Source organism: Paenibacillus sp. MER TA 81-3 (assembly GCF_023713585.1).
Classification (GTDB): Bacteria; Bacillota; Bacilli; order Paenibacillales; family Paenibacillaceae; genus Paenibacillus_B; species Paenibacillus_B profundus.
This window is the reverse complement of record NZ_JAMAWB010000017.1, coordinates 57,672-115,342: the sequence shown is the minus strand read 5'-3', so window position 1 is coordinate 115,342 and position 57,671 is coordinate 57,672. Positions and strand designations below refer to the sequence as shown.

General features: G+C 47.2%; 52 protein-coding genes and 2 pseudogenes. 17 read left to right on the top strand and 37 right to left on the bottom strand.

Annotated features, from left to right (window positions below; genetic code table 11):
* Window positions 1-430 precede the first annotated feature (430 nt).
* Window positions 431-982: a delta-aminolevulinic acid dehydratase gene (locus M3650_RS22270; RefSeq protein ID WP_251577906.1), complete on the bottom strand. Its 552-nt coding sequence runs from the start codon at window positions 980-982 to the stop codon at window positions 431-433.
* Window positions 983-1,205: 223 nt separating this feature from the next.
* Window positions 1,206-2,195: a zinc-binding dehydrogenase gene (locus M3650_RS22265; protein ID WP_251577904.1), complete on the bottom strand. Its 990-nt coding sequence runs from the start codon at window positions 2,193-2,195 to the stop codon at window positions 1,206-1,208.
* Between the two features lie 142 nt (window positions 2,196-2,337).
* On the opposite strand from M3650_RS22265, the gene M3650_RS22260 reads away from it, so the two are divergent.
* Window positions 2,338-3,192, top strand: a complete 855-nt coding sequence (locus M3650_RS22260; protein ID WP_251577902.1) for a LysR family transcriptional regulator — start codon at window positions 2,338-2,340, stop codon at window positions 3,190-3,192.
* Between the two features lie 149 nt (window positions 3,193-3,341).
* Here M3650_RS22260 and M3650_RS22255 read toward each other — a convergent pair whose 3' ends face one another.
* Genes M3650_RS22255 through M3650_RS22240 form a run of 4 tightly spaced genes read right to left on the bottom strand, consistent with a single transcriptional unit; the run spans window position 3,342 to window position 10,093 of the window.
* Complete coding sequence (locus M3650_RS22255) at window positions 3,342-6,587, bottom strand: AAA family ATPase (protein WP_251577900.1); 3,246 nt, start codon at window positions 6,585-6,587, stop codon at window positions 3,342-3,344.
* Entirely contained in the window at window positions 6,584-7,294 is a 711-nt protein-coding gene (locus M3650_RS22250; RefSeq protein ID WP_251577898.1) for a hypothetical protein, read from the bottom strand. Before M3650_RS22250 ends, M3650_RS22255 begins: the two co-directional genes overlap by 4 nt.
* A complete protein-coding gene (locus M3650_RS22245) occupies window positions 7,248-8,645 on the bottom strand; it encodes a hypothetical protein (protein ID WP_285848620.1) in 1,398 nt (465 codons plus the stop codon). The genes M3650_RS22250 and M3650_RS22245 overlap by 47 nt, the downstream gene beginning before the upstream one ends.
* The gene (locus tag M3650_RS22240; protein ID WP_251577894.1) at window positions 8,630-10,093 is read right to left on the bottom strand and encodes a Toprim sub domain-containing protein; all 1,464 of its coding nucleotides are present in this window, start codon (window positions 10,091-10,093) and stop codon (window positions 8,630-8,632) included. The genes M3650_RS22245 and M3650_RS22240 overlap by 16 nt, the downstream gene beginning before the upstream one ends.
* A 598-nt stretch (window positions 10,094-10,691) precedes the next feature.
* On the opposite strand from M3650_RS22240, the gene M3650_RS22235 reads away from it, so the two are divergent.
* The 6 genes from M3650_RS22235 (at window position 10,692) to M3650_RS22210 (ending at window position 16,780) form a co-directional block, all read left to right on the top strand.
* Window positions 10,692-11,744: an NADH:flavin oxidoreductase/NADH oxidase gene (locus M3650_RS22235; RefSeq protein WP_251577892.1), complete on the top strand. Its 1,053-nt coding sequence runs from the start codon at window positions 10,692-10,694 to the stop codon at window positions 11,742-11,744.
* Window positions 11,745-11,939: 195 nt separating this feature from the next.
* Window positions 11,940-12,383, top strand: a complete 444-nt coding sequence (locus M3650_RS22230) for a MarR family winged helix-turn-helix transcriptional regulator (RefSeq protein WP_251577890.1) — start codon at window positions 11,940-11,942, stop codon at window positions 12,381-12,383.
* 386 nt (window positions 12,384-12,769) lie between these two features.
* The gene (locus M3650_RS22225; RefSeq protein WP_251577888.1) at window positions 12,770-13,603 is read left to right on the top strand and encodes a beta-keto acid cleavage family enzyme; all 834 of its coding nucleotides are present in this window, start codon (window positions 12,770-12,772) and stop codon (window positions 13,601-13,603) included.
* Window positions 13,596-14,699, top strand: coding sequence for a DegT/DnrJ/EryC1/StrS family aminotransferase (locus tag M3650_RS22220; RefSeq protein ID WP_251577886.1), 1,104 nt, complete (start codon window positions 13,596-13,598; stop codon window positions 14,697-14,699). The genes M3650_RS22225 and M3650_RS22220 overlap by 8 nt, the downstream gene beginning before the upstream one ends.
* Before the next feature lie 61 nt (window positions 14,700-14,760).
* Window positions 14,761-15,546, top strand: coding sequence for a hypothetical protein (locus M3650_RS22215; protein WP_251577884.1), 786 nt, complete (start codon window positions 14,761-14,763; stop codon window positions 15,544-15,546).
* On the top strand, window positions 15,536-16,780 hold the full coding sequence (locus M3650_RS22210) for a glycosyltransferase family protein (RefSeq protein ID WP_251577882.1): 1,245 nt from the start codon (window positions 15,536-15,538) through the stop codon (window positions 16,778-16,780). Before M3650_RS22215 ends, M3650_RS22210 begins: the two co-directional genes overlap by 11 nt.
* Before the next feature lie 239 nt (window positions 16,781-17,019).
* Here M3650_RS22210 and M3650_RS22205 read toward each other — a convergent pair whose 3' ends face one another.
* Window positions 17,020-17,445: a CPBP family intramembrane glutamic endopeptidase gene (locus M3650_RS22205; RefSeq protein WP_019419394.1), complete on the bottom strand. Its 426-nt coding sequence runs from the start codon at window positions 17,443-17,445 to the stop codon at window positions 17,020-17,022.
* Between the two features lie 52 nt (window positions 17,446-17,497).
* Here M3650_RS22205 and M3650_RS22200 point away from each other — a divergent pair, with 52 nt between their 5' ends.
* Both M3650_RS22200 and M3650_RS22195 read left to right on the top strand, forming a co-directional pair.
* Window positions 17,498-17,692, top strand: coding sequence for a MerR family transcriptional regulator (locus M3650_RS22200; protein ID WP_251577880.1), 195 nt, complete (start codon window positions 17,498-17,500; stop codon window positions 17,690-17,692).
* A gap of 3 nt (window positions 17,693-17,695) precedes the next feature.
* Complete coding sequence (locus tag M3650_RS22195) at window positions 17,696-18,127, top strand: hypothetical protein (protein WP_251577878.1); 432 nt, start codon at window positions 17,696-17,698, stop codon at window positions 18,125-18,127.
* A 121-nt stretch (window positions 18,128-18,248) separates the two neighbouring features.
* Here M3650_RS22195 and M3650_RS22190 read toward each other — a convergent pair whose 3' ends face one another.
* The 13 genes from M3650_RS22190 to M3650_RS22130 all read right to left on the bottom strand — a co-directional run bounded on the left by M3650_RS22190 (window position 18,249) and on the right by M3650_RS22130 (window position 36,741).
* A complete protein-coding gene (locus tag M3650_RS22190; RefSeq protein ID WP_251577876.1) occupies window positions 18,249-18,410 on the bottom strand; it encodes a hypothetical protein in 162 nt (53 codons plus the stop codon).
* Between the two features lie 151 nt (window positions 18,411-18,561).
* Entirely contained in the window at window positions 18,562-18,987 is a 426-nt protein-coding gene (locus tag M3650_RS22185; RefSeq protein ID WP_251577874.1) for a hypothetical protein, read from the bottom strand.
* Between the two features lie 22 nt (window positions 18,988-19,009).
* The gene (locus tag M3650_RS22180; protein WP_251577872.1) at window positions 19,010-19,186 is read right to left on the bottom strand and encodes a hypothetical protein; all 177 of its coding nucleotides are present in this window, start codon (window positions 19,184-19,186) and stop codon (window positions 19,010-19,012) included.
* Window positions 19,187-19,987: 801 nt separating this feature from the next.
* Window positions 19,988-21,439, bottom strand: a complete 1,452-nt coding sequence (locus M3650_RS22175; RefSeq protein ID WP_251577870.1) for a DHA2 family efflux MFS transporter permease subunit — start codon at window positions 21,437-21,439, stop codon at window positions 19,988-19,990.
* Window positions 21,439-21,663: an MbtH family protein gene (locus M3650_RS22170; protein WP_233697343.1), complete on the bottom strand. Its 225-nt coding sequence runs from the start codon at window positions 21,661-21,663 to the stop codon at window positions 21,439-21,441. Before M3650_RS22170 ends, M3650_RS22175 begins: the two co-directional genes overlap by 1 nt.
* The gene (locus M3650_RS22165; RefSeq protein ID WP_251577868.1) at window positions 21,656-28,858 is read right to left on the bottom strand and encodes an amino acid adenylation domain-containing protein; all 7,203 of its coding nucleotides are present in this window, start codon (window positions 28,856-28,858) and stop codon (window positions 21,656-21,658) included. Before M3650_RS22165 ends, M3650_RS22170 begins: the two co-directional genes overlap by 8 nt.
* Before the next feature lie 15 nt (window positions 28,859-28,873).
* Window positions 28,874-29,860 (bottom strand): isochorismatase, encoded by a 987-nt coding sequence (locus tag M3650_RS22160; RefSeq protein ID WP_251577944.1) that lies wholly within the window; start codon window positions 29,858-29,860, stop codon window positions 28,874-28,876.
* Between the two features lie 20 nt (window positions 29,861-29,880).
* Window positions 29,881-31,512, bottom strand: a complete 1,632-nt coding sequence (locus M3650_RS22155; protein ID WP_251577866.1) for a (2,3-dihydroxybenzoyl)adenylate synthase — start codon at window positions 31,510-31,512, stop codon at window positions 29,881-29,883.
* A 3-nt stretch (window positions 31,513-31,515) separates the two neighbouring features.
* Complete coding sequence (gene dhbC, locus M3650_RS22150; RefSeq protein ID WP_251577864.1) at window positions 31,516-32,757, bottom strand: isochorismate synthase DhbC; 1,242 nt, start codon at window positions 32,755-32,757, stop codon at window positions 31,516-31,518.
* A gap of 23 nt (window positions 32,758-32,780) precedes the next feature.
* A complete protein-coding gene (locus M3650_RS22145) occupies window positions 32,781-33,566 on the bottom strand; it encodes a 2,3-dihydro-2,3-dihydroxybenzoate dehydrogenase (RefSeq protein WP_251577862.1) in 786 nt (261 codons plus the stop codon).
* Window positions 33,567-33,581: 15 nt separating this feature from the next.
* Complete coding sequence (locus tag M3650_RS22140) at window positions 33,582-34,427, bottom strand: alpha/beta hydrolase (protein ID WP_251577860.1); 846 nt, start codon at window positions 34,425-34,427, stop codon at window positions 33,582-33,584.
* A 13-nt stretch (window positions 34,428-34,440) separates the two neighbouring features.
* Complete coding sequence (locus tag M3650_RS22135) at window positions 34,441-35,475, bottom strand: ABC transporter substrate-binding protein (protein WP_251577858.1); 1,035 nt, start codon at window positions 35,473-35,475, stop codon at window positions 34,441-34,443.
* Window positions 35,476-35,523: 48 nt separating this feature from the next.
* Window positions 35,524-36,741 carry an ABC transporter substrate-binding protein gene (locus tag M3650_RS22130; protein WP_251577856.1) on the bottom strand — a complete coding sequence of 406 codons (1,218 nt, stop codon included), beginning with the start codon at window positions 36,739-36,741 and terminating at the stop codon, window positions 35,524-35,526.
* A gap of 457 nt (window positions 36,742-37,198) precedes the next feature.
* On the opposite strand from M3650_RS22130, the pseudogene M3650_RS32740 reads away from it, so the two are divergent.
* Window positions 37,199-37,348: pseudogene (locus tag M3650_RS32740) on the top strand (transposase family protein); the annotation flags it as partial.
* Between the two features lie 27 nt (window positions 37,349-37,375).
* Window positions 37,376-37,528, top strand: a complete 153-nt coding sequence (locus tag M3650_RS22125) for a helix-turn-helix domain-containing protein (protein ID WP_251577853.1) — start codon at window positions 37,376-37,378, stop codon at window positions 37,526-37,528.
* 134 nt (window positions 37,529-37,662) lie between these two features.
* On the opposite strand, the gene M3650_RS22120 is transcribed toward M3650_RS22125, so the two are convergent.
* On the bottom strand, window positions 37,663-37,956 hold the full coding sequence (locus M3650_RS22120; RefSeq protein ID WP_251577851.1) for a hypothetical protein: 294 nt from the start codon (window positions 37,954-37,956) through the stop codon (window positions 37,663-37,665).
* Window positions 37,957-38,474: 518 nt separating this feature from the next.
* Here M3650_RS22120 and M3650_RS22115 point away from each other — a divergent pair.
* Complete coding sequence (locus tag M3650_RS22115; RefSeq protein WP_251577849.1) at window positions 38,475-38,837, top strand: SH3 domain-containing protein; 363 nt, start codon at window positions 38,475-38,477, stop codon at window positions 38,835-38,837.
* A gap of 93 nt (window positions 38,838-38,930) precedes the next feature.
* Here M3650_RS22115 and M3650_RS22110 read toward each other — a convergent pair whose 3' ends face one another.
* Window positions 38,931-39,491: an RNA polymerase sigma factor gene (locus tag M3650_RS22110; protein WP_251577847.1), complete on the bottom strand. Its 561-nt coding sequence runs from the start codon at window positions 39,489-39,491 to the stop codon at window positions 38,931-38,933.
* Window positions 39,492-40,388: 897 nt separating this feature from the next.
* On the opposite strand from M3650_RS22110, the gene M3650_RS33220 reads away from it, so the two are divergent.
* Both M3650_RS33220 and M3650_RS33215 read left to right on the top strand, forming a co-directional pair.
* Window positions 40,389-40,472 (top strand): transposase, encoded by an 84-nt coding sequence (locus tag M3650_RS33220; protein WP_083858700.1) that lies wholly within the window; start codon window positions 40,389-40,391, stop codon window positions 40,470-40,472.
* Window positions 40,473-40,560: 88 nt separating this feature from the next.
* A complete protein-coding gene (locus M3650_RS33215) occupies window positions 40,561-40,902 on the top strand; it encodes a transposase (RefSeq protein ID WP_483311778.1) in 342 nt (113 codons plus the stop codon).
* A 258-nt stretch (window positions 40,903-41,160) separates the two neighbouring features.
* On the opposite strand, the gene M3650_RS22100 is transcribed toward M3650_RS33215, so the two are convergent.
* Complete coding sequence (locus tag M3650_RS22100; RefSeq protein ID WP_026010831.1) at window positions 41,161-41,385, bottom strand: helix-turn-helix domain-containing protein; 225 nt, start codon at window positions 41,383-41,385, stop codon at window positions 41,161-41,163.
* A gap of 453 nt (window positions 41,386-41,838) precedes the next feature.
* Between M3650_RS22100 and M3650_RS22095 the strand changes: the two genes are divergently transcribed.
* On the top strand, window positions 41,839-42,252 hold the full coding sequence (locus M3650_RS22095) for a phage holin family protein (protein ID WP_251577845.1): 414 nt from the start codon (window positions 41,839-41,841) through the stop codon (window positions 42,250-42,252).
* A gap of 147 nt (window positions 42,253-42,399) precedes the next feature.
* Here the strand turns inward: M3650_RS22095 and M3650_RS22090 are convergent, their stop codons facing one another.
* From M3650_RS22090 to M3650_RS22045, 10 genes and pseudogenes are all read right to left on the bottom strand, one after another.
* Window positions 42,400-42,660: a hypothetical protein gene (locus M3650_RS22090; protein ID WP_251577843.1), complete on the bottom strand. Its 261-nt coding sequence runs from the start codon at window positions 42,658-42,660 to the stop codon at window positions 42,400-42,402.
* Window positions 42,661-42,782: 122 nt separating this feature from the next.
* Complete coding sequence (locus M3650_RS22085; protein WP_251577841.1) at window positions 42,783-44,123, bottom strand: ABC transporter substrate-binding protein; 1,341 nt, start codon at window positions 44,121-44,123, stop codon at window positions 42,783-42,785.
* A 311-nt stretch (window positions 44,124-44,434) separates the two neighbouring features.
* Window positions 44,435-44,611: pseudogene (locus tag M3650_RS22080) on the bottom strand (Crp/Fnr family transcriptional regulator); the annotation flags it as partial.
* A 381-nt stretch (window positions 44,612-44,992) separates the two neighbouring features.
* Window positions 44,993-45,655: an ABC transporter ATP-binding protein gene (locus M3650_RS22075; RefSeq protein ID WP_251577942.1), complete on the bottom strand. Its 663-nt coding sequence runs from the start codon at window positions 45,653-45,655 to the stop codon at window positions 44,993-44,995.
* A 12-nt stretch (window positions 45,656-45,667) separates the two neighbouring features.
* Window positions 45,668-46,885, bottom strand: a complete 1,218-nt coding sequence (locus M3650_RS22070; RefSeq protein WP_251577839.1) for an ABC transporter ATP-binding protein — start codon at window positions 46,883-46,885, stop codon at window positions 45,668-45,670.
* A 53-nt stretch (window positions 46,886-46,938) separates the two neighbouring features.
* Complete coding sequence (locus M3650_RS22065) at window positions 46,939-47,733, bottom strand: hypothetical protein (protein WP_251577837.1); 795 nt, start codon at window positions 47,731-47,733, stop codon at window positions 46,939-46,941.
* Window positions 47,734-47,952: 219 nt separating this feature from the next.
* Entirely contained in the window at window positions 47,953-48,378 is a 426-nt protein-coding gene (locus M3650_RS22060) for a hypothetical protein (protein WP_251577835.1), read from the bottom strand.
* 231 nt (window positions 48,379-48,609) lie between these two features.
* Window positions 48,610-49,182 carry a hypothetical protein gene (locus tag M3650_RS22055; RefSeq protein WP_251577833.1) on the bottom strand — a complete coding sequence of 191 codons (573 nt, stop codon included), beginning with the start codon at window positions 49,180-49,182 and terminating at the stop codon, window positions 48,610-48,612.
* Window positions 49,183-49,539: 357 nt separating this feature from the next.
* Window positions 49,540-49,680: a hypothetical protein gene (locus M3650_RS33210; RefSeq protein WP_483311780.1), complete on the bottom strand. Its 141-nt coding sequence runs from the start codon at window positions 49,678-49,680 to the stop codon at window positions 49,540-49,542.
* A gap of 110 nt (window positions 49,681-49,790) precedes the next feature.
* Window positions 49,791-50,072, bottom strand: coding sequence for a helix-turn-helix domain-containing protein (locus M3650_RS22045; protein WP_251577831.1), 282 nt, complete (start codon window positions 50,070-50,072; stop codon window positions 49,791-49,793).
* A gap of 205 nt (window positions 50,073-50,277) precedes the next feature.
* Between M3650_RS22045 and M3650_RS22040 the strand changes: the two genes are divergently transcribed.
* Window positions 50,278-50,685 (top strand): DoxX family protein, encoded by a 408-nt coding sequence (locus tag M3650_RS22040; RefSeq protein ID WP_251577829.1) that lies wholly within the window; start codon window positions 50,278-50,280, stop codon window positions 50,683-50,685.
* A 71-nt stretch (window positions 50,686-50,756) separates the two neighbouring features.
* Here M3650_RS22040 and M3650_RS22035 read toward each other — a convergent pair whose 3' ends face one another.
* The 3 genes from M3650_RS22035 to M3650_RS22025 form a co-directional block, all read right to left on the bottom strand.
* Entirely contained in the window at window positions 50,757-53,165 is a 2,409-nt protein-coding gene (locus M3650_RS22035) for a restriction endonuclease-like protein (protein ID WP_251577827.1), read from the bottom strand.
* A complete protein-coding gene (locus tag M3650_RS22030; protein ID WP_311295117.1) occupies window positions 53,137-55,254 on the bottom strand; it encodes an MrcB family domain-containing protein in 2,118 nt (705 codons plus the stop codon). The genes M3650_RS22035 and M3650_RS22030 overlap by 29 nt, the downstream gene beginning before the upstream one ends.
* 305 nt (window positions 55,255-55,559) lie before the next feature.
* Window positions 55,560-55,874 carry a hypothetical protein gene (locus M3650_RS22025; protein ID WP_251577823.1) on the bottom strand — a complete coding sequence of 105 codons (315 nt, stop codon included), beginning with the start codon at window positions 55,872-55,874 and terminating at the stop codon, window positions 55,560-55,562.
* A 121-nt stretch (window positions 55,875-55,995) separates the two neighbouring features.
* Between M3650_RS22025 and M3650_RS22020 the strand changes: the two genes are divergently transcribed.
* On the top strand, window positions 55,996-56,211 hold the full coding sequence (locus M3650_RS22020; RefSeq protein ID WP_251577821.1) for a helix-turn-helix domain-containing protein: 216 nt from the start codon (window positions 55,996-55,998) through the stop codon (window positions 56,209-56,211).
* A gap of 407 nt (window positions 56,212-56,618) precedes the next feature.
* Here the strand turns inward: M3650_RS22020 and M3650_RS22015 are convergent, their stop codons facing one another.
* Complete coding sequence (locus tag M3650_RS22015; protein WP_251577819.1) at window positions 56,619-57,476, bottom strand: hypothetical protein; 858 nt, start codon at window positions 57,474-57,476, stop codon at window positions 56,619-56,621.
* Window positions 57,477-57,671 lie beyond the last annotated feature (195 nt).

Sequence of the window (57,671 nt, the reverse complement as noted above, 5' to 3'; positions counted from 1 at the left end):
CAAAGTCCTTTTGCCCACTATTCCCTTGATTCAGAAAAACACGAGCCCTATCGAATCACTCGGTAAAGCTCAATCGCTATTCACTTCAAGAGGCAGAACAAATCTTCCTATTCGTATACAAGAAACCTTAAGCATTGCCTTCAGTTGCTGAGTTTTCATTGCATAATCTGAACCATGGGGAGAGTGAGCAAAAGAGCTATTCGACGACTCTTGCCTTGCTCAGTCTGAGTCATAGGAAGAGTGGACATAAGGCTTCAACGAAATAGCATTCAGATACATTATACTTCCCTACAAAAAGAAACGGCCATGCCGTACTTAGTACGACATGCCGTTTCTCACGGCGGCTATCTATTTCACGGCATCCCTATAGTTCAGAGACACGCACGCTCATAGTTAGGCCAGCTATAAAATTATTGTCGGTTCATATGTTTTATTGCTCATAAATTTGGTACATGGTTGTTTCTTCGTCCGTGGCTCGGGCTGTATGATAAGCTTCCTGAATGGTCTTTTTGTTCTGGATGAGCTCGTAGCCAAAGCGCAGGGCGAACATGAGCGCCGCGTTGCCATCTGGATAATCATCCGGTCCGATATAGGTCTTGCAGCCGCATTCCAAAAAGGCCTGAGCCAACTCACCATTTCCCAGATCGCATCCGTTAGCCAATACAGTCCTGCCATCCAGCTTCGCAAAGCGCCGAATCTCAGCAGGGCCAAAGTCACCCCGCGGTTCCCCCTCTTCATAGACCGATTCTCCCAGCTCCGGCATGACGAACTGCCCCTCGTCGCCATGGAAATTGAGAATGATCAGATCTGTATCGGGAAAGATATCCTCGCCAGACAACACCGCGATGAAATCGCTCGGTCTCCCAATCCAATACATAAATACTCTCGCGCCAAAATATTCAAACGCAGCACGTATCGCTTGCGTATCCATATCACAATCTGGACCGCATATCAAAGCAACATTCATTTCAGGCTTACTCATTTTTTTCATCCTCCATATTCATATAGGCGTTATTTTGATTCAATCCTGCTCTAACTGCCTGTCATATGGAGGCGGTCGGGCCCGCCACGGAATAAAGCCGCGTTACAACGTAATTATTTTCATAGATGCATACTCCTCTCAATATCTATCATGAATCATTGAAGATACTATACCATCCGGCAAAAAAATTTCCAAATATTAAAATATTCTTAACGCTCGATTTTCAACCGATAAGCAGACCTATATTTCCAAATTGCTCCCCCTGCTTCATGCGATGGAAGGCTTGCACCGTGTCGTGCAAAGGATACATTCGATCAATAATTGGTTTAAGAGAATGCTGTTCCATAAAATCGAGCATTTGGGTAAATTCTTCAAGGCTGCCCATCGATGTGCCGATGATACTGATTTGGGGAAAAAAGAGCGCGCGCAAAGGGAGTTCAATTTGATCGCCTGAGCTTGCTCCAAAACTTACGATCCGGCCATTTGGCTTCAACACATCGAAATAGTTGGGAAAGGTGGCGGGCCCGATACTGTCAAGAATAAGGTCGGCTTTTTCACCGTGCAGACCTTCGTTCCAATCACCATGACTATCGAAGGCACGATCGGCCCCATATGTTCGCGCCGCTTCTCTCTTCTGTTCGCTGCGTGATGTCACCGTTACTGTGGCCCCTGCTGCTCTGGCCATCATCATCGCATAAGTGGCCACGCCGCTTCCAATGCCGGGTATGATGATATGTTCGCCTTTTTGTAATCGGCCTTTCGTGAACAAGGCCCGATAAGCAGTCAACGCGGCTAAAGGCAGCACTCCCGCTTCTTCCCATGATAGGTAAGTTGGTTTTTTCACTGCATTTTTAGCAGGAATAATGACATATTCGGCAAACGTGCCATCCGCAGGACTGCCCAAAATTTGCAGATTCTGCGGCACATCGTCAATCGACTCCCAATTTAGACTTGGGTGGATGATAACCTCACTGTTTACAGTCAGGTGCGCCACTCCTTCTCCAACCGCCTCGATAATACCTGCGCCGTCAGAACCTAGAATCAAGGGCGGATCGTTTTCCGTTCTTGCCTTCATAATAAACAGGTCGCGATGGTTCAACCCTGCTGTTTTCAATCTCACCTTCACTTCGCCAAAACCAGGGTTTTTAGAAGATACGTCTTCATATTTCAATCCCTCTATGCCACTCTTGCCAACATGCACGATAGCTTTCATCATGTTCCCTCCAAGTGCTTCATTTCGCAACCTTTTTAATTTGTTGTTTGAATTCGATTTTACACATCGATGATCATCAAGTAAAATGAACAAAATCGAATGCAGGTATCAATAATAACAATACCAAGAAGGGGACATCGATGTGGAAAGCGGAGATTTGAGAGTATTTCAAGCCGTTGCTCGTGAAGGCAGCATTACGAAAGCCGCTCAAGCCTTGAACTATGTGCAGTCCAATGTGACCAACCGAATTCAGCAGCTTGAATCTCAATTAGAAACACAGCTTTTTTATCGCACCAATCGGGGCATGAAGCTAACCGCCTCAGGTAAAAACTTATTGGATTATGCGGATAAAATATTGTATTTGTTAGACGAGGCTGAAAAATCCACACGCTTTGCAGAGTATCCCAAAGGGCCGCTTCGGTTAGGCGCGCTAGAAACGACGGCAGCCATTCACCTTCCCCATCTTATGGCGGGGTACCATAAAAAATTTCCCGAGGTCAATCTGTCGCTCATTACAGGAGACACGCACGCTTTGTTGCAGAAGGTTCTCCATTATGAACTGGACGGCGCTTTCGTATACGGGCCACTTGCCCATCCTGATATTGAACAGTTCGCTGCGTTCGAGGAGGAATTGGTGTTGGTGTCCGAACCGTGTGATTCCAGCCTGAAAGAATTATTAACCAGACCTTTGCTGTTTTTTAGCACAGGCTGCTCTCATCGGGCAAGAGCGGAACGCTTACTTCTGGAAGAAGGCATCAATAAAAATAATATTATGGAATTCGGCGCGTTAGAGGCGATTTTAGGGGGAGTCTCTGCCGGGTTGGGAGTATCATTACTGCCCAAATCGTCGATTGCCAGCCTGGAAAGCAGAGGGGACATTTGCTCTCGTCGCTTGCCTGAAGCGTATCGGGAAATAAACATTTTATTTGTTTATCGGCGGGATTTTTTCATGACGAATGCTTTTCAGACATTTATAGACTTTATGAAAGTGAAATGAATATGTTCTCTAATAAAACTGCCCAACATATAGGTTTGAGCAACGAAAGGACAGCCATTATGCTGTCCTTTTGTTCAATTGCACTGCCATTTTCGTCCCAAAAAGGAACCCGCTGCGGCAAAGATATGCAGTCTTATTTCTTGTGCTGCCTATTCTCCACTAGCCTGCCGCGCTTTTTTAATCTTTACTACCTGGCTCTGCGGGACGGAGGCATCGTGGTATACGACGAACGCCTTGTCGAAATGCTGCAAGTAATCAGCATTCTGCGACTTCGGCGAGAGAATAATCATCTTGCGGACAAGCTCTTGCTCGTACAGTTCGAACACTCTAGCCTTGCGGCTCTCATCGAGAGCGCTGTCGAATTCGTCGAGGACAATGTAGCCGGGGTTCGTCTCTATCGTCTTCAATAGGGCAAGGGCAAACAGCAGGGAGCTTAGCGATTCTTCGCCCCCAGAGACACCTTTGCCCACCTTGTTGCCGCGTCCTTTCAAGCTGACTTCTTCCAGTGGACCGCGATGTCCTTGCTTGCGCGCTCGGACATTCAAGAAGTATTTGATGTCCCCATGCTTCGATTCTTGATGATGCCAATCGACCTCGCCATCGAAGCCGAACATGTCCATGTAAGCAATGAATTTGGCATTGACACGATGCACCTCGTATTGAATGGAATTGAACAGCTTGTCTTCCAGTTCTTGAAGCTGCTCTTCCAACTGGTTCATGAGTGTCTTTGAATTTTGCACATCCTGGGCGCCACGTTCGTACGCTTCCCGCGTCCGTTCATAGTTTTCCATCGCATACTCGTTCACCTGCTCACTGCAAGCAACCTGTAATTGGATCACCGCCTGTTCACGTTCAGACCGCCAGGCCGTTCCGGTCTTATGTTCGCTATCGCCTTCCACAGCTTGTTCCATTTCCAGCTCCAGCTCTAACGTCACCTCATCCCACAAAAATGGAAGCCGCTCGTGCCATTGCTGCAGCTCTACCTGCATTTCTGCCCATTTCTGTTGGCTGACATCTCGCTCTTCGGAGCGGTTGCGATGCTGTCGCTCTGCCTGTTCCATCGATCCTTCCGTATCTTGAAGCAGGCTTCGCTTCTCCCGCGACCTGCGTTTTGAGCTTTCGATCGAGGTGTCCAGACGCTCCAACCGGTTCCCGATGTCTCTTCCTTCGCGGGTTAACTCTGCTTCCTCCCGCTGGAGCTCTGTCAGTTCCCGTCCTAACTGCTGAAGCCGCTCGATCTGCTCCCGCTCATGCTCGTATTGGTCATAGATTTCCGCATATTGTTGCAGCTGCTTACCTTGATGATCCAACCCAGCATGTCTTACGTTCAACTCCGCAATCTCCGCATCCGCTGCACTGCGACGCTCTTTGCATGCATCGCGTTCGGCTGTATATTGCGCTAGCTGCTTGGCTCTTAATTCCCGTTCGGCAGAATCGGCCAGGAGCGTCTCCGCCTGCTGTACCTGCAGCAGCACGGAACGAAATAACGCTAGCTGCTCCTTGACCCGCTCCCACTCACTCTCTTTATTTTCATATGCAAGCTGTTGCTTCACAATAGTCTCTTGCAGCCTCTGTACGCGGATCCGTACTCCTTTCGTATTGAGCAGCCATTGTTGCATTTCCTGAGGCCCGCGACGCGCATACCGTTCAACGAGCACCCCATCCTGCAGCTTCGTATCGCTCCCCCCTTGCGCTAACTCATGCAGCCACCACAGCGCCTTCATCGCGGCCGTATACATCTCATCACTCAATCCATTCTTTACTCGAATGCCGAACCCTTCGAGGCCTTCCAACGAGCGTTCCGGTACAACGGAAGGCAGCTCGACATGAATCAGGTCGTTAGGAGGTGCGAATGATTTGCTCTCGACAAATACACTGTATTTGACCGCTTCCAGCATGAATTCCTGGTCCAACGGAGCATGCTCGTCCATTTCCAACAGCTGCTGCAGCGTGTACACCTGTATTCCCTTCTGCCTGAACACGCGTACGGACTGCTCTTGGCGCTTCGACAGCGCCTGTTCCGCTTGTAGCGAAGCTGCTTCCTGCTTAAGCTGCTCCATATGCTGATACATCTGCCGCGTTTCGTCTTGAAGGACGAGATAGCGGGCGTCTAAGCTTTCAATTTGCAGTTGGACGAAATGGCTGTCGCCGAACTCCTGCAGGACATCGCGCGATTTCTTCTCCCCTTCCCGATCCTGCTCGATACGGGCGGACAAGCCGCCGATCTCCTCTTGCAGCTTATCCAATCGCTGCTGCAGCGAATTCCGCTCTTCCGTCAACTGCCGGATGGCAGACTGAACCCGCTCCAAGCGGTTCCGGGTATCTGTCAACAACAACTTCACTTCATCTGCCGCATGCGGTATCAGCTTGACTTGGTCGGCCAGCGCCTTCAAGCGGTCATTGAGCTCCGTCCGCTCTTGCTCACGCTCTTCAACGGCTGCCTTAACTTGTATGAGCCGCAGCTCGATCGTCTGCAGCTTCAGATCCCATTCCTGCCTCTCCGTCTGTCGAACCGCCTGTTCTTCTGCCAGCCGTTCCATGTCCATGAGCAGCAGCGCCTTGCGATCGCGAAGCTCCTCGATATCGATCTCCAGCTGTTCCATCTGGCCCTCGAACAGACGCTGTTCTTGTTGATAACGGCTCATGAGCACCGTGGAGGCGTGCACGAATACTTGCAGGCTCTCCAACCTTCTCTGATTACGGTCCAGCAGCCGATCGCGTTCCTTCTGCCATTTGTCTAACTCGAACTTATGATGGAACTGGTTCTGCTCTGCCTCTTGCAGCGACTTGGCCCCCTCGTGCAGTTGCTCCTTGGCAGCTTCCCAGTTGCGCTGCATGCGGTCGATCTGCGTCATCTCGCTGAAGATGCGGAATCGCTCCTCTGGTCTCATCGTCGCGAACTGATTCACATCCTGCTGGTACCAGATGAGATAGAATGAATCGGGATCCACCACATACTTGTGCTGCAGCTGATAGCGATACTCGCGCAAGCTGTTCGCACTGTCTCCCGACGTGAAGCGGGTTTCCCGCTCCCACTCCCCAGGCCGTTCCCCTTCGCGAATCCAATATTCTTTTTTAAGCGGATCGCCAGGCTTCTGCTCCAGATGCAAGGAGAACTGGATATATTGCGCTGCATCAATCGGCTTAGGACCAACATTGGCAAATACGAGTTGGATCTTGGCGTGCCACACTTGGTCCTGTTGGATGTTTTTTGAACGCAACCCTTCCAATTCTACTTTTGCCGATCCAAGCACTGCTCCCATACAGAACGTCAACGTTGATTTGCCGGAGCCGTTGGGTCCTGTAATGAGAATATGTTCCATCATTCCGGATAAATCCAAGCGTGTCGCCGGGTAATCTCGTACTCCAGAAATGCTGAGCTCCCAAGGAATCATAACGTGTCAGCGCCTCCCAGATTGTATCGTTTGAAAAATTTAAGCACTTCGTCCATATGCAGCTGCTGCGATTGGCTGAATTCCGCAAAGCGCTTCAAGTATGAATTGCCGAACATCCGGCTTCCGATGGCCGTTAGCTCGTAAGCCTCTTCTTCGGATACGCTCTCGAACTTCGTAATCGCGCCGATACGCATGAGCGCGCTAAGATTCACTTGCATTTTCCGCCGTATGTCCAATGTCTCATGACCGAACGCTTCGAGCAGTTGGGTGAACAGCGTGAATTCATTCTGCAATACGTCTTGATGATAGAAAATAAACATTAACAACGCCAAGCTCTCCGCAGACAACATATCCTTCGCCTGCCGCGCTGGCACGCGCATCAGCAAGATCGTCTGATCCCGGCGCTCGTCGTACACCAGTTGAAAATATCGCGCCACCGATTGGTTGACGCGGTCGATAAACTGATGAAAGGCGTCGATTTCTTCCGGCTTCAACTGCAGCAGGCGCATCACTTCGCGGCGCGGCAGCCCAAAGTTGTCGTTCCGCACAGTCGCCGAAGAAGAGAACATAATCTGCATGAACGCATGTTCTTCATCCGGACTCAGCACCGCCGTCAGTTGGGCCATTGCAGCCAATGGCCGGTGGTTGTCCACATAGCTGTCATTCGGTTCGAGTTGTTCGGATAATATATTGTCGGTCTGATTCATCGGCCCATTCCCACTCCTTCTTCTGCGTCATTTCTGCGTCACGTCCATCCTCTTCATCGGTGTCACGCGTCATCACGGCGTGCCGGTTCGATACGACCGCCGATACGGCCAGCAGGGCATTGATCGCATCCGCCCAGTGCTCTGATCCCGCTTCCAGTACGAGGGGTTCGATGCCCACCTGCCGCTTCTCCGCCAATACTCGCTCCACGTCTTCCGTGCGAATCATCGCCTTCGTCATTTGCCATTCGATATCGTCAAGATGTGTATTCAACTCAGTCTCCGTCCACTCCTGCGCATCCTGAAACATCTCTTCATCGTACTCCTCGATCGGTTCTGTGGATGGCGTGTAATTTTCCAAATATCGGATTGTGGATATCACTTGCGACTCCGGTATCGGAGAGGCGAACTTGACCGGCACCCACAATCCGTCCAACCGCTCGCCTTCATCCCGATTTTGTTCCATGAAGCTTAAAATTTCCGTACCATTCGGCAAGGCTGACTCCGGCTTCTTATGAAATGAATCGATCACATATTGCTTGAAGGCTTTCGGATCAATTTGCACGCCGACTTCCGTCTGCTGGATATGAGCGAATTTCAAAATTTTTTGCAGAGTAGACAGGCTGATCTGCGTCCCTTCGAGCATGACGTCGGTTCCCTTTTTGAACAACCGATTCCATTTCAAGCCCTCTTCGAACGTTTTAAGCTTATCCATCCGTTCATTGACGCGTTGATCCAATTGTCTCATCAGTTCGACAATAATCTGAACTTGAGGAAGAGCATGCCGATCTGCCAAAAATTCCAGCTGCCGCTCCTTCAGCTTGTCAACCGCTTCCTCCACATTCCGAATCATGCTGGCCAGACGGTTGCCGCCCGAAATGCCTTTGTCATCGTACGCTTCACTCAAGTCGGCATCCCGTGATGCCTGAAATAACGATCTCGCAATTTCATCCCGCATGTAATACGCCAAAGAATCGTTCGCAAGTCGAATCAATGTGTCCATCAGCCGCTTGCCAACGTCCATCATCAAGATGCGCCGCTTCGTGCGCACAATCCAGTTGTATTTTTCCAATATATTCAACAGACGATCGACCGACAGCGGCGGTTCTTCCCCGTAACGGTTCCGGTAGCGGTAATAAAGGGCATTGGCATCTTCAAGCGGCTGTTCAAGACCAAGCGCTTCTTCATGAATCAAATTGAGTAATTGCAGCATATGCAGCACTTTCAACGGTTCTTCAAAATATTCGCGCAGTTCATTCAATACGCCGGACAGCTTAATAATGTCACGGAGCGATTCTTTCAGCAGGGGCGTATCATTATCGATATCAAATATCGAGATTAGCCGCTGATCCATGTCTTCCACAGCTCCACCCCTCCAAGCAGTTCCTCTTGTTCCATTGGCTTCTCTTTATCTAACACTTCCTGCAATTCCCGCTCATAAGCTTCCCATGCTGTAAAAGCTTCCACCCGCTGTGTCAACGGATGGGACAAAATCCACTTGACAGCGATTCGAGAATGATGCGGAAGAAGCTCTCGCACATGTTCCGATATAATCCCGCCCGCGCGATCCGTATCGCACCAGACGAGCACTTGAACAATGGAGATCGAACTGGCCATAACATCCTTAATGAGCTTGCGATGACCGCTGCGCAGCTGACCATCCAGTCCGATGACCAGGCTGTCCGTATCAGATAGAAAATCCGGTTCCGCGCACATTCGGGTCAATATAGCGCGATTTTCCACGAGCCATACATTCCGGCAGGACGTGGAAAATGTCATGTCAAACACCGTCAGATCAGTTGTCGCATGCATATATCCTTGCGGATACTGAACGCCCAGGTTACTCCGCATGTCACCCGCGAACAGGATCGGCGTCACGGCACCGAGACTGACTAAGCCGATAAAATGAAGCGGCAGCTCCAGATCGCCCTCCAGCTTGTTCAGGAAGTCATCCTTGTCCCCATCGAATGCTTTCGAGCCCCCTATGTGGCCGTAGTAAGCCGCTCCGATCTGCTTCCAATCAAAGGCAGCCTGCTCCGTTCGCACCATGGCGAGCGCAAGCACGAATTCCACGTACCTGCTCAGCTTGCCATCTCTCCAACGGACGCCGAATGTCTCCGCAACCGGGGTCATGGCATGCTGCTTCCGTGCATCGGCAAGCGCATTATGCAATCTTTGGATGTACGCATGCAGACTTGCTAGGACTTCATCATGCCGCTCCTGCTGCTTCCGGGTTACCCCCTGCATTCCTGCCAGCTTGCCTAAGAGAAGTTCACATTGGCCATTCCAGACTTCAATCTGGTCAAGCATTGTCTCTTGCTCTAGCTGCTCTAGTTGTTGTTGAATATGGCAGAGGGCAAGTCCCATCACATAGAACGTCCGTCTCGTCGTCTTACCGTCGGCAGCATATTCTGTCTTACGGTAGATCCACCCCTCCTGCAGCCAGTCATTCAGCCGTTCCTCGGCTATGCTCGAAGCAGATGTGAGCAACTCCCGCTCTGTTTTCTTCACATGGGTGCTATGAAATATCGTCAGTATAGGCTGAATGTGCTCGTGTTCCACGGACACGGACTCTGGCGAGTCCTTCGGAATGAATCCAGTGAACATGCCCATCCGTTTATACGTCCTTGCCGAATGCTTCATCACATCGACGTCGAACGATCTGTCAGTTTTCTGTAAAAGTTGGAGCTCTTCGCTTTTCTTGACATAGTGTTGATTAATAAATGCGATCACTTGAGTTAGCTGATTCGTCGCTTCGTTCATCATAACCGCCCGTCCATTGGTAAGTGTTATTACGGACATTGTATCATATGCGTCGAAACAGGGCGGAACAGTACTTTCTGGGCGTTTGTACGCCAATAAGGCAATTTCATGAAATTACTACAGAACTAAGAGGTATTTTTCCTTTTTTACCGTATATATACATATAGTCATGTTCATATCCAGACAATTACAAAGGGAAAAGGAATGAGATGGGTGACACGCGCGCTTTACATGAAATTGATGGTGGTAAGTTGTACGTTGGCGCTCTTGAGCGCATGCGCTCCGGCACGCAAGCCAAGTGATGCGGAAGAGCCTTCAACTGAGTCACGCTCCCCTGACAAGGAAAAACAACCCGTAATCGGGAGTGTTCCTCAAAGCTAGGGAGTGTATTTCTCGAAAAAAATAAATCGCCTTGTCCTTTTTCAAAGGGGCAAGGCGATTATTTTAGTCCTAGGGCAGGGATAGACTGATCACATTTCTCCAAGCTGATATCCGTTGGAGTTTAAAAAATGTTGACAGAAGCAGCTGTATTCATTATATTAAATGCATGAGCATGCATATATAATTTCGTTTGAACATTTTGTACACCCTATATGAGCATGCCAAATCCAGATAGCATATAAAGAGGAGATAAGTCATGAAGGATTTATTTACCCCCTATGAAATGATGGAATTGAAACTGAAAAACCGTGTAGTTATGCCTCCGATGTGTCAATATTCAGTCAGCGACAAAGATGGGATCGCTACTGATTGGCATTATATGCATTATGTGAGCCGGGCTATCGGTGGAGCTGGGTTGATTATTATTGAAATGACCGATGTTGAGCCTGATGGCCGCATTTCTGATTTTGATCTTGGGATCTGGTCCGATGACCAAATTCCTGCGTTAGCTAGAATCGTTGAGGGTTGTCATGCTTATGGCGCCAAGGTGGGCATTCAAATTGCGCACGCAGGACGCAAGGCCGAAGATGCGGCGGTTCCTGTAGCGCCATCGGCAATTCCGTTTGACGCTAAGTCTAAAACGCCAAGAGAACTAACGACTGCAGAAGTAAAAGCAATGATCGAGAAATTCCGTCAAGGCGTAGCGCGAGCTGTCAAAGCGGGAGTTGATGTCATTGAGCTTCATGGTGCGCACGGTTATCTCATTCATCAGTTTCATTCACCGTTAACCAACCACAGAACGGATGAGTATGGACAAGATTTAACTCTGTTCGGTCAAGAAGTTATTCGCGCTGCCAAAAGCGAAATGCCGGCTGGGATGCCTCTAATTCTACGTATTTCTGCCAAGGAATATGTGGAGGGCGGATACGGAATTAACGAGAGTCTGGAGTTCAGCAAGGCCTATAAAGAAGCGGGAGCAGATATTTTCCATATTAGTACAGGCGGTGAAGGACCTATTGGGGTTGGACCCATCGCCACTAGCGAAAAACCAGGTTCCCATGCAGCTTATCAAGTGCCGTTAGCCAGAGCAATCAAGCAGAATCTGGATGTTCCAGTTATAGCGGTTGGAAGATTGGATGAACCGGCGCTTGCCGATGCGGTAATAGGCAATGAAGAGGCTGACCTTGTTGCGGTAGGACGGGGGATGTTGAGAAATCCTTACTGGGCGTTGGAGGCTGCCGTTCAACTTAATAAAGAGGCAGATATTCCTAAGCAGTATAAATTTGGATTTCCTAGAACGAAAAAATAAAGACTAAATATGATGACTCCTGTTAGGAGACCAGCATGATTAGCTTGAGCTGGTCTCTTTTTTACACCACATCGGTGTTGAGTTGGCAAAAGCTTGAATTCGGACAGCTGCGCCTCATTAATGTTATAATGCTAAAAGGATAATTAAGATTCATTACATTCATCAGTAGCTTACGCTCAGGAGAGGAATTATGAGATGGAGAATACTCTTAACAATGACCTTATTACTAATTGGTTGACTTTAACTCATATACAAATGAACGTAGCCAATGAATTGGAAGCGAATTTACAACAGAAGTATCAGTTGTCTTTAAAAGAATTTTATTTGCTTTTGTTTTTGTCGGAGGCTCCAGAGAAAAAATTGAAATTGCAACAGTTGGAGTCCATGGTTGGTTTAAGCCAGAGCGCCGTATCCAGACTTGTTAGCCGATTTGAAGCAAAGGGCTGCGGAGCTTTAAAAAGACTTGCCTGCGATGATGATCGCAGAAGTATTTATACTTCGTTGACACCGATAGGCCAAGACAAGCTCGACAGGGCACAAGAGACTTTTGAAGAAGTATTATTAGCGGTCTTTCCTGAGAAAGAAATAAAGCAACTGCTGCAACAAATGCTTCATGTCAAACAGGCCGAATCCGAGTAAAGCCCTCAGCGGCCATGAACATCCCGCTCTTCATAGCCACAGGCAACTTGCAGTCAGGGGTTCGAGCCCCCTTGGCTCCACCAATCACAAATACGGACACGCCTAATGGCGTGTTTTTTGTTTGGTGGAACCCCGAGAGGGTGAGAACCAGATTCACCACACTCGAATCTCCGGTTCGAAAACCCAGTCAAATCAAGGCTTTGCACGATTTTGACGGAAAGTTGGGCTTATAACTTATTTTATTTCACGAATCCATTCGTTAAAATGAAGGTGTCCGAACATTAATTCATGGCGCTGTAAAGATAAATATAAATCATATTAAGCTGGTGATTTTTTAAATACTTTTTGTGAATGGTGTTTTATATACAAACACCAGAAGGAGCACAATGAAGAAAATTGGCATATGTGCAGCGATTACCGGTTCTATGACCAGAAAAGAAACAATGCCAGGTCTTCCTGTTACCGTTGATGAAATTATCAATTGCGCTTATGAATGTTCCTGTGCAGGGGCTGCGATCGTTCATATCCATGTTCGCGACAAGGATGAAAGACCATCGCTGGAAGCTTCATTATACAAGGAAGTGTTGACCGGAATTCGTGAAAAAAGCGACATCCTGGTGTGCATTTCCACCTCAAATCACCTTGTTCGAGTATCGGATAAGGAACGGATCAGATTAATGGAATTACAACCGGATTTAGCCTCGCTAGAAGTGACTTCTCTCAAACGACCTGACGGTGGTATTAAAAACAACAAAAAATTTGTCATCGATATGCTTCAAGCAATGAAACAGTATGAAGTTAAGCCGGAATTTGAGATATTTAATCCTCCAATGTTTAAAGAATTCATGCGCTTGGTTGAGCTCGGTTATATTGAAGACAATGCTTATATCCAATTTGTCATTGGTTCAATCGGCGGGATGAAGCCTACCTATAAAAATATTCAATGGATTCTCGACTCTGATAAAAAGGGTTTCAATTGGTCTGCAGCCGGAATTGCAGGAATGCAGTTACCGGTTAATTTCATTTCCATCTTAAATGGCTGTGATGTAATTCGGACAGGGATGGAGGACAATCGTTATTTATTGAAAGGTATTCCGGTAAAAAACAATGTGGAATTTGTAGATCGATCTGCAACGATGATTCGCATGTTAGGGTGTGAAGTGGCTGATTCCTTTGCAATGGCAAAAATATTGGGAGTAAAGGATCGTAAGTATGATTAAAATTGCGCAACCACAGATTGGTCAAGAGGAGATAAATGCAGTAAGTGCTGTATTGAAAAGTGGGCAATTGGCAAGCGGAGAGAATGTCTTGCAGTTTCAACGAGCATTTTCAGAGTATCTGCGCCATGGATTTTGCATTGCTGTCTCTTCTGGTACAACAGCTTTGGAAATAGCACTCCGAGCACTTGGAATCAAAGAAGGAGATAAAATCATTACCACAGCGTACTCATTTATTGCGACAGCCAATGTGATTGTACATGCTGGAGGAATTCCACTTTTTGCGGATATTGATGAAACCACCTTGAACATCTCTGCCGATAGTATCGAACAGATTTTTCAAGAGCATGTAGGCGTAAAAGCTATCGTAATTGTTCATTTGTTCGGTCAAAGTTGTGATATGGATAAAATCACGGAAATTGCAAATCGGCACCGATTGCTGCTCATAGAAGATTGTGCGCAGGCACATGGAGCAGAATGGAAAGGGCGTAAATTGGGAACATTCGGGGATGCTGGCGCATTCAGTTTTTACCCGACAAAGAATATGACAACCGCAGAAGGCGGTATGGTTGTTATGAAGGATGAAAAGGCAGCCGGCTTCGCAAGTCAACTCATTCAGCATGGTATTAAAGGAAGGAATCAATTTGAATTCATTGGATACAATTATCGTCTGTCTGAGATTGCAGCGGCGATTGGTTTATGTCAACTAAAAAAGCTGGATCATTTCAATTCTGTTAGAAGAAAAAACGCAACGTATTATGATAAAAATATTGCGCATTGCAACATAATCAAGCCGCAAGAGGTTCGTGGGGTAAGGCATGTATATAATCAATACACATTGCGTATTTTGAATGGGAAAAGGGATGCATTTATTGCATATATGGAAAAGGAAGGGATAGGTACTTCCATTTATTATCCCTATTCGATTCCGGAGCAAGCCTGTTATAGATCGACTGATTTTTTAGAAAAAGAATATGATAAAAGACTAGAAGTTACAAACAGAATGAAACATGAAGTGGTCTCAATTCCTGTTCATCCAGGAGTAATGCAAGATGAAATAGAGCGAATTGTTACCGCGATCAATCATTTCGAAGTATAAGTAACCAATGTCAAATAATTGAACAGGCTGAAAAGCTCCTACGAATGGAGATGGCTAAAAAGTGATTCATGAAAGTGCGTATGTTAGCCAGAATTCAATTATAGGAAAAAAAGTCAGCATCGGTGAATTTTCCATCATCGGTGATCAAGTAAGTATTGGTGATGGAGTAACCATTTGCAGCCATACAAAGATTCATGCAAACACTTCCATAGGCAGCGGTACATGCATTGGAAGTTTTTGTTCTATTGGTGCCTTGCCAAATCTTAAAGGTTTTGATCAATCAATCGCATCCGGACTTATTATTGGTTCAAATAATATGATCAATGATCATACAGTCATTGCGAGGTCGAAAGATCCGGACGGCAATACAATCATTGGAAATAGCAATCATATTGGACACGGCGCATACCTGGGCCATGACGTGATAATAGGAAATTCAGCTACACTGTCTGCCCATGTACGGATTTCCGGGTACACCAAGATCGATGATTATGCCCATGTTGGTATGTCTGCGTTCACACATCAGTTTTCTAGCGTGGGCAAATATGTAATGATCGGTGCAATGGCTAAGGTGGTCAGGGATATCCCGCCTTATTTTCTGGTAGATGGCAATCCTGCGCTGATCAAAAAAGTAAACAAAGTCGGCTTGGAAAGACAAGGCTTTACTGCTGAACAGATCCATCAATTGGAGCGCATTCTAGATGCATTTGCTAAAAGCTCCTACCCTTCTTTAAATAATGAAGATCGAACGAAGCTGATGAGGCAATTTCAAGCATGTGAGTTGTTCTTAAAGTTGAGGCAATTTATTGATAATTCAAAAAGAGGGTGCTTAAGAATTGATGTATAGTGAGGCCTTTGAAAAGATTTTTCAACATTTAACATATAAGGACTGCGTGATTTCATTTTGTCATGACGACTACCGAAAGATTACCGGCGGTGCACAAAAATACGAAGTAGAACATCAAAAAATGATGAATGATCGCAACATTTCTAATGTTGCATTATTCACTGTCAGTAACCAAGATGTGCATACCATCGGATCTAATAATTTGCTTGTAGAAGTTGTGATTGATGGTGAAACAACGTGCTTTTTGGCGGCATGGCAAGTGGGGCATTGTTTTGGAAATCTTATTGCAGCAAACAAAATCAATCTCTTACGCATTTTTCTCAATAGTTTATTCGGTATGAATATAGCAATGATTGATGAGATCGTCAGCAGAATAAAAGAAAAAAAGGATATAGAGCTCCTTCATATCTTGCATGATTATTACTCCATTTGTAGAAATATTTATTTGTTTTATAATGATGAGGAATTTTGCGGTCCGGCACCCGTCGGTTCACCTCGTTGTGCAACCTGTCGTCACGGGGAGGGCCGCGAAGCGCAATATGACAGTATAAATGAGCTGTTTATCAAACATAAAGTAGTCGTCGTGGCACCTTCGGAAAATGGGAAACGGATATTTTTACGTATATTTCAGCATTTAGAGCAAAATGTTCGCGTTGTTTCCCATCAAAATATCATACCGTCGAAAAATATATCTACTTCCTATTCATTGGAAGATCGCAGAATAAGAGTCGCATATCCAGGCCATCCCCTCAGCAATAAGGGCTGGGATGCTTGGGTAAAGTTGAATGGAATTTCCAATAAATCAGATTATGAATTTTATCATTTTTTTTACGCTAATATAACGTTGCCTGAGACGATTTTTGTTGACACGAGTTTTCACAATGGTTCTACGCAGGATACAACGTCAAGGCTGATAGAACATGAGATTGACGTTGTACTTCTATGGTCAAACTGGTTTGGCACATATAATTACACCTATTACGAAAGTCTTGCGGCGAACTGTTTTGTTATCACATACAAAGACAGCGGAAATATTGCAGATCAGACAAAGCACTTTAAAAATGGACTCGTTTTGGATTCTGAACAAGAACTGGTTGCATTGTTTAACAATACGAAAAAACTAAAAGAGTGCATTGCTAGGCACAAAAATTCTGATGTGATTTACCGAGTGGTTGTAAATAACCAGCTGGCAGACGAACTTATGGATCAGAGACTTTTTTTAAGCTCAACCTAAAAACAACGGTTCATGTATCGAAATTCAAGAGTTTCCAGTGGTCTTTAAAAGACAGCAAGGCGCCTGCTATCCATCTTCCTGAGCGTGTATATTTCCTGAAAGTCTCATCTTTCTCCATATCACTCCCCTCCTGCACTCTACTATAAACCCAACTACTATACGTCAGAATCAAGCGGAGAAGTCATATAAATGACTAAAGGACAAACTCGTCTATTCATTCACAAAAAGAAGTATGCCTATTATCCGGTAACCGTCAGCAGCACGAAAATCGTGTTCGTCAGCCCGTGCGCGATCATGCCGGGAATGACTGATTTCGTGTTCTCATAAGTCCAAGCGAAAATCAGGCCTGCGACAAAACTGATTGCGAGTGTGTTGTAGGTCGGAATATGAGCCGCCATGAAGATGGCCGAACTTAAGAATGAAGCCCATCCCCTGCCGCAGCGCGTGCGCAACCAGCGGTACAGAAAGCCCCGGTAGAAAATTTCCTCATAGACGGGCGATACGATGCCTGCTGACACAACGGCAATCAGGACCGTGAATAGGGATATCTGGCTTTGAATACTCTCTGTTTTGCTATTTTCATAGCTTCCTCCAAAAAGGGACATCAGGTACAATATCAGCAGGCTCGCCGCGAGCAGAACGAAAGACCAAATGGCGATGGACATCAGGTATTTGCGGGGAAAGGAGCGGATGCCTACCTCAGCCCACCCCATCTTTTTGGGGAGCAAGGAGGCCGGAGGCAGACGCCTATACTCAGAAGAGGATTTGCTTAGACTGGAGAAAATCATGCTGCTGAAGTCGTTATCACTGCCTCTTAGCGACATTCAGAGCCTACTGGACGAGCTGTCGATCCGGCAAATTCTTAAAGCGCATCAGAAACTTTTGGAGAATCAGTTAGCTCAGCTTCAATAGAGCTTGAATAATACGACATCGCTGCTTCATTTCCATGAGCTTGAAGGAGAGTTCCACTGGGATACGCTGCTTCCGCTCGTGCAAAGATCCCAGCCGGGTCCGAAGCCGTGGCAGGCTTATTTTAATGATGAGGAGCTTCAGGTGCTGAAAGCCCGCCTCCCCAAGCTGGAAAATAATGACGAGATAACTCGGCAGTGGATTGGGCTCATCGTCCGTATTGAACGATGCATTCAAGAGGGCACCAGGCCGCAATCGGCAGAGGGCGCAGCGATTGCAGCGGAGATCGTTCGGCTCTCGGAGCTGACCTTTGCGGGAGACATAGCGCTGATGAATAAATTTTGGGAGCGGAAGGATCCCGCCTCGACAGATCAGGGCTTGGTTCCTATTCGTCAAGAGGTCATTCAATTTATCGAGGATTGTCTGACTCATTCATGAATTCCATCAGCATATAGCCGACTATTTAAAAAATAAGTTGATGCATGACAGCAATGCTGCCTAATGATAAAAATGCATGCACCGTCCGAGACGAATGCATGCGTTAGTTAATACGTTCTATCTACTCCCTTGTTATATCAAATTGATAGAACTCTCCCTTTTTATTAATAAAACCTCTAACGCTTGGCTCGCCGCTCTTTGTAAACGTAAACAGGTTAGCCGTTTCGCCTTTTCCCCGCGTTACGCTGTAACCCGTCAAATCAATGCCAAACACTTTCTTCACTTGTGGCTTGACGGAGGCTAGCACTTTAACGTTTTTGAATTTGCTGTATTTGTTATCGTTAATGCTTAATAAAGATCCAACCGAAGCCGAGGATATAAAGTAACTTGTTGGCGCACCCGTTTCTCCATCAATCCCTATCTGAATGTTTTTATCATCCTTGCTTAAAGGATCTAAACCCCCAAGAAGATTTATTCTTAATAAAGGTCAAATTACCTTCCGTTATTTTGAAGGATTTACTTGCATTCAACAACTGTAACAGCTTCCCAGCACCTTTTTTTACAGTTGGAGGCACTTTATCATACGAATAACTCAGCCGAATGACGTCTACCTTGTCATCCATCAGGATGACCGACACCTTTTTATTTCTTAAGGCTGTAAGTATCTCCCCATCTTTATAATAGGAGCGTTGCTCTGTATTAAAAGAAGCCGTTTGTGATGGATCAAGCTCCTGAAGAGCCTTTAAAGCCGCCTTCCTCAATATTTCATCCACTTCATCAGCTTTCAAAAAAAGCGTAACTCCATCGTTCTCGCCAGTTTCTTTATTTATCGTAGCCTGGTTATTATTCTCGCCCGACAAAAACAAGAGATCGTCTGGACCTTCATTTAAGATGTTTCAGCTTGCGGTTTAGTTTTGGTTGCAGGAAAAAAATCCTGTGACAAGCAGGTTCGGGGCAAGATGATTCCACGGCCGGATGCGGTTTGACCGCCAGCATGCCAAGCTCTCTTAACACGCGCACTGGGAAAGCCGATTCCAGCCAATCACGATACACTGCCAATCGCTTTTCTCCACTCTCCCACTCGTTCAGAATGGGTATCCTGCCGATAGGTGAGGTTACCTTTGAGTCACATGTGCCCGTTGCTTCCCAGATGATGCAGCAACATCACCGTAAGATAACATCGTCTAGCGACTGAGACATGCGGAAATCGGTAGATGCTGAGCGAAGGGAAGAGTGGGCGAAAGCGCGGAATGGATAAGGAGGACATCTCGACAGTGGTAAAATGTTCGATAACCTCTCCCGTGTCAACGATTAACAGGCACAAAATCTGGGAGCTGCGGGGGCTATGCTTGCCGTACAACGTTTTCCACTGTACTGAACCATTGGGAGAGTGGAGCTAGATAAAAGCGAACTACCTGTTGGATAAATGCAGACAAACAGCATGATGTTACTTTTCATTCCAATCACCATTCGATCCATTGGAAAATATACAGTCTACTGGCGTGTTTGCAGCGTAAGCTCGCCTTTCTATTGGAAATCGTCCAGTCAAAACCGGGATTTCCTCTGTACACAACCGTTCAAGCCGGATCCCACTGGATCTTTTCCAGTGGTTCTACATCTTGTCGCACTCAAATCGCCAAAACGCTGGACAGAATCCAATCCCTGCTCAGAGACGACACGGCAGAATGACTGACAACTTCCCTCATGTTGCAGTCCAGCGTGACGAAAGACACAAAAAAGGCATAAAAGTAAGACCTCAGTTCAGGGGAGCTGAACCAAGGTCTGGAAAGTAGAAAAGTAGATTCGAGCATGCTAACATGTTCGACTAGTCGAGATGCCAGCCAGCAGCAGGAGGTTTATTTATCCTTCAGCTTGAATAGGCCTTTCCTCCGCCGGCTTGAGCGGAGCCCGCTTGCGGATGGTGGCAGCGGCATCGCTATCGCGGATACGAAGCGCAACGCATAGACCTATAAGCAGGAAGCTTGCGGCGCCGAGCAGAGCCGCGCGGTAAGCCATCAGATTGGGCTCCATGCCTCCCGTGGCGTTCACCGTACTAGTGCCTGCTGCGGCAAGGATGCCGGACAGAATCGCCAAGCCTATTGCCGGCCCAAGCCTGTTCTGTACGGTGAACCAAGTGGAGGCGCGCCCCATCGAAGATGGGGGAATGTTGGCGAAGGCCGCGATCTGCACGGCGCCGACCGTATGCCCCAAGAAGATGCCGACACCGAACAGCAAGCTCCGAATAAGCCACGGGTTGGTGTCGGATCCGATCATGCTCAGCAGCACAAATATAGCAGCCGTGCACAATAGCCCTATGATGATGACACGTTTCGGTCCAAGCCTCGGATAAGTCCAAGGCACAAGCTGGGAAGCAAGCATAAGGCCCAGCGCCTCCGGGAAGGTGGTCAGGCCAGTGTCAAGCGCCGAGGCGTGCAAAGCATTCTGGTACATCAACGGGAACACGTAGAGCATGCCCAGCAAGCCCGCTGCAGCGAACATGGCGACGAGACCTGTCGTGCGGAACAGGCGGTCGCCTAACAGCCGCAGATCAAGCAGCGGCTGCTTCACGCGCAGCTCGACGGCGACAAGGGCGGATATGAGAATAAGGCCCATCACCCCCGTTGATAAGATCGCAGGGGAATTCCACCCTTGCATTGGACCTTGGCTCAGCGCATACATCATCATAGCCAAGCCAGGCGCCGATAGGAGGAGGCCTGGAAGATCCAAGCGTCCCGCCTCTGGCTCCTTATGCTCTTTCAAATACAGGATGCCGAACAGCAAAGCAGGAATCCCGATCGGCAGATTGACATAAAATATCCAGCGCCAAGAGAAATGTTCGACTAGAAGCCCGCTCACAATCGGCCCAACTGCAGGGGCAACCGCAATTGGGAGAATGAGGGCCCTGGATACCTTGGCCCGCTCCTGAGGAGGAAAGGTTCGGAACAGCATCGCTATTCCTACGGGAGTAAGCAAGCCGCCGCCGATGCCTTGCACAACCCGAAATACGGTCAGGGCTGTCAAATTATTGGCTAAGCCGCACAATGCCGAGGCTCCTGTGAACAGGGCAAGCGCAAGCAAAAAAGTGCGCTTCGTCCCCCATTTGTCGCCAAGCCAGCCCGCCACCGGCAGAACGATGGCGAGGCTTACTAAGTAGCCGACATTGAGCGCTCCCGATGCGGCCGGCGGAACTTGAAGTTCCTGGCTAATCGTCTGCAGCGCAACGTTCAGGACGGTGGCGTCCATGGCAACCACGAACATGGCTGCCACGTATACGATGCACACTACCTTTTTCGGATTCAACCAAGCCTTCATTACCTCTCTCCTTGAACAAGATCCGAAGAGCCGTATAGGCTGCGGGGCCGCAGATCCGTCCATTGCGAGTTGATGTAGTCCAAGCACACCTGGCGCATCTCCGGCCCCAGAACAGGGCTCCAGCCCTCTGGCACCATGGCGAAGGCAGGCCAAAGCGAATATTGTCCCTCGTCATTCATCAGCACCAGATAAGAGCCGTTCGCTTGCTCAAATGGATTAGTCATAGATTAGCTCCCTCCCATCAAGTCTTGTTGCCGCGCCGTTTGCAGACTTCAGCTTGGCCAAGAGGCTAGCCCCGATCTCGGCAAGCGGTCCAGGCTGACACAGGTCCTTATGCCGGCATGCGATATCATGCCGCTCGATCTGTCCGCCTATATAAGGAACCCACATCTCCGGTTCAATCGGATCGAACCAGTCCGGTATGATGGTCGAGCGGAAGAACAGCAGATCTCCCTCGAATCTTCGCGGAACATAAGCCCCTAAAAGACGAACCGAATTCTCATATGTTTCTTTCAAATTCATAATGGTAGCTTCATCAAGGCTTGCCAATGCGCTGCTGTCGCTGCGAAGAATCTCGATCGCGGTGGCGATATTGAGCGGAACGTCGCCAATGCTGTCCTTATCGTAGCCGCCCAAAGCAAGCAGCGCGGTCAGCGCCTCCTCCTCATCCGGTTCTCCGCGAATAGGCAGGTAATGGCTCGGGTAAGCGTCAAGCATGGCCAGAAAAGCGACCTCTTCTCCCTCTTCTTGCAGCTTTACGGCCATGGCATGCGCCACATTGCCCCCAAGAGACCAGCCTAGCAGCCGGTACGGACCGGTAGGTTGAATCGAGCGAATATGTTGAATATAATCTGCCGTCATCTCCTCAAGCGTCTTCGGAAGCTCCTCGGACTGGGCAATGCCGCGGGCCTGCAAGCCATAGATTGGATAATCCATGCCCAGATGCTTCATCAGCCCGGCATAGCACCAGCTTAGTCCGCCTGCAGGATGGACGCAGAACAGCGGCAGCTGAGCGCCGTGCGTTCTGAGCGGCAGCAGAACCTGCAGCGCGCTGTGCCCACCGCCCATATCGAGCCTTTCGGCGAGCCCGGCTGCGGTAGGAGCCTCGAAGAGAACGGCAATGCTCAGTTCCCTGCCCATCGCTTCGCGGATGCGGCTGATGAGGCGGACCGCAAGCAGCGAATGGCCGCCCAGCTCGAAGAAGCTGTCATCAATCCCCACGCGCCGCATCCCGAGCACTTCGGCGAACAAATCACATAGAACTTCCTCCTGCGGCGTTCTCGGGTTACGGCCGTCAAGCACCAAGGAGACATCAGGCGCCGGCAGCGCCTTGCGATCCAGCTTGCCATTCGGAGTGAGCGGCAAAGCATCCATGCCTATCATCGCAGACGGCACCATATAATCAGGCAAAATGGAGGCGGCATATCGGCGCAGCTCGGCCGGTTCAAGGCTTGCTTCCGCGGCGAACACCACATAAGCTGCCAGACGCTTGTCTCCCGGCTGATCCTCGCGCACCACGACCGCTGCCTGGGCCACCTCGGGATGCCGGGCAAGCACGGCTTCGATCTCGCCCGGTTCGATGCGGAAGCCTCGAATCTTCACCTGATGATCAGCTCGGCCCAGATAATCTAGTGAGCCGTCGGCGAGCCGCTTGGCCAAATCTCCGGTGCGGTACATTCTGGTGCCCGGCGGACCGAATGGATCGGCAACGAACCGCTCAGCCGTCAACCCCGGACGCCCCCAATAACCGCGGGCCAGCCCAGCGCCGGCGACATACATTTCCCCCGTCACTCCGGGCAGAGCAGGCTGCAGCGCATCATCCAGCACATACACTCGAAGATCTGGTATTGACCGGCCGATGAGGCTGTTGGCTCCCGGGGCAGCGCTGTGCTGGTGAAGCTCATTGTAGCTGACATGCACGGTTGTCTCGGTAATGCCGTACATGTTGATCAGTCTGGGAGCATGATCCGGATGGCGCTGATACCAGTCCTCCAGCCGGCCAAGCTCCAGCGCCTCGCCGCCGAAAATAACATACCGCAGGGAGAGCGTCTGCCCCAGCTCAGGTTGTTCCCGATCCGCTTGCATCAATTGATAGAAGGCGGACGGCGTCTGATTCAGGACGGTCACGCCCTCTTGCGAGAGCAAATGCAGGAACTCGCCCGGCGACCTGCTGATCGTATGCGGCACCACCACGAGACGGCCGCCATGCAGGAGCGGACCCCAGATTTCCCACACCGAAAAATCGAAGGCATAGGAATGAAACAATGTCCACACATCATCAGAGTCAAAGTGGAACCAATGCTCGGTAGCCGCAAACAGCCGCACCACGTTCTGATGAGGGATGAGCACTCCTTTAGGCCTGCCCGTAGATCCTGAAGTGTAGATGATATAGGCCGGACTAAGCGGAGACAGACGCCCCCTGCGTTCATGGTCGCTTGGGTTGGCTGGCGAATATTGCCGCAGCCGCTCCTCGACGCCAGACTCATCCAGCACAATACGCGGCAGACTTCCCGTATCAGGCAGCTTGGAAGATACCGGAGTGCTTGTCACCATACAGACCGGACCTGCGTCCTCCAGCATATAAGCGAGCCGTTCGACAGGATAATCCGGATCGAGTGGCAGGTAGGCAGCCCCTGCTTTCAGCACGGCCAGCACGCCGACAACCATTTCTATAGACCGCGGCAGCGCCAAAGCCACAATCTGCTCGGGACCTACTCCTTCTGCGATAAGCAGATGCGCGAGCCGATTCGCCCGGATGTTTAGCTCCTCATAGCTCAGGGAGTCTCCTTCATAGACGACAGATATAGCCTCAGGCGAACGGGCCGCCAGCGCCTCGAACAGCCCCGGAAGAGTACCTTGCTGCGTTGCGGTCGCAGGCGTGCTCCATTCCATCAGGATGCGGTGACGCTCTTCCGTTGTTAAAATATCAAGCTGTCCGATAGACTTACTCGGTTCAGTAGCAGCAGTCTCCAGTACGCGCAAATAACGAGCTGCCAACGCATCGGCTGTACTGCGCTTGAACAAATCCGCACTGTATTCCACAATTCCATCCAAGCCGTTAGGCGCGCCATTCGCATCGCGGCGCTCATTCAGCTCCACCGTCAGGTCGAACTTCGCCGTGCCCACGCTTTGAAGATGAAGGCTGGCTGCAACACCTGGCAGATTCAGCGCTGCATCCGGCGTATTTTGCAGCACCAGCATAATCTGGAAGAGCGGATGTCTGGCCCGGGATCGGACGGGGTTAAGCACTTCTACGAGACGCTCAAACGGCAAGTCCTGATGCTCGTACGCAGCCAGGCTAACCTCGCGGACCCTGGCAAGCAGTTCGCGGAAGCTTGGGTCGCCTGACGTGTCGGTGCGAAGCACCAACGTGTTGATGAAGAAGCCGACAAGACCGTCAAGCGCATCGTCGCTCCGTCCGGTTATCGGGCTGCCGATCGGAATATCGGTGCCAGCGCCAAGCCGTGTGAGAAGAACGGCCAGTGCGGCTTGCAGCACCATGAATAGGCTCACCTTGCTGTCACGGGCAAGCTCTAATAACTGGCCGTGCAGTTGCCTGCTAATCTGGAAATGGATGGTGCCGCCTTGGTAGCTAGCTGCCGTTGGCCTCGGATAATCAGTCGGCAGATCCAATTGCTCCGGCAGGCCCTTAAGCGTCCGCGTCCAGAAATCGAGCTGGCGGGCAATAAGACTATCAGGATCGCCAGCGCTTCCCAGAAGGCGCTCCTGCCAGATCGCATAGTCCGCATATTGCACCGGCAGCAGCGGCCATACAGGAAGCTCGTCCCGGCAGCGTGCCGCATAGGCAGCGGACAGATCGCGGGATAACGGGGTCAATGACCACCCGTCCCCGGCAATATGGTGCAGCAGCAGCAGCAGCACATGCTCGTTCGGAGCAAGCACGAACAGTTGGGCCCGCAGCGAAGGCTCAGCCGATAGCTGAAAGCTGTAACGCACGGCTTCCGCAAGCCGTTCCGGCAGTTCCGCCTCGCTGGCCTCCGTCAGGATCAGCTCAGGCTGTGCTTCTCCAGCATCCAGAATAAGCTGGCGCGATGTACCTTGCGTATCGGGAAACACCGTACGCAGCGTCTCATGCCGGTTCGCCACATCACCGAGAGCCGCCTCCAGCGCCTGCAAATCCAGTTCTCCGGACAAACGGGCTACAAGCGGAATATTATAGGTCGGGCTGGGCCCTTCCAGACGATACAGGAACCATAAACGCCGTTGGGCGAAGGACAACGGAACGCTCTCAGGCCGCACGGCCGGTCGTATAGCCGGTCTGGCCTCCTGCGCATAGTCGATCCGTTTGACAAGTTCCGCAACCGTAGGCGCCTCGAAAAGACTGCCGATGTTTAGTTCGACGCCAAATGCCTCACGGATGCGAACCATTACCCGCCCGGCAAGCAAGGAATGACCGCCCAGCGCGAAGAAGTCGTCATCGATGCCGACACGGGACAGGCCAAGCACTTCGGCGAATAGAGCGCATAGAATCTCCTCCTGCGGTGTCCGAGGGCCGCGTCCCGCAGCCGTCATGCCGAGATCAGGCGCTGGCAATGCCTTGCGATCAATCTTTTTGTTCGGCGTCAAAGGCATGGCATCAAGCGTGACGACAGCGGATGGGACCATAAAATCAGGCAGCTTGCCGGTAACATAACGGCGCAGTCCGGCCGGATCGATTCCTGATGAGGATACCGGAACCACATAAGCGACCAAACGCCGCTCCGCTGGCTGATCCTCCCGGACCATCACCGTCGCTTGAGCAACGTCAGCGTGCTGGACGATCAGAGCCTCGATTTCGCCCGCTTCGATCCGAAAGCCGCGCAGCTTAATCTGATGATCGGCGCGTCCCAAGTAATCGATGGAGCCGTCCGCCAACCATCTCACGAGATCGCCTGTGCGGTACATCCGGGTGCCCGGCGGACCGAACGGATCCGCCACGAACCGCTCCGCCGTCAGATCCGGCCGCCCCAAGTAGCCACGGGCCAAGCCGGCGCCAGCAATATATAGTTCCCCCGCCACTCCCGGCGGAACAGGCTCCAGCGCTGCATCCAGAACATATAGCCTCGTGTTCCAGATCGGACCTCCAATAGACGGCTTACCCGTGCGCTCATTACCCAGCAGTGCAGCTGTCGAATAAATGGTCGTTTCCGTCGGGCCATATTGGTTGTTGACTTGGCAATTCAGATCTTGCAGGGCAATCTTAAGTCCGATCGGGAGCGCCTCGCCCCCGGTTATAATCGTAAGCCCGTCGAACTTGTCAGGATTGCTGGCAGCAAGCGCCTGCCATAGTGTCGGGGTCGCCTGCATAATGGTAGCTCCTGTGTCCTTGATTCTCTGCGCCAGAGCAGACGGATCCAGAATCGTATCCTTCCGGGCGATATCTATGCTGGCTCCGGTCGTGAGAGGCAGCAGCACCTCCATGACAGAAATATCAAATGAGATCGTCGTAACAGACAGCAGCCGATCCTGCCCATCAAGCGCAAACCGATCCCGCATTGCAAAAAGCAGGTTGGTCAGACCTTCAAATGTGAGCAATACCCCCTTAGGTCTGCCAGTCGAACCGGAAGTGTATATCACATAAGAAGGGTGAAGCGGCGACAAGCGGCCTATACGGTCAGCATCATTAGGATTATGCTTAGCATGCTGCCCAAGTCTGTCAATGGTTGCAGGCTCATCAAGCACGAGCTTAGGAGCCGCACCGGAATCCGGCAGTCTGGAGACAACCTCCGTGACCGTTATGAGGCACATCGGTCCGGCGTCTTCCAGCATATAAGCAATCCGATCGGACGGATAATCCGGGTCGATCGGCAAATATGCCGCTCCCGTCTTGTGCACCGCCAGTATGGCGACGACCATCTCTACCGACCGCGGCAGCGCCAGAGCCACAATCCCCTCTGGACCGGCACCGTGCGCAATCAGCAGATGCGCAAGCTGGTTAGCACGCGCGTTCAACTCGGCATAACGTAGTATTGCATCATCAAAGACAACCGCAACCGCATCAGGGGTGCGGGCAACCTGCTCCTCGAACAATCCCGGTACGCTCGTCTGCGGCAGATTATGCGCGGTGTCATTCCACTCGCTCAACACCTGACGGCGTTCTTCGGGCAGAAGCAGTTCCAGCCGCCCGATAGGCTGGTCGGGGGCAGCAGCGGCAATCTTGTCCAGCAAATGCAGAAAGCGCCGCTGATGCAGCATCAACTCGCTTGCGCTGTAAATCGCAGGGTTCGCATCAAAGTCGATACGAAGTCCGCTGACGTCGGAGTTGCAGTACACGTTAATCGTCAGATCATCCACAGGCCCTGCCGACAGGTTGCGTGTCCTTCCCCGATAGCCGGCAAAGCTCAGATCCTCGACAAACGGCATCACATTAATGAGAGGGCCGAACAATCTCCGGTTGTCCCCTAGCAATTTCAGGTCGCGACGCAGATCCTGATGACGATAGTTCTGGTGCCGTCTTATATCGCGGATTTCCCGGGACACCTGCTGCAGCAGCTCGCCCAGACTCATATCCGGCCGGACCTCCACACGCAGAGGCAGCAAATTCATGACCATGCCGGGAACGCGCAGCGCTGCGGAGCCCAGCCGGCACATCACGGGCAAGCCGAGTATGACGTCGTCTGCGCCGGTCAGCCGATGTACGTAGACGGCGGCAGCCGCAATCAAGACATCCGGCCAGCTTGTCCCCGACCCGCTTGCAGCCGCCTGCCAACCGTTCATGACGGGTGACGGCAGCTGCGCGGATCGGCGCAAAAAGCTGCGCGATGTCCGCTGCGCACGCTCGCCCAGACTGACCGCTTCGGGTTCATCGGCGAAGCGCGCCAACCAGAATTGACGATCCTGCTCCAGCCGCTCTGATGCGCGATAAGCTGCATCTTCCTGCAGGATGGAGCGCAAAGAACCAAATGCCTCCTCACCGATCGGCAGATCGTAGGCAAGCGCCGTATAAATCTGAGCGACCCTTCGTGCCAGAAGCGAGAAGCCATAGCCATCGATTACAATATGATGAATGCGCTGGTACCAATAGAAACGATCGGGTGCGAGCTTGAATAAAGCTTCCGTAAACAGCGGGCCGCTGAGCAGGTCGACAGGCTGGGCCAAATCATGCTTCATCCATGCTTCTGCCGCTTCGTGCGGGTCCTCTCGCCCGCTGACATCTATGATATGCAGCGGCCAGCCGGAAGACGGGACGATAGTCTGCCAAGGCCCGTCCCGATCCTCTCCGAAGCAGACATGCAGCGCTTCCGCCTCCGTCACGGCCCGGCGCAAAGCAGTCTCGAAGCGTTCTGGATCAACAGGTCCATGGATTTCTACACATTCACCGGTATTGAATATCGGGTTGTCTGGATCAAGCTGCTGCGCGAACCAAATACCGGACTGCGCTCCCGACAGAGACCAACGGACCCTCTCCTGATCAGGCATGATAGTGACCTCCTTCTATACAGTAAAATAATCATAGTTGGGCAAGGTTTTGCTCAGCCTTGAAGATAACAGCTTCCACCAGTCAGCCAATGTAGGCTGCTCGGCCAGTTCCACGAAGCTCACCGCGGCCCCGCTGCGGCGCCACCGCTCCACCAGGCTCATAATCCGGATGGAATCCAGTCCCCACAACATAATCAGGTTGTCATTATCCGCAATCTTGGATGGCTGTTCCTGCAGAAGTCCTGCCACTTCCTCACGCACGGATTGCTGCGTCAACGGCCAGCGATCAGCCTCAGGCGCAGCTTGAGGTGTAGATTCAAATTCAGATGCAATTTTAGACGCTGCTTCAGGCGTTGCAGCCTGCGAATACCCCAGTTCATCAACGAGACGCTGCGTCGTTATCGTGACCGCGCACCGTTCGGCCGCATAAGTGAGAGCCATCCGATGCTTCTCCGCAGAAAAATCAGCTACCGCATCGGCGATGAAGAAGGGCTGCACATCCTGCATGAATGCTTCGCATGAGGTTAGCAGGCATCCAATATGGGCGTAAATACCGCATACCATCAGCTGATCCCGGCCGCGCTGCCGCATCATGTCCAGCAGATCGGTCTTCTGAAATGCGCTGTAACGCCACTTGGTCATCACAATATCGTGCTCGCTGGGAGCAACCTCTTCCACAAACTTTTTCTGATAAGGCCCATCGTCAATGCCCGGACCCCAGAAATCCTGCAGCAATCCGCGCTGCTCGGGGTTCTGTCCGCCAGGCTGCGCCGAGTACACAACAGGTATTCCGAGATCAGCGCAATGAACACGGAGCTTCCGGATGTTCGCCAGCAGATCTACGACAGGCGATTCGTCAACATTGAAGGCGTCGAGGAAGTATTGCTGCATATCATGAATAAGAAGAACGGCACGTCTTGGATCAGGTGTCCAAGCCACCTTGTTCGCCGGCAGATCGGACTCCACAGGCATCGGATAAGGAAGAATGGATGGAAGAGCCATAATATCTCCTCTTTTCAGCATTATTTTGGTACGTTAGCTAGAGACTTCTGCTTCTTGGCAATGAGTTCGCGCAGTGTCTTTTTACTCACCTTGCCTACCCCTGTCTGGGGGAACGAATCCACGAACTCCACCCGATCAGGGATTTTGTAAGCCGCTAGCCCGCGTTCTCTAAGAAAGGCTTTGAGCTCAGCATCTGTCAGCGACGAGGAATGATAAGGAACAACGAATGCGCACGTGCGCTCGCCGAGGAACTCGTCCGGCATCGCTACCACCGCTGCATCGTGCACCCCGGGATGAGCGAGGAGGTGATTCTCTACCTCCTCAGCCGCCACCTTGTCTCCGCCGCGGTTAATTTGGTCTTTATCGCGGCCCTCAATGACCAGATAACCAGCTGTGGTCAATCTGGCGAGGTCGCCTGTACGGTAAAATCCATCTGTCGTGAACGCCTTGGCATTATGCTTCTCGGCCTTGTAATAGCCGCGAATGGTATAAGGCCCGCGTGTCAGCAGATGTCCCACTTCGCCGGAGGCGACTTCACAATCATCATCGTCCACCAACCGGACTTCATCATATGGCGACATCGGTCTGCCTTGCGTGTTCACAATAATCTCTTCCGGATCATCCAGTCTGGTGTAATTGACCAGCCCTTCCGCCATCCCGTAAACCTGCTGCAGGGTGCAGCCCATCGCCGCGCTTACCCGCTTGGCCGCCTCCGCGCTGAACTTGGCTCCGCCGACCTGCAGCACCTGAAGATGGGACAGGTCGTAACGGCGAGATGCCGCCGCGTCGAGCCAGATCAATGCCAGCGGCGGCACTACGGCCGTAATCGTGACGCGCTCCTTCGCGATGAGAGGGAACGCCTCGTCCGGGCTTGCTCCGCGCGCAAGAACGACTCTGCCGCCGGCATATAGCGTCCCGAGCACGCCAGGCGAGCTAAGCGGGTAGTTGTGGGCTACAGGGAGCACCGCCAAATATGAGCTATTCTCATTCAAGGAGCAGATCTCCGCGCTTACCCGCAAGCTGTAAATGTAGTCATCGTGCGTCCGGGGAATCAGCTTCGGGAGCCCAGTCGTCCCGCCAGACAGCTGGAGAAAAGCGACATCGCCAGGGCTTGGCCCCTCCATTCCGCTTACGGGGTCGGCATACAAGTTGCCCAGCGCCGCAAACTTCCCCGGGTCTCCCGCCACAATGACGTGACGCAAGGCTGGAGCAGCCTCCTTCACCTGTTCAGCAAGCTCCCGGTAATCAAATCCCGACTCTGTATCAGGGATAATGTAAGCCACCGCTTCGGTGAACTCGCATAAATAGGCGATCTCGCTCTTGCGGTGCACCGGCAGGGAGAAGACAGGCAGCGCTCCTAAGCGGAACAGCGCAAAGATAGCTTCAAAGAATTGCGGGATATTGGGCAACTGGACAATAACCCGATCCTGCGGCTGAATTCCCAATTTGCGGAATCCGGCAGCGAGACGGTCTGCTCTGGCGTCAAGCTCCGCATAGCTCATCCGCTGATCGCCGCTGACGATGGCAATGCGCTCCCCGTGAGCCGCGGCGCGCAGCCGCAGCATGTCACCGAATGTCTCTCCCCGCCAACATCCTTCCTTGCGATAGCGATCGGCCAATTCCTTAGGCCATGTTGGGCATCCTGGCAGCATTAATCATCCCTCCCGCGTCATCGATAGTTGTTGTTGATTCAGCCCCATGGCAAGCAACAGCGTGCGGAACTTGGCTGAAGTCTCTGCAAGCTCGGCAGCCGCGTTCGAACCAGCAACGATTCCCGCTCCAGCGAATAGACGCAGCGACCGTCCTTCCGCCTCTGCACAGCGAATCGTGACGGCCCACTCTCCGTCGCCATTCGCATCGCACCAGCCGACCGTTCCCGTATAGAACTCCCGATCGAATGGCTCAATCTCATGAATAACGTCGCGGGCCAGATCCGTAGGCGTTCCACAGATGGCAGGCGTCGGATGCAGCGCCATTGCGAGCTCAAGCGATGAGACCGAGACATCGGCAAGCTCCCCGGTTATTTCGGTGGAGAGATGCCACATCGTCTTCGTCTGCACAAGCGATGGTCCAGTGGGAACATCTAATTTTTTGCAATATGGACGAAGCGCGGCCACGACAGCATCGATGACCACTTCATGCTCATATCTGTCCTTAGCGGAGGCCAGCAGTGCAGCCGCCCGCCGCTTATCCTCGATGGGATCATCGCTGCGGGCCGCGGAGCCTGCCAACGGATTGGCTTTAATCTGCAATCCTGTCTTCGTGACGAGCAGCTCCGGGCTGGCTCCAATGAGCGTTCGGGGCCCTTCGTGCGCATCCGCTGCGCATTCCTCTCTCTCTGCCGCCAGATTGACGGCAAAGGTATAACCATGGGTATTGTGATAGGCCAAATTGCGCAGCAGCTGATGGACATCGACAGCTTGCGGCGACGTAATGTGCAGCGTTCTTGACAGCACCACCTTCTGAAGCGCGCCTGCGCTAAAACGAGCCAACACTTGGTTCACGCCATCCTCATATTTTTCCGGCTCCGGAATCGCACGCATCTCACATGCTGACGCTACTGGCTGTTCCATCTGAATGCCCGGCTCGAAGCTCAGAGGCCCTGCCCACTGGATAGCGTTCGGCACGATAAGCTGTGCAGGCTTCGTAACATCAAAAGGAATCGCTCCTGCAACAACCGGCACCTCATGCCCGGCTTGTCTAGCCGCGGCCAGAAGGTCGGCAACGCGGCGCGTCAGGCTAATCCCTTCATCCTGCTCTTGAGCGTGCCACCGCGCCCATTGTCCCTGTGCCAGCAGGGTCCGTCTTGGTGAAGAGAAAAAGAAGGACGATCCCGTCCGATATTGTTCCAGCAGCTGTGTGGCAGACGCTGCAGGAGCAGCATCACACTTCAACATTTCTACCATCTCCCTTCTATGTATCAACATCCCAAAGTTGCACCGCCGTCGACGCACAAGTCATGCATCGTAATATGCCGCGCCCGGTCGGATACGAGAAAGACCACTGCATCGGTAATATCGGAGGGCATGGCCAGCTTCCCAAGCGGTATTCCCAAGCGGAACGCCTCCGGCGAGCCTGCGATGACAGCCTGAGCTCCGTCCTCACTGCTCCATAGCGCCCGCTGCATAGCCGTGTCCGTGGAGCCAGGCGACACGATGTTGCAGCGGATATTGTGCCGGGCGTACTCTAGCCCCAGACATTTGGTGAACATAGTAGCCGCAGCCTTCGAAGCCGCATAAGCCGACATCTGCGCGCGCGGCACCCCGGAAGCATTCGATCCCACGGTCACGATCGAACCTGAATTGCGGAGCGCCATGCGCCTTACTATAGAACGGGACACATAGAACACGCCGTTGACGTTAACGGCGAAGGTCGCCTTCCAATCCTCATCGCTGAGCGATTCGATGGGCCCTGTTCGCAGCAGACCAGCCACATTGACAACAATTTCAATGGGACCCAGTTCACGTTCGATCCGTTCCACCACTTCATCAACGGCAGAGCTGTCACCCACGTCTGCCGGGTATGCCACAGCATGGAGACTGCTGGCACTTAGGTCAGCGACGACACCGCTAAGGCCAGCGGCATTCCGATCCACTGCCGCAACGATGGCCCCAAGCCCGGCAAGTGCCTGTGCCACCGCTTCCCCAATGCCTTGAGCAGCGCCTGTGACCAAAGCGACTTTTCCCCTGATTCCTGCACTATCCACCTTTTCAACCCCTCTTTATTTCTCTGGATTTAAAGCAAATCGCAAGGCTCGGCTGATCAGAATCGGCAGCACCGATACATGGCCTTCATCTTCAAATTCTTTGTATACTGCTCCCACTCCATGACTAGAGAGAACGGATAGGCGTTCCGAGAGCTCCCTTGCGCTGTCGCAATTGCGGGAGACGTGACTTTTCTCCAGCTCTCCTACACCAAGCAGCAGTTGAACGTTGACAGGCTCCTCCTTCACGCGGGCTGTAAATTTCTGTTCCTGTTCAAGCAAATATTGCTTGTTCCAATGGATGGATGGACTGCCTGCGATATAGTACTGAAATGCGCCCGGCTTAGTAAACAACGCATACAACGTGAACAGACCGCCGAGAGAATGCCCAAAAATCGTCTGCCGATTGCGGTCGATCTGGAACTCGCTTTCTATCTGCGGCTTCAGCTCCTCCTCGATGAATTGGAGGAACGCCGCTGCTCCGCCTTGCTCAGGCAGAGCTGTGCCGTCGGACTTGTGGCGGTATTCGGTAGTTGGAACTGGCGTGTAATCGTAAAAGCGATCCGGCGCATACGGACCATCCGTCTCATAGCCGATGCCTACAATTATCGCAGGCATCACTCCCGTCTTATCCGGCCGGCGGCACTGCAGGCGCACCGCCTCCGCCATCGTTCCGAAGACGGAATTACCATCTAGCAAATAGATGATCGGATAGCCTGAGGGAGGAGGCGCTCCCTCAGGCTGCGCCACTATAAGCCGATACATGCGGTTCTCTGCACGCGAACGCATCATCCATTGCTCCGCACGGGGAATGTCGACCCTGCGGCGCGAGATATGATTGAGTGTAGTTATGTTCGGTTTCATCTAATCCCCCCGTTTATTGGGCCAGCAGCCGAATTGTATCGTCAATAATTTTCTCGTAAGCGATCAGGCCGCTGCCAAGCCAATATTTATTGCTAACTTCATACACATGGCCTTGCTTGGCGGCGGGCATGTTTTTCCAGATAGGACTTTCGATCATCTCTTTCATGCGCTCAGTCCCTTGATCGTAGGCATTAATGACAAAAATATAGTCTGCGTCCAATTCCGGAAGTATCTCCATGGACATATTGGCGCTGTTCTCATTTTCCACGAGCTTGGACATGCCGAGCCCCAGATCCTGATGCACAACATAACCGCACAAGTATTTGCCGCCCATAAGGCTGACGCCTTTGGTTGCGAAGCGAATAATCGCCACCTTTTTTTCTCCAACCGCTTTGTTCAGCTTTTCCTTGGCATCATTCACTTTTTGCTGATAAGCCTGCAGCGCATTGTCGGCTTCAGCAGATTTGCCGAGCAGCTCCCCGATTGTGGCGAGCGACTTCTCAATATTTCCGGAAGCGCTTTTGAACACATAGGTTGGCGCAATCTTGGAGTAGTTCTCATAGTTGCCATTTTGGGCATAGGTCTCAGTGTGCAGAATAATCAGATCGGGATTATAGGTCATTAACACCTCCGGCGAGGGCAGTCCTCCCGAGAGGTCAAGCTTCGGCACATCCTTCAATTCCTCTTGCAGATAGTCGTGTCCCCTATTGCCGTTGGACCATTGAGCTACTGGCTTTACGCCCAGCTTGAGCAGAGAGTCCTCCAGATTGGGAGCGAAAATGTTCTTTGGTTCAGCAGGAATTTTGATTTCATGGCCAAGCTCGTCTGTTACAGTTACCGTCCGCTCACCGGATGTTTCCGCGCTTTGTTCCCCCGCTGCGGACACTTCAGAGGTTGTTGCAGTTGAACCTTGCTGTCCAGACGATGTGGCGCTGCTCTCCACCTTGGAGCCGCAGGCCGTCAGCAAGCTTACGATAAGAACACAGCATAGCAATGCTGAAATTCGGGCTGTAAAGCCAGACTTTAAATTAACGCGACGTTCTAACACGGTATATCTCCTCCTGTGATAATAATTCTCAATTGGCTTGAGTATAAATCATGTGGCGAAGGATTCACCATAGCCGTTATCCAGAAAACCATTTGGACAATTTCCTGTAAACAGAAGCAGCGCTTCATCCAGCATCCGCATGATGGCAACTGCCGAATATTCGAACCACGGATCGGAGGTAATGGGGTATACATGTCTGTTTTTTACTGCTTTCAGCTGACGCCACTCGGCTGAATGCTGCAGCGCCAGCCAGTATGCCCGGGATGATGCCTCAGGGCACACCAATACAAGAATCCTGTCGGGGCTAAGCTCTGCCACTTGCTCCAATGTCAGCTGCAGGCTGCAGGACGTGTCTCTCCGGCACGCTGCCTCGAGCTTCAGGTCTTGGTAGAGCACGTCCTCTAACCCGCGGTTCCCATAGATATGGATGCTATGTCCATAGATGCGCAAGGCTAACATTTTGTCCTGTCCCAGCACTTCGTCAATCTGCGTCCGAGCAGACTGAACCCTCTGTTCATATCGTTGTATCCATTGCTCCGCCTTATCTTCCCTATCCAAAAATCGGGCAATTATCCGCAGCTGGTCTCGCCAACCGGCGTCCGTCGGAACAATGAGAGAAGGCGCAATGTCCATCAATTTTTTCTTATCGAGAGGGTACAGCTGAGCGGTTCCGATAATGGCATCGGGACGAGCCTGAACCAGCCTGTTCAGATTCACTTCGAATGTCCAATTGGTATAGGGATCGGTAAGCTTCAGATGGGACTTAATCTCCGTACGATAGGCATTATAGTAATAGGGCGTCCACTTCGGATCTAGCGGCGCTGCCGTCGGCATGACATCCAGAGCAAGCAGCTGTCCTGTAACCGAAGAGGAGCACGCGGCTATGCGCCGCCTGGAGTTCTTCACAAAATCAGACGGGGACACACCAACCTCCTTCTTGAATTTGCGGCTAAAGTAAAACTCGTCCTTATATCCCACCTTCAAGGCGATATCCCGCAGTCGCTCTCCGGATTCTGCCAAATAACGTTTGGCGCGATTGATGCGCAGATCCGTCAAGTAATCCATGGCGCTTTGCCCATATGTTTTCTTGAAGAGATCGACAAAATATTTGGGACTGATATTCGCCATCTGGGCCAGCTGTCCAATACAAAGCGGTTCGTTATAATGCTGATCCATGAATTCTCTGATCTCCATCAAGTTCGTTTTTCGATTCCGGCCCGGCGTGAACAAGCTATTGTCTGTCTGCAGCTCTTCTTTTGAAAGCACGAGGAACCTCCTTTTGGTTATAAACCATGAGCAGCTTATGAAATCCATGATTTATTATATGAAAATGATAATCATTATCAATTAATAAACTAACATATGACTCCCCTCTAGTCAATCAAATTCTGGAAAAACCGTGGCATAAAAAGTATGCTCAGCAATGTTTTAAAGACATAAAAATAAGCCCCCAGGCCATTCCTAAGAAACTTGATGCAGAAGTCAAAGTAGTAAAATAAGAAAAGTAGTAAAACACATAAAATAAGACCTCAGTTCAACTTAACTGAACCAAGGTCTTCATACGATAAAATATCGCTTCCTCGCTATAGTTCATGGGTAATGTCTGCTAAATAGAAATGTTGACGATACTGCTCATTAAGACAATTAATAGGGCGAGATGGTATTTGATGTGGAGTTCGATAAGTAGTAATGACCAACTGATTATGAATATGTTCAACATAGCTTGTACATCGACTTCGAGCGAGGAAGCACATTCGCCTGTCCCTTGTGCGGATCTGCTTGTAAGGCATATGATACCGAGAAGAAGCAATGGAGACACCTCGACTTCTGGAATTGGAAGACCTTCATGCATGCCAGATTACCACGAGTAAAATGCAGATCGTGCAACAAGGTGACGCAAGTGCCAGTAAAATGGGCTCGGGCGCTGTCTCATTTTACATGGCGTTTTGAAGCATGGGCGATGCGATTGATGGCAGTGATGCCAGTCAATGCAGCAGCCCGTGAGCTTAGGGAACACGATACGAGAATGTGGCGCATTTTTCATCACTACTGAGGCTACCTTAACGGCGGAAGGGTTATGAAACTAGCAACTGTGCTTTTACCCATCCCAGTAGAGCGAAGAGCCGTAATTTTCATCCAGGAATTGCACATAACGTATTAGGAATGAAATTTCCGTTCGTGTTATGTTCATAACCTGGTCCAGAAGCTTTTGTAATCCTCAAACTCACCATCTTCATCTTTCATGCAATACTCCGCACGGAAGATTTCGTCTACGATTTTTTTATTGTGATCATAGAGTGTATAGGGATACAGAAACAATTTATCGAACTCTTCATGTTCCTTCTCAATGACGCTTTCTTCGCAGTATCCTTCTTCAAGAAGTAATTCAACCGCCCCAAAAAAGGATAATCCGTTAAGAATGTTTATGTTAACCAACTTAGTGCCCCCCGTTGAATGAACAATCTGTACAGTTGACTTCATTCTTAACATAGCTACAAAATGTTTGATACAGAAAAACTTTAATTTCTCCCTTAAAAATCTTATCTATTAAGAAATTGCTTTCACTTGCAGCACGAATATAGTGTTAGGTGATGCCGTATTGAAAGGTCTCAAAACGGTTTCGCCTAACTCGTTACCCTCCATATACGCTAGCTTGTCCCCCTAAGTATATCCTTAGTCCATAATATTGGAAATAAAATGATGCATAAAATACCTCCCCTCCCTATAAAATGCGCCTTACATCCATAAATAATCTTTTTTTGAAAATTGTTCATAATTTTTATGTAATTTAGGAATTCATATGCAATGTTATTGATGAAGGGTTATATCTCATCCTTCCAGTCAATCGCGAACCCAAAACGATGTAAAGGAGGTAGAGATATGTTCCGCATCCGATCACCTGGCCAGACAGTCATTCTCATCATATTCTCTCTCTGATATTGACCCTCGCAATCATAGAAAATGGAACCCATTATCATATAAAAGGAGTTGTTGTTCAAATGTTCAAAAAAGTTGCGAGCTTCTCATTGGCAATCGCTTGTATGGCAGTTATGGCCCAAGGTGCATATGCAGCAGAAAGTAATCCTCCTGCCAATGTGAGTAATCAGCAGCATGCTGTAACCGCCGATGGCGGATTGGTCCTTCTAAGTGCCACGTATGAAATAAAGGAAAATGGAGTTAGATTACGAAGCAAGCCTTCATTATCCGGGACAGTGCTTGGCTTGCTTAATAAGGGTGATATGGTAAACGGAGGCCGTCAAGATCCTGTATACGCGGACGGCTATGCCTGGATAAATGTATATAGCTACAAACATAATGCTTCTGGTTGGGTTGCAATCGATTATTTGACGGAAGTCGGATGAATCTATTTTCAATCGCAATGGGGTTGCCCCATTGCGATTGAACTATTGTATCCCCCCCTGAATAGCGGCGGATTGATGATTTGCAGGGCTTTGTCAGATATCCAGACTCACCACAAGAGTCTGAACGATGCTTCTGATTTTCTTATTAATCCGGTAAATTCTTGTCGTTATCGCGTTAGCCGAAACATTATATTTCCGGGTCAGCTCCGCGATTGACATTTTCTTTAAATAATAATCCGTATACAGTTCGTATTCGCTCGAACTCAACTTCATTAACACTTTATGATACAATTCATCCACATCGACCGCATTTTCGACAAGCTGATCGATTTCATTATCCTGCAACTCTAATCGGTAATTGATATCATCCGTAATGATAACCTCGCGCCTCTTTCTGATATACATGGCCCGAAATGAAAGGTTAATAAAATTCCTTGCCGTAGTGAATAGCCATCCTTCCACATTAGGGTGCCTTTTTAACTTCGAGATTTGCTTTCTCGCTTCGAGAAAGGTATTTTGCGTACATTCATCGGCAAAGTCCATCAGTTCCGGTTGCGATTTGATTAATTTTTTACAATATTTATATACCGGCTTGAAATATGTATCGCATAATTCATTAATAAAAAGATCATCCCGTTCATGCCCTTCTCTCATCACAGTGCCGCCTCCTAGCGTAGTGATTGTTATATTTTTATACAAATTCCAGTAATAACTAGTTATTCCTATATTGAATAATATAAATTTCACGCCTGAATGTAAAGGCACTATTATGCATTCCAAGACAGAACAGAGAAAAATAACACAAAAAAGAGCCTCAGTATACTGTTAGCGTGACCAGAAGAGACTTTAGAACCGTAGCCACCATATATTCCTCCTAAACATGCTGATGACATTAATCTTTGAGTTTTGCCTTACGTGGTTCTTTCGAGTCCAGTTCGATTTTAAGCTCACTTTTATATTTTCGACTTCTCTTAATAATTTGCTTCATAAAATCTATCTCTTCTGGAGAAACAAGAGAAATTTGAAATACTCTTTCTGAATCTATACACAAATGTTTCGCTCTCCCATACAACTAAGATTCAGGAGGTGTTACGTCGATAATCGCCCGCACTTCCTCAAGCCACTCCAATGAGACATGTCCATTCAAAAGTGTGTAGGCTTCCCATAGTACCAGAACAAGCAATTGTTCCCTGACTGCCTTAGCTGCCACACCGACTTGCTCGCATTCCCCATAAGATGCTTATGGACCAGAACAAATGAATCATACATTACCACCTCCTTCATTGTTGCAAATCTATCAGGGTCAATACTGGAAGCTTCACAAAGCTTGTTGATGCCCGTCCGTATTAGCGTGAAATAGGATTTTTACTAGAGCGTGTCTTCAAACTATAAAAACGATCCAAAACATGGTGAACTTAGCGTATGAGATGGCGATACGAAATACGCGATGATCAATGGGAGCGAATCAAAGATCTACTACCGCTGGAACGAACCTCCCAAGGCGGACGAAAAGCCAGGGACAATCGAATGATGCTAAACGCCATGTTATAGGTGGCCCGGTCCGGTGCGCCTTGGCGGGATTTGCCTGACCATTATGGCTCATGGAAGACCATGTATACCCGTTTTCGCCGCTAGCAAATAGCTGGCGTTCGGGATCATGTTCTGGAGCACGTCTCTATATCCCCCGACTTCGAAAATATCATGATCGATGCCACCATAGTTCGTGTTCACCAGCACGGAGCGGGGCAAAAGTGGGCAGCAATTGCAGGCGATCGTACGCTCCAGAGGCAGAATAACGATCAAAATACATACAGCTATAGACGCGCTGGGAAATCCGCTGCGCTTTGAACTGACCGCCGGCAATTGTCACAACTGTGTCAAAGGGTATGAAATGCTTCAAGATATGGATTTCACCGGCAAGGCCGTGATTGCCGACCGAGGTTACGACATGAACAACGTTCTGGAACTCATTGAGGAGCAGCAAGCAGTCGCCGTTATTACCAGCCGAAAACGCTGCAAAATTCAACAAACTCAAACATTATCGCAGACTGGCTACTCGCTATGAAAAGCTGGCCTGTTCCTTTGCGGCCTTTTATCGCTGGCCTCTATCTTTTATGGCTAAATTAGGTTTGAAGACACGCTCTAGTTAAATCACAAAGAGATCAGACACACACCTAGTTATAAAAAAACCTCTATCAAAGGAGACTTCCCATGATGAGTGACCGCGTTTAGAGGTAGGTTTTTTATCGCTTCACAGAGCTTAAACATTCCTTAATCATAAACAAAGGCCTCCAACGTCAGCTGAAGGCCCTATCACATCCAATTATACATTCGCTTTTCCCCTTTTAATGAGTTCGATTAATCCGGTTGTCATGGCCTGCAGCGCATCTTCCTTCGGCATTTTAATGTAGCGGCTAAGATCGATCATCTCCTGTTCGTAGAGCTCGATTATCTGCAACATGGCCTCCTTGTCATCGTCCTGTGCCCTCTGAATCAACTCCAGGAATTCAGTTTCTGTGATAACGTTTTGAGGGAATTCCTTTTCCATTTATTCACCCCCTGTTGGGTTAATTTCATGTCTAGCGCCACTTCCTTTTCGCTTTTGTCGTGAATATATATTTCGCTCATAATATGCCTGGCCTTGTTGGATGTAAGGGAGCTTAGCAGCTCATGAATAAATAGATTGGAATCCGATTGCTCTGAGAAGCTTGAGCCAATTACAATTTCAATTTTCAAAGCCATTTCCCGATTTTGCTTTACTCTGGCACGATACTGAAGTCTCCATGCGATCCTCTTTAACTCCTGTTGATAATGTCGATAAGTAGGCACAGAAGACATCCTAATCACCTCCACGATTATCATTTACTCATAAATTAAGGAAATATATTGAATGTTTTTACAACCATTTATATGATCATACTTCAAACCTCGCGGAAGGTTGTAGATCGCTCTGTCTTATCTCCTATATGTGTACATCCTACTAAAAAGGGAGGTTTGCAGTATGGAGAGCTTTTTGAAGTGTATGGCAGCAGTCACAGAAGGCGGCATCAGCATGTTATATGGCCAATGGAATTCTCTATTGCAGGTACTCACTGTCATTGTTGTCATCGATTCTATTGCGGGGATAGTCATATCGAAAGTAAGAGGCGAACTGCATAACAGGGCAGGCATGATCGGCATTGCAAGAACAATCTTTATGTTTCTGTTGATTGCCATCGCGCATCATATGGATATTGTTTTGGGCCAGACGCATTACTTTCAAGACGCAGTCACTTATTTTTATATTGCTAACGGTCTTATCAGCATATTAGAGAACGGAATTAAGTTGGGAGTGCCTGTCCCTGGCGCATTCCGCAGAGCTATTTTGAAATTCAAGGAGTTAAGTGAGGAGGACGAAAGGAGCGCCAAGGAATGACGACTTGTCGTTAGAGCGGCAAAATAATTTACTTATATTCCATAATAACACTTTTCGTTCCATTTCGCCTCATTATTTTGTGGACGCAGGAAAAACAACATGCCCTGCTTTCAAGGCTAGGGCATGTTGTTTTTTGCAGCTCCAACTTTACCAGTTCATGATATCAAAAATAATAAGCATTGAAATGATTAATATTAAAGCACCCACTATAAATGAAGTGACTGCCTGTACTCTATTTTTCTCCCTTACCTGCAAATCGAATGCCTGAGAGAAAACATGCAGAGACATGCATAGTGTCATGAAGCCCAAGTATATGGCTTTATTTCCTTTTATAAAGACAGCCCATGCTCCAAAGATGATTACACCTAAAGCGGTTAGATACTTACATATTTCAACAAGTCTATTCATTAGAACTAATTAGATGGTTGGTATCCATCTGCCCTTTCTAAGAGATCGTAAACAAATTTTCATTGCTTTGTTACCGCTGTCACCTGCGTCTTCAAAGGATACGTGTAGAAGGAACATCTGAGTCAGTTTTTTTGCAGCTCCAACTTTATCAATTCATTCCCTTGGTCCTCTATTCGTTTTAAAGCTGCTTCTGTACTGATATTCCCTTCTAACACTTGAGATATTTCTAACGCTGCCATGTCTCTAAACTTCGGCCAAAACTCAGATGGAATCTTACTGTATCCAGTCGAGACCGGGTTCCATTTTAATTTATAAAAAGCTTCCATATGACGCCCTTCATCATTTTGAATGTACTTCGTTCTAACATGCATCAAATTTTTTGATGCTCTCGAAATTGCTTTTGCATATTCATCACTATGAATATACTTTATAAATTTCCATGCTGCTTTGGTGTTAGAGGCTTTACTATGAATGGAAAATATAATTCCGGGATTTGCAGAACTCGTGGTATCGGGTGAGGTCATGTCTACTGGAAACGTAACCACGTCCCAATTCGGTAACGAGTTGTTTTTTGAAAGCTGCTTCGCTTCATTTAACTGATTTACAAAAGTATAATATTCTAGGGTCATAGCTACTTTACCAGCTATAAACGGCTCACTGAACAAAGACTCTTCATAAGTTTGAACTTCCGATGGCTGTCTTTCTCCTGTGTAGATAGCTCCATTTCTCGCATTTCTTATTGTACTATCTACAAACCTTGTCCAGGCTTCTGTATTGAAGGTGACTTTCTGTTCTTTCTTATCTACTAATCTTAATCCCAAGGAGCTTCCGTACAATTCTATAAACCGAAAGAAATTGTTATTGAACTTGTTATCAGTACCGTAAATCTGTACATCATCAGTATGCTGATTGGTAAATAAATGGATGATTTCAAAAAAACGCTCTATGCTCATTTGATCTTCTGGATAGGGTATGTGAAATTGATCAAACAAATCCTTATTATAAAAAACCGCCATACTGTTAAAGAAAGGGGTCAATCCAAATAATTCTCCGTTGCTTAGTCCTTTGATTAGGCCAATAGATTGTGGCAATATACCGTTTAAGTCAAAGTTATCTTGCTTTATCAACGCATCCAAATTATATAACATGCCTTCATTTGCAAACTGTTCGTATGCAGTTGGATCTAGCATAAGCACATCAGGATTCTTTTCATGGATGTATTTTCGCATTTCAGTAACAGGATCTTTATCCCGGTCCAATGCCCCAATTGTCGGAATCACTTCAACTTCAATATTTGGATATTTCGAAGCGAACAGCATTCCATACTCCTTATAAAAGGTCTTTTCGTCAAAGTACATAATCTTAAGAGTTTCACTGGCAGCATCCGCATCATCTGATTTTTTTGGGGTGCATCCTAGTGTAAGTATTGACGCTACCAGCAGCAAAATGATGATCCTTTTCATGCATCCTCCCTCATCTTCTTTTCCTTACATCCGTTTTGCTATGAATCTGTCTGGAATTGTTAGTGCCCTTACGGTTTCGCTCATGCAATACTCTAGTATAGATGGCTCAATTATATCCATATACATCCTTACAAGGCAATCTCACACAAGAAGTGATATCCAAGGATACAGCGCAAGCCGTATCAGTCTGAATGAGAAAAACCGTGGTCCAATTATGGAATACCACGGTTTACGACTTCTATATAAAAAGTATCACGACTACAGCTCTTGTACCACTTGTGTAACACTGTAGTACTCCTACCATGAGCACTAAACTTCAAAGAAAGCTTATACAACAAGTAAAACAGCCGCTTTCTAGCGCTTCCATAGGCCATGAGCTCGAGCATCTCTTCCACTTCTTTTAGCCGCGCAGATAAGATTTCGATAGATTTCAATGCAAGTTCGGGTCTTTCACGGATTAGCTTCTCGAATTGAGCTTTATCGATGCTCTTTCAAATTTTGAACGTCCGGGCTCTGTCTTCGGCTATCCGGCCTTGGCTCTGTGAAAGTTGACTTTTTATCAGGAATCAAAAAAAGGGAAGTATATCCTAACATTTTACATTTAATTGGAATAAAATGTGGCTCAATGCCGAAATTCGTGCTTGATGCTGTTTGTGTTAAGGGAAATACCGCGCTCTATTGCACTCAATAAGAAGCCCTTACACGTACTGATTCCGGTTCGAGCGAATTAATGTCTGCCCTGGAAAACTTTCCTTTGATTAATTTCGGCCTACTGAGGCAACATGGTGCAGCGGCAGAGTGGATTGAGTAGTCCGATGCTTTCTTTTAGATTCGCCTTCGCTCTTGAAGACAGCGTGCTTTGCACCATTCTACGTAGCTTCTGGTAACAAACCGTGTTTCGTTAAGCGGTACACTTGATCGCAATGTTCCGCTACTATGCTGCTATGCGTTGCGATTAGTATAGAAATTCCTTGTGATTTCAAACTATTAAGAGAATTCAGCACTGTACATGCGGTCTCGTCATCTAAAGCCCCTGTTGGCTCATCTGCAACAATTAATTCTGGATTACGGATTAAAGAACGAATGACCCCAACCCGTTGAATTTCTCCCCCTGACAACATTTCTATTTTTTTAGGGAGAAGATGCTTGATTTCGAATATTTGACTATATTCTTCAATCTGTTTTTCGACACTTTTACTTTGCGCTTTATGATCAAACCATAAGGGCACACGGATATTATCCAATACTGTCAAATTAGGGATCATCGGACTAAACTGAGATATATATCCAATCTTTTCTCCTCGAACCTTACTCAAATCATTTAGACTATGCCCGCTCATATCCAATTCATTGAAAACATAGCTTCCCGATGTTGGTTTCTCTAACCCAGCAATTATATTTAGCAGTGTGCTTTTCCCAACCCCGCTCTTTCCTCTTATTGCAATAGATTGTCCTCTCAAAACTGTCAAATGAACATTTTCGAAGATTCTCGTGCCTTTATATTCTTTCTTTATGTTCTGCAATAAAACCATATTCAAATATAATCATCCTTTCAATTTTTGCACAATATCTATACGATTGAAGGTTCTTCTTGTAAACATGGTGATAATAACTAGCATCAATAGCGAAGATATAAGAACTGCAAATAGATAGTTTAACAGTAAATTAAAAGGATTTTGAACAATAAATAATAATGGTATGATTGGTAAGATACTCCCAACAACACTAGTTAGTATTAACTTATACCCTACCATTTTATAGATTTGTTCTAAACTGAATCCACTAATTAATAACACTTTATAGGTCTCTACGTTTTTTCTTATTGTTATTGCTGTTGTATACATAAAGAGAATGGTTGAAATCGTAAATATTGCAATCACACAAACAAATAGCGTGCTCCTATTTGTTTCCGTCATCCTCACTATGGAGTTTATGGCTATACCATTTGCTCCAATGACTGAAAACTCTTTAAAATTAGCTTTAGTAGCAATTTCATCTAATTTTTTTCGGATTTCGAGTGGAGTTGCATCCGTAACGATTCTCCCGTTTGTCTGGCTTAATAATGATGCTATAACAAATATTTTATTTTCTTTTGTAATGGCAGGCACTTCTGTGAATCTCATGATGGGAAGAATAATATACCTATCCAATATAGTCTCTGGCTCTTTAGTTGTCATAATTTTTTGTGATGAATCCAAAAATCCAATAATCTCTCCTTTAAATTCTTTTCTATAATATAAAATATCTAATGTCTCACCAAGTTGGTACACTCCATCTAACTCTGAACCTAAAATTACTGGAATATTATTGTTATATTTGTCAAATATATAATCATCATTATCGAATTTTTTCCCTACACTGATTTGAACCTGATTCATATCAAATACATTAGAGTTTAGTTGTATTGATTTTATATCTTTATACGATTTATTATTCACAACATAGGGAGACTTATTACTTCCACTTTCATAGTAAGCATCGAAAATAACGTCACCTTTAAAATTTGAAATCCCAATGGGTTGCCAAGTTGCCTTATAATATTCAGATTCGAAGTTTACAGCTAAACCAGTGACGAAGTCATTTAATATATCGACACTGTTCTTTTCCGAAAAAAACATGGTTTCTGTTTCGCCGTATAAGTTATCTGATATTTGATATAAATTTTTATTTTTGAAATGATTTACAGCATTTACTTCAAGGTTAGATTGGTCTATATTTACGACTAGCACCAGAACTACACAAAAGTAAACGATTGCAGCCAATATGTTTATGAAACTCCATAACTTATTTTGTTTGAAAATCGTCTGTAGTACTCTCACCATTTCTTACCGCCTCTTCTTACCGAATATAAGATTCCGTATGTATAACTAATCCATAATAAAATGAGAGAATATAGTATTATCATATACGTGGAATATAAAATCCATGCCGTACTCCATAATGGAATCATAATACTCTGCACAATGACACTGATGATAATTAAAATGACAGAGAAAAAGATATAGGGGAGAACTTTATACTTTATGATTACGCTGCAAATTTTACGGATAGAATATCCTGATAAATATAGGATGGATATTAAACTGCTTTCTTTACTTAACCACGCTATACTTACGATTACAAATAGGATCGTTATAAAAAAAATAGTCACATATCCCACTACAGTTGCAAATTGATTGGACTTCAATGCATATGAACCATATTTTTCCTTATTTATAATTTTCACTGTATTATTGTTTGTAATTTCCCTCATAATTTCTTCTGTATGATGACTTGGGGTATTTAGGATAAATTGTGTTCCATTGCTTAGATCTATGTCTAATTGTTTTGATAACAACCATATTTCAGTTTGTAACTTATAGGAGTCAGGTGTATCAAAATATCCGATGAATTGATAACCAGAAGGTATTTGATCTATTTTGACACTTTCACCTATTATGGCTACGTCTCCATTTTGGTTTAACTCATCAGCAAGGTGGCTTTCCTTAATAGGCGGAAGTTTGATCTTTCCGTTGATCCACACATGCTTCACTGTAGGCACACTTGTTCTGTATTGAAACAATATGAAGTGATGAGAACTCTCTTTTATAGGCTGCTTTATAGCTTCCATTCGAAACGTAACTGAATTCTTATTCACATATCCATTATTAATCATATTTACATCATCTAAATAGGCAATACCAAAAAAAACAAAAAAACAAACAACATTAAATAATAAAAGCCATGTATAATACGTAACATCATGTTTAGGACGGATGTATGAATATTTCATATCATTTAATAGAGAGAGACAATCTAATGATTATCTCTCTCGTTAACTCCTTTATTACTATTCGTTGCCGTAATATGTCTTTGCTATTGCAAAATCTGCAATGTACCAGTCACTTTCAGCTCTCGTCTTATCATTTCCCCATTGACGATCACTATCTGCATAAGGAGTTCCATCGAATACGGATTCAAATCTTGCTCGGGTATAGTGATATACACCTTCCCATTCGGTTTCTCCAATGACTTTTGTTGCGAGAACATTTTTCCCGGCATACTGATATTCCTTTGTTGCTTTATGACTCTCGGGTTTAGAAGAAGCTAAGAGGTTATAAGAACCAGTTGGAACATTAATGAAGTAGCCTCCATCTTCACTCCAACCTCCTCGTACACCTAATAAATCTGAATTAGATTGAGCTGCAAAGGTGTTGCTAGAAATCCCCATTATAAGTACGGAAGCAATAGCAAATGTCCGAAGAAACTTTTTCATTTTATTGTTTTCTACTCCTTTCTGATATTATTTTCTGTAATACCTAATATTGTAGGACCATTTTCTGATATTCTTATGGTGGGTTTGTGAGGAAGATATTCATAGATGTTTATTTGAAAGCTGGCCAGCTAATCAAAATGAATTGAGACTTTTCTCTAGAATAGAAGATATATGTATCTAAACAATTTGTAAATATTACATTTTCAATATGACTTTTTATATCAGTTAGAACTAGAATGCATATATACCTACTTTCTTTCTATATATAACCTGTCCACTACTATTATAGACATCAATGTTAATGTTCTGAACCATACGCTTTTCTTTCAAAGGATTTTCATGTACTATGATATAATTTCCATCCTGGAGACTAACTTCTTTAGAATATGACACATTATCACCAAACGTAACCGTTAATATTTCTGCGTTTTTTAAAATGTCTTTGTCATTTATGGACACCATGACATAAGCAAATTCACCTTGTGCACCTATAAATTGTATTGGCATTTCATTTCTTTTTTCTACTGTGATAGCCTTCAGATAGTGTATGTTACCATTTTTATTTGTTACATCATATGCTCCAATCAGATTATCTTTTTCATAGAACAACAGAGCGATAGGCTTATTACGGTGATTTAATCGCTCCTCTGCTAGAAGAGTTATCTTTTCTTCAGCAACCACATTACCTATCTGACTATCTGTTATAACTCCGTATCTATCCTTTGAAATGAAATTAACAACTAAAAATATACATAAGCACATTCCCACTAATATCAAAATTCTCATCTTTTTTGATGGATTCATTTGTAAAAAAAACCCTCATGAAACATTTGTACCTTATGTTACCAGTAATTATTTCATAAGACAAGCATTAATATCTAAAAAGAAGATAAAGAAACAACTTTTCTCCATCATTTTGTCGTGAGGTTCTTTCTTATAAAAAAGGAGAGTAAAGATTCAGACTGGATAATGCGCTCTATAATTAGCGTAGAATGCCTCATCGAGGAGATAGTCGGCAACGAGTCACTTACATAATCAATTTGGGGAAGCTGGTGGTGTTCAGTAATCTGCTGTAGCGGAACATGGTCAAACGATTCATTAGCGATGCTTCTAGCTTACTTCGTTTCGTTCTGCCCAAGGCGCCGACGAGCACGTTTTTGACTACCTGCCTGCTTCTCCGCAGAGTAATGCTCCGTCCCTCTTGGCCGTTTGGAACGTTCGAAGGCTTTTTTCTATAATCTCATCCAGGAACTGCTCCACCACCTTCGTCGCGTTCGGCAAGAACGGCAATACCCTGCTCAATTCTTTTATGGAAGCGATGCTGTTGGAACTTCTTCTCGTACACAATCTTGTCCCTATACCGATGTATTGATGTCCTATTCATCCGGGCCGGGTTGCTTATATTTTTTTGCTCACAGGTCCAAAGCCTCTTTCAAGCGTTCCGTATGAACCCACAAAGATTTTCGCAGGCCCTCCTTATTCACAATGCCTTCCGCAGCAAAGTCGCTTAGCAATTCCGTCACGGTTTTACGAATGCTGGCCAACTCCTGATGGGTAAGCTTTACTTCCAGGCAAACCCACTGGGTATCTTGGCCCTCGACTGCCGATTGAGGAGCGCCAAACTTCAAAGAAAGCTTATACAGCAAGTAAAGCAGCCGCTTTTTAGCGCTTCCATAGGCCATGAGCTCGAGCATCTAGGCGTCACTGATTCAAGCTGCTGTAATTGCTCCCTATTCAAATCATGAAAGAGATTGATTCTGGTCAAATATTTGACCTTATCCAAGCAACTCCATCCTCTCCTATTCCACATTGTAGTCTGGACTACATAACATAAGGATTCACCAAATTATACTGTATTGTAAGTGCTGTTTACTGTTCAAATAAAGGAGGGTGGAGTATTTGAATACCCTTATAATTATCATTCAAATCATATTATCATGCATGTTTGCCTTCTCGGCGTCTATTAAGTTACTGCGTACGAAATCCATGGTTCAACATTGGAACGACTATCAATACCCGATGTGGTTCATGAACATGACGGCTCTCTTAGAGTTAGCCAGGGTAATTGGAGTAATTGCTGCCTTGTGGATACCGGAAATTTTGAAATATGCTGCTACCCTTTTTGTCGTCCTGATGATCGGAGCCATTCACGCTCATTTATTCCGCGCGAAGCATAAGCCTGTCATGGCGATTAACGCGCTTGTCATGCTCTTGCTCTGCTCTCCTTTGCGCTCATGGTTGTATAGTTTCCGATTGCTACGGATCAAATCAAAAGGTTGGCCTAAGTTATCTAAGATGACTACTTAGGGCCAACCCTTTATACGTTAATACTATAAAAGCCGTGCTTAGCACATTCCTGCCTCATTCAATACTCAAGCTCAATCTTCTTGCACCACCTGCGTCACCCGTGTAGCCAAGTCCGCAGGCTCTTGGTCCAGCTTCACCTTCGCTTTGCCTTGACGGCGTGCCTCACGCCATACCCGTATGTCCGCCTCACTCTCCAACCGGAGCTCCGCCACTTCATGGGCCCGGTCAAAGAGCGGCTTCGCAGTAAATAACGCGTGATACACGTAATGGCCACACGGCACAATCGGTTGCTCACGCTCCTGCCATTCCTCGACCGTAAAAAGTACATACAGCTCATCCGCCGCCCCGCGGCTGGACTCGATGTATGTAATCTCGCGGCGGGTCAGCACCTTCCATTCCTGCACACGGCCGTAATACCGTATTCCTGCCTCACTCCCAAATTGCTTCATCGATTGATATAACGCCACATATTCAATTTGGGTAAGCTGGCGGTGATCAGTAATCTGCTGCAGCGGAACGTGGTAATAACGATTCGCTAGTGCCGCCTCTAGCTGCTTCACAGCCGTTCGGCCCAAGGCGCCAACGAGCACATTTTTGCCTGCCAGCTTCTCCGTATAGTAATGCTCCGTCCCTCTTGGTCGTGTGGAACGTTCATAGGCTTTTTCCGGACTATCTTCTATAATCTCATCCAGGAACTGCTCCATCAGCTTCGTTGCGTTCGGCAAAAACGGCAATGCCCCGATGTTAATCAATTCAATGCTCTTATAGAAACGATGCTGTTGGAACTTCTCCTCGTCCGCATACGGGAACAATACATACGCCCCGAACATACTGCGCTCATACGTCTGGTTAGCAGTGTCCTCGTACACAATCGCGTCCCGATACCGATGCATCGTATTGATGTCCTCTTCCTCCGGGCCGGGTTGCTTATACTTCGTCCAATAAGGCGTGTCCTTATAGGCAGGATTCAAGCGGTATTTGGCATCAAAAATATATTTGTACTCCGTTGCCGACTCATTCTTCTTCAAGGTTAGCACCGTATCCGGGCGTTGTGATAGCGTCTTGCTAACCTCGCCCGCAGGCAGGGCATTGTAATAGAGCGTAAACTCCTCCCCATTCCGAGGATTGCGGTATTTCACCTTCGCCTTCCGCGACTGGTCCAGCGTCACGAATAGTCCGCCCCGATTCACCTTAATAATATCCTGCTGGATGAGCTCATATTTCTCACTTAACAAATGGTGTATTTTCAGGAAGCACCAATACTCATACAGCTGCGCTAAATCCTTCATCGACAGCCGGAAGAGGTCCGTCTGAATGGACAATCCTTTCATCAGCATGAGATAGTAACGGTACACCTCACGATATCCCGGTGCCATCTGCAGCACGAGCGAGATCGACATTTGCCTCATTTCTCCGACCTGAAGAAAATCATGCTGCAGCACTCGCCGAATCTGGTTGTTCATCTGATCAAGCCGACGGAGGAGATGCTCATCTCGTGTTCGTTGCATTTTCATCAAGCTTGCCTTAATGCGCTTCAGCTTCTGCTCAATCCGCAGGAACACCCACCGCACAAAACGGTTCTCGGCCGTATCGAACGACACCTGTCGACGCTGCTCCAGCAAATGCGAGGGGGTATAACGTCTATCGTTGATAGTGATGACTCCATTTGGCCCATCTTCTCGAAGCAAGTGAGGACGTTTTGCTAAATATGCCGCATTGCCCTTGTCCGCCCTTCTCACCCGTGCCGCCTCCACCTTGCGGTACTCGCTTTGCAGCTTCGTATGTGGAGCAGCCTGAATGCGTTCCACGGCCTGTACTAGTTGTGCAAACAGATGCTGAAGGATAACGAAAAACTCCGTCAAGCTCTGATGCTTCGTCTCCTTGAGACCACTTAAATGAAAGGTTTTGCGCAAAAAATCAAACGCCAAGTTCGAAATTTGTGCATTCACATCATTCAAAATGAGGAGATAATCACGTTTGTAGTCCATTTTGGACGGGAAAATCTCAAGCTGGATGCGCAGTACCGATTCTCCGTACAGTTGAAGCTCCAGCTCCGTTATCCCGATTTCATTCGTAAACCGCAATATACCGGACAGAATTCGGCTCCCTAACGGCCTGACCGCATTCCGTAGCTGGACGTGCTCGTGATGGAACGTGAGTGGCATCTCTTCCTTTTTCTCCACGACCAGCTCATAGGCTTGTGTTTCATAAAACAGCGGTGCCCAAGCGTTTCCTTCTTGCCAGAGCCGCATGTCGCCATCTACTGGTGAGTACAGATAGATCCCTTCCACCTGAATATTCGATGCTGCGGAAACGTGCACGTGCGCATCCACCCACTCCTGCTCAGCCTCGCGATGCAACTGCAGAGTCTCAACAGTAGGATGAAACGGTTTCCCTTGGATATACAACGTAAACAAATTCGTGTCGATCCGTAGGAGCTCTACCACTTCCTTAAGAGAGCCAGTATGAGGTGAAGCCATCCTCCTCTAACCTCCCTAGCATGAAGCCAAGCTTACGCGCACTCCGTGGATAACGTGCTTCGGACCAATCTTGTCTCAAATATAATGGAGATGCATCCTCCATATGTTCGTCGATCGAAAAATTCGTCCCCAATGCTTCCTTCATCAGCAAGAGCAACGCGCGCTTGATCGACATACTGCTACCCTGAATCCGGGGAAGAAGCTTCTGTAGCAACTGATGGTCAAAGGCCTCGTCTTCGCTCATTAATCCGAACTGCTCATTGTAGATCATATAGAAGCACACGGCATCCCGAATGCGGAACCCGATGTGCGCATGAATGGGCTCAAGAATTTGGTTGATTCGGACCAACTTTTCCGTAACCTTCTCCACCAACTCGCGCTGCTCATGGTAAACATCAACTAGCTGCAAATATTCACTACGCAGAAATCCATTAGATACGGGATACATCGAAAGCCCCTCATCCTCTTCTTCAAGGAAAGGGTACTGGTCGAGAGCAATATAGTTGAACTCGATTGTGTTGGCCCGGTCCAATACTTTTTTGCTAAAAGGGTGCGTCGTCTCATCCATGTTCACCGTTCCGATGAGATAGACGTTGTCCGGGATATGTAAATCACTGAAGCGAGCACGGTCTTCCTCCTGCGACAGCATCCCCGGCTGAAGGAGCCGTGTTGTCACGATACGAGATCCTCGCCACTCCTGTGTCTCCAACACGCTAAGCACATCACTGAAATAATGCTCTACCCGCGCCAAATTCATCTCATCTAAGCACACAAAGTAGGGCTTACGCCGATTTTCCGGCTTCAACGCTTCCTCTAGCACTAAGGCAAGTGGCCCCGCCCGAAACGTACCGGACAAGTCCTTATAGCCTAACAAATCAGATGGATCGCTCCAGTCCGGCCGAACCGGAATAAGCGTAAATTGCTGATTGCTCGCTATTGCCCCTAACGCCTCAGCAAACAACTTCACCAGCTTCGTCTTCCCTGTACCCGACACCCCTGCCAAAATAACAAAGGGCTTCGTCTTCAGAGATAAGTAGAAGTTCTCGATTAGATGCTCCGGATAAGAGAATCCTTTTTGGTGAATGTAGGTTTGAATACGCTGAAGCTCGTCTGCTACGACGAGAGGTGCTTCCATATTCTCCTGTTCGTGCTCCGTTTCGTCGTGAGGTACATGCTCTTGGTTCATTTGCCCCTCCACGTATTGCTTATAGTTGTCGACGACATTTTGCAAGTCGGCCATCAATTGTTCATCATCTGGAAGCTGATCTCGTTCGTAACGATAATATGCCGCGGTAGATACTTGATAGTCGTAACCAAGACCGCCTGATGTCAAATGAATATTGTCGTCTTTATTCATTCCGGTCAGAGGTAACTGTTGACGTAATTGCTCAACCTTCTCACGAAGATACTTGTAACCTTCTACTTTCCCATAGTCTCGCAATGGAATCGTAACTCCCTGCATGAATGTTAAATAGACTGCACTCATATCCTCCGCAAAGAGGTACACGATGTACTCCCCACGTTGTGTGGTCGTCGTTACTCGGTTATCCATAATAGCAATCCAAGGAATATTGGCCCAGTTCCCCTGCCCGACTGAACCTTGAACCTTTAATTGTTTGTGGATAAAAGAAAAACTCGATATCTCATTTGAAATCGTCCTACGTACCATGTTTCCTAGTTGATGACCCTTGAACTGTTCTGTCTTGGCTTGTAGATAGCCATCCATGATATGTTGGAGTGCTCCTCGTAAGGACCATGTACGGTTCGGTTCTTGATAATATGCTGCTAACTCACGTTCGGCATATTGTTGAAGCTCATCGTGAACCTGCTCACTCCACTGACTTAACAAAGTAGGCTTAAATCCGATGGTCTGAGCTACTATGTCGCGCTCAATGATATTAGATAACGCATTAATGGGATTATCGATTATCGTATGTATTTGATTAATCGTAATATCAGACCAATTAGACGCGACACTTGAAGGTGATGCATCTACACGTTGCCCGTTTCGTTCACGTTCCTGTAACGCCCCCAAAAAGCGTTCTCTTACTTTTGAAAAGAGCACCTTTTCTTGCCCTAACTCCTTCATTTCCTCTAACAACGCAAGGACAAGAACCATCTTATACGATTTTTGTTTATGTTTAAAAATGTTCTGTAGCTCAGTTGGTAAAGTCATGGCGTTCACCCGAATGTAAGTATTGTGGTTATACAAGAAAAACGGAATACTCCTATTTGAAGTACTTCATCTTCGCTAGGAATATATAGCTACTTCTGTAGACTTATATATGTATGTTTCGAGATTATGGAAGTAGATCCTCTTTCATTGTCGATATAGGACATATAACGGCGAAAAAAAGCTCAACAGTCCAATGACCGTTGAGCTTAGAAGGTAGATTATGTAATCACTTTATTTCCTTGTTCATATGATTCCAATTCTTGCTCTGATTTCTGCAAAAAAATCATCATTTTTATACCATCTTGAACCCCTTTTGTATAAAGCCATCCCTTTTGAAGAGATACCATCTGTTCTTGTAAAGCTAACCATTCACGATGCAACTTTTTTTCTCCCACTTTATCTAATTTGTGCATGAATAGATGCTCTAACCGATTTAACTTGTTCTTTAGTAGAAGGACATCATGTAACATTTCGGCGTTCTCTGTGAGCAAATCTAGACGCTGACAAAACGTTTCTTTAACCCAATCTGGCATGATATTTCCTCCAAATTTTATTTTGCACCGTTGTTATACGCATATGCGTACCGGGTCAAAAATTATTATATGGTACGTTGATGCGTATAGTCAAACGTTGTCAGATCTGGAGGATACAGAAATGGGCAAAAAAGTCATTGTGAAGATTGGTGAACTAACCAAGAAGCATGGGATTTCTCTACGGGAATTATCCCGTTTAGCTGATGTTCGTCATGCTGCACTAAGTGAGCTTTCGAATGGCAAGCGCTCGAACATTAATTTCGCCCACATCGAAAAAATCGCCGACGCACTGGGCATCGACGATATTAGGGAGATTATTGATTTAGACTTAAAATAAGATTTTCACTTTTAATTTCACCATCAGCCTGGACTAGAGAGCTTATATATTAACTCATCATTATTGAATGGAGTAAATACCAATGGAAATTCAGTTCAGTGAACGTGTGACATCTATATTAACAACTATGGCTATTGTTGCATATTTGCTTGGCGGGACTGCCCGCATATACCCAGATAACAGGAGAAGCGCGGTAGCAGCTATTTAATCCAATGAAATGGTTAGATTACAATACGAAGCATTTCAATATAAGCAACGGCAAGGAATCGGGTATACTGGACAGGTAATAAATAACTTCTACAATCGAAGTCGAATATAAATATTTTAAATTCAATTTTTCCATAATATCAACATAACTTGTTATTTCAGACAACTGAAAATAAGCTAGAACATTTATGAATCATAATTCATATTTTTCTCCATTGGTGATTAAATATAGCTCGCTTCATACTTTGAAGAAAATTATGCTTGATTTCACAATTTTCAAATTCAGAGTAGACGTTTTTCCCCTTAATGCCTCCACAAGCCGTACATTGATAGTTATGAGTCACGGGTACATATTCTTTCGATGTGAATAGACGTTTACGTTTTCCCACTCTCACTACGTAAGCATCCCAAAACTTTTGTATAATATATACTAGAATAAAGAGAGTTGTTATTAAAACCAATAGAGTTATAGGTACAATTATGGCATAAAATACTGTGTCTACAGGAGTGTTATTTTTCACAAAATTGTAATAACGTGATACTCCCGCGAGTAACCAAAATAAACCAGTCAACAAAACAATAGTTCTTACTATTGATAACAAAATTGTATCTATAATATTCATTCTGTATTTCATCTTCAACTCCCTAAAGTGTTTATCTGCTAATCTTTGTAATTCTAGGTATTCGGCTTGTAGTTTTTTATATATCATTCTCTTTAATTCTTGATGATCTCTATCCAATATCTTATCTCGCTGGCTTTCTCGAGTAATGAGAAGATTAATATCACCAAGCAGTTCATACGATAGTAAATGTCCATATTTCTGAATTAGCTCAAGTGATTTTTTATCAAATATTTTCCCATCTTGATTGCGATAAAACAAATAGTACAATGGCGAATAGATTTTTTCCAACTTTTCTTTTAACGTTATTTCAAATGAGTTTTTTCTTTCAAATCGTTTACCTTTTATAATCAGCACAGAATTGGAAACAAAAGTAAAAAATGCAACAAGGCCTGTAATGCAAGCTGCAATTACAGCTGGTTCTTCAAAAGTTGCCATTGGTATCCTCCTAATACCTCATAATATAAACTCTATTTCATCATTATTGTTAAGTGATAGTTACGTTTCTGAGAACTCAGCTTTTATTGGTTTATATCCTATAACATAGTCCGCACTCCTTCCCTCTATACTTGTATGGTAACATAAGATTTTTTTATCAAGGATGCCACGAATATAAGAACAAAACAATAAAAG

Excerpts from the sequence above, each read along its gene's own strand:
- M3650_RS22235 (WP_251577892.1), top strand. The coding sequence starts at position 10,692 with ATGAAGGATTTATTTACCCCCTATGAAATGATGGAATTGAAACTGAAA.
- M3650_RS22085 (WP_251577841.1), bottom strand. The coding sequence starts at position 44,123 with ATGAAAAGGATCATCATTTTGCTGCTGGTAGCGTCAATACTTACACTA.
- M3650_RS22165 (WP_251577868.1), bottom strand. The coding sequence starts at position 28,858 with ATGCCTGATCAGGAGAGGGTCCGTTGGTCTCTGTCGGGAGCGCAGTCC.
- M3650_RS22240 (WP_251577894.1), bottom strand. The coding sequence starts at position 10,093 with ATGTCCGTAATAACACTTACCAATGGACGGGCGGTTATGATGAACGAA.
- M3650_RS22035 (WP_251577827.1), bottom strand. The coding sequence starts at position 53,165 with ATGGCTTCACCTCATACTGGCTCTCTTAAGGAAGTGGTAGAGCTCCTA.
- M3650_RS22250 (WP_251577898.1), bottom strand. The coding sequence starts at position 7,294 with ATGAATCAGACCGACAATATATTATCCGAACAACTCGAACCGAATGAC.
- M3650_RS22115 (WP_251577849.1), top strand. The coding sequence starts at position 38,475 with ATGTTCAAAAAAGTTGCGAGCTTCTCATTGGCAATCGCTTGTATGGCA.
- M3650_RS22270 (WP_251577906.1), bottom strand. The coding sequence starts at position 982 with ATGAGTAAGCCTGAAATGAATGTTGCTTTGATATGCGGTCCAGATTGT.
- M3650_RS22255 (WP_251577900.1), bottom strand. The coding sequence starts at position 6,587 with ATGATTCCTTGGGAGCTCAGCATTTCTGGAGTACGAGATTACCCGGCG.
- M3650_RS22020 (WP_251577821.1), top strand. The coding sequence starts at position 55,996 with ATGGGCAAAAAAGTCATTGTGAAGATTGGTGAACTAACCAAGAAGCAT.
- M3650_RS22205 (WP_019419394.1), bottom strand. The coding sequence starts at position 17,445 with ATGTCCATCGCCATTTGGTCTTTCGTTCTGCTCGCGGCGAGCCTGCTG.
- M3650_RS22265 (WP_251577904.1), bottom strand. The coding sequence starts at position 2,195 with ATGAAAGCTATCGTGCATGTTGGCAAGAGTGGCATAGAGGGATTGAAA.
- M3650_RS22155 (WP_251577866.1), bottom strand. The coding sequence starts at position 31,512 with ATGCTGCCAGGATGCCCAACATGGCCTAAGGAATTGGCCGATCGCTAT.
- M3650_RS22045 (WP_251577831.1), bottom strand. The coding sequence starts at position 50,072 with ATGCTCGAGCTCATGGCCTATGGAAGCGCTAAAAAGCGGCTGCTTTAC.
- M3650_RS22030 (WP_311295117.1), bottom strand. The coding sequence starts at position 55,254 with ATGAAGGAGTTAGGGCAAGAAAAGGTGCTCTTTTCAAAAGTAAGAGAA.
- M3650_RS22245 (WP_285848620.1), bottom strand. The coding sequence starts at position 8,645 with ATGGATCAGCGGCTAATCTCGATATTTGATATCGATAATGATACGCCC.
- M3650_RS22075 (WP_251577942.1), bottom strand. The coding sequence starts at position 45,655 with ATGGTTTTATTGCAGAACATAAAGAAAGAATATAAAGGCACGAGAATC.
- M3650_RS22225 (WP_251577888.1), top strand. The coding sequence starts at position 12,770 with ATGAAGAAAATTGGCATATGTGCAGCGATTACCGGTTCTATGACCAGA.
- M3650_RS22065 (WP_251577837.1), bottom strand. The coding sequence starts at position 47,733 with ATGGAAGCTATAAAGCAGCCTATAAAAGAGAGTTCTCATCACTTCATA.
- M3650_RS22170 (WP_233697343.1), bottom strand. The coding sequence starts at position 21,663 with ATGACTAATCCATTTGAGCAAGCGAACGGCTCTTATCTGGTGCTGATG.
- dhbC (WP_251577864.1), bottom strand. The coding sequence starts at position 32,757 with ATGTTGAAGTGTGATGCTGCTCCTGCAGCGTCTGCCACACAGCTGCTG.
- M3650_RS22060 (WP_251577835.1), bottom strand. The coding sequence starts at position 48,378 with ATGAAAAAGTTTCTTCGGACATTTGCTATTGCTTCCGTACTTATAATG.
- M3650_RS22140 (WP_251577860.1), bottom strand. The coding sequence starts at position 34,427 with ATGAAACCGAACATAACTACACTCAATCATATCTCGCGCCGCAGGGTC.
- M3650_RS22015 (WP_251577819.1), bottom strand. The coding sequence starts at position 57,476 with ATGGCAACTTTTGAAGAACCAGCTGTAATTGCAGCTTGCATTACAGGC.
- M3650_RS22110 (WP_251577847.1), bottom strand. The coding sequence starts at position 39,491 with ATGAGAGAAGGGCATGAACGGGATGATCTTTTTATTAATGAATTATGC.
- M3650_RS22055 (WP_251577833.1), bottom strand. The coding sequence starts at position 49,182 with ATGAATCCATCAAAAAAGATGAGAATTTTGATATTAGTGGGAATGTGC.
- M3650_RS22095 (WP_251577845.1), top strand. The coding sequence starts at position 41,839 with ATGGAGAGCTTTTTGAAGTGTATGGCAGCAGTCACAGAAGGCGGCATC.
- M3650_RS22120 (WP_251577851.1), bottom strand. The coding sequence starts at position 37,956 with ATGAAGTCAACTGTACAGATTGTTCATTCAACGGGGGGCACTAAGTTG.
- M3650_RS22230 (WP_251577890.1), top strand. The coding sequence starts at position 11,940 with ATGGAGAATACTCTTAACAATGACCTTATTACTAATTGGTTGACTTTA.
- M3650_RS22160 (WP_251577944.1), bottom strand. The coding sequence starts at position 29,860 with ATGGCTCTTCCATCCATTCTTCCTTATCCGATGCCTGTGGAGTCCGAT.
- M3650_RS22175 (WP_251577870.1), bottom strand. The coding sequence starts at position 21,439 with ATGAAGGCTTGGTTGAATCCGAAAAAGGTAGTGTGCATCGTATACGTG.
- M3650_RS22090 (WP_251577843.1), bottom strand. The coding sequence starts at position 42,660 with ATGAATAGACTTGTTGAAATATGTAAGTATCTAACCGCTTTAGGTGTA.
- M3650_RS22025 (WP_251577823.1), bottom strand. The coding sequence starts at position 55,874 with ATGCCAGATTGGGTTAAAGAAACGTTTTGTCAGCGTCTAGATTTGCTC.
- M3650_RS22220 (WP_251577886.1), top strand. The coding sequence starts at position 13,596 with ATGATTAAAATTGCGCAACCACAGATTGGTCAAGAGGAGATAAATGCA.
- M3650_RS22100 (WP_026010831.1), bottom strand. The coding sequence starts at position 41,385 with ATGGAAAAGGAATTCCCTCAAAACGTTATCACAGAAACTGAATTCCTG.